Source organism: Achromobacter sp. GD03932, from assembly GCF_029839485.1.
GTDB classification, from domain to species: Bacteria; Pseudomonadota; Gammaproteobacteria; order Burkholderiales; family Burkholderiaceae_B; genus Achromobacter; species Achromobacter bronchisepticus_A.
Window position 1 is genome coordinate 107,875 of the sequence record NZ_JAOCAT010000004.1, and the last position, 56,895, is coordinate 164,769.

Below are 56,895 nucleotides of genomic sequence, written 5' to 3' on the forward strand. Positions count from 1 at the left end.
GCCCGCCCCCACCCCCTGCAAGGCGCGCGCCAGGATGAGCTGCCACGGCGTGACCGCCACCCCGCATAGCGCCGAAGCCACGGTGAACAGCCCCATGCCGGCCAGGAACAAGCGCCGCCGCCCGAACAGATCGCCCAAACGCGCGCCATTGATCAGGCACAGGCCATAAGCCAATGCGTAAGCCACCACGATCAGCTGCAGATCGGTATCGGATGCCGACAAGCCGCTCTGGATGCTGGGCAACGCGACATTGACGATGAAGAGATCCAGGATCGTCACGAAGTTGCCCGTCAACAGCACCGCGAGGGCGCGCCAGGGGAGGTTCTTTTCAGCTTGCAACGCGGATTCAGGGTTCATTCTTTACATTTATATATGTACGATCGTATTTATAGTATCGTGAAAGAATGAAACCCGTGCAAGCAGAAAAACAAGGTCCGATGAACCCGTTGCCCCCCTCTCCCCCAACCGATGGCCGCCGCTTGCGCGGCGAGCGCGCGCGCACCCGCGTGCTGGACGAAGCCGTAAAGCTCCTCTCCGTCGAAGGACTGGGCGGCCTCACCTTCGGCCAGGTGGCCGACATGGCCGAAGTGGGGAAAAGCAATCTTCAGGTTCTGTTCGGCGACAAGGAAAACCTGCAACTGGCGGCCTTGGCCCATGCGATAGGCCTGTACCAGACCCAGGTCGTCGAACCGGCCATGCGCAAGCGCACGCCGCTGACGCGGCTGCGCGCCCTGATGACCGGCTGGTTCGACTTCGTGGAGACCCGCCAGCTGCCGGGCGGCTGCGTCATCACTGCGGTAAGCAGCGAGTATCGTGCGCGTCCCGGCCCCCTGCGCGACGCCATCCAGCAATACCGCGAGGCAGGACGCGCGCGTCTTCACGAATTGATCCGCGAAGCCCGGGCGCAAGGGCAAATCGCGGCCGACGCCGACGAGGCGAAACTGGTCATGGAGCTACTGGCCTACCAGGCATACGCCAACGTCGCCGCGTCAATGGACGACCATGCGGAGTTCGGCCGCGCCAAGGCAGCCGCCATGGAAGTGCTTGCAAAAGCGGCTCGCTGACAACCGCGAACCAGGCTCCCGATCAGCCCGCCTACGCTTTCTTGCGACCCGGCTCGTGCGCCGCCGCCTGCATGCGCAACCATTGCGCCACGGCCTGGACAGGCGCCGAGGGCGGCCGGTCGGCGGGCATGGCCAGATGGTAGGTATGCCCGGCGATCACCGGGCCGAAGGGCTGCACCAGATGGCCCGCTTCCAGCTCTTCCGCTATCAACGCCAGGCTGACCAGCGCCACGCCATGGCCGGCCACCGCCGCCTGTATGGCATGGCCCTCATCGGAAAAGCGCAGCTGGCTCGCCTGCCGCGGCAGGGAACGGCGCGCAACCTCGAACCAGCGCTCCCAGGTCGGATTGTCCGGATGGGACCGCTTCCAGTTGAAACGGATCAACGGCACGCCGGCCAGATCGTCCGGTGAGGCCACGCCCAGCCGCGGATTCGCCACGGGCGCGAACCGGTCCGTGAACAGCGGCTGCGCGACGAGGCCCGGATACGGCCCGCGGCCATAGCGGATCGCGATGTCGACCGCGGCCGATCGCAAATCGACCACGTCGTCGCTGGCCTGCAGCTGCAGGTCGATGCCGGGATGCTTGCCGCGGAAATCCGCCATGCGCGGCACCAGCCACTTCACCGTGAAGGCGTTGGTCGCGGAGATGCTCACCTGCATCCGCGTGCGCTGCTGCGTCAGGCGCGCCAGCGCCGCCTCGAAGGCATCGAAGCCATCCCGCAGCACGGGATAGAGCTGCGCGCCCGCCTCGGTCAACGACACCCTGCGCACGTGGCGGTCGAACAGCACCAGCCCGGTCTGCGCTTCCAGCGCGCGGATCTGATGGCTGACGGCGGTCGGCGTCACGGCCAGTTCCTCGGCCGCGGCCTTGAAACTGCCCAGGCGCGCGGCGGCCTCGAATACGCGCAGTCCGGAGAGCGGAAGAGATCGGCGTTGCATGATCATGGATGAGATTTTCTCATCTTATAGCTGATAAATGAACCTTTGTCAGCATCGCTGAATATTCCTACATTTACGACATGAGTCAGCGATTTTCGCGCTGATTCACCTCCAAACCATAAATGAAGGAAATCGCATCATGCTACAGCGCGTCGTCACCCAGCCCGACAACTACGAACCCTTCCTGCTGTCGCAGGGCATCCAGTTCGGCAACCTGTTGTTCATCTCCGGCCAGGCGGGCGCCGGCGATGACGGCAAGATCGTCGAGGGCGGCTTTCTGGCTCAAGGCGAACAAGCCTTCCTGAACTTGCGCCGCGCGCTGGAAGCCGGCGGCTCCAGCCTGAAGGACGTCATCAAGGTCACCATCTTCGTCACCGACATGGGGGACTTCCAGGACGTGGTCACGCTGCGCCGCCGCCACTTCTCGGCCCCCTACCCCGCCGACACGATCGCCGAGATCAAGGCGCTCTACGACCCGGCCGCCATGATCGAGATCGAGGCCATCGCCGCCGTGCGTCCGCAGGAGGGCCGTTGACATGGGCGCGCTCGACTATCGTACGAACGATGCTGCGCAGGTCGGACTGTTCGCGCCGCTACAGCTGGAAAGGGGCTTGACCCTGGCCAATCGTCTCGCCGTCGCCCCCATGACTCGAGTCAGCGCCACGGAAGATGGCCGCGCCACGTCGCAAATGGCCGATTACTACCAAGCCTTCGCAGCCGGCGGCTTCGGCCTGGTGATCACCGAGGGCATCTACACCGACCGGGCGCATGCGCAGGGCTACCTGTTCCAGCCCGGCCTGACCGACGACGCGCAGCGCGACGCCTGGCGCACCGTGGTCGACCGCGTGCACGCGCACGGCGGCCGCATCATCGCGCAGCTCATGCATGCGGGCGCGCTGTCGCAGGGCAATCCTCATTGCGGCACGACCAAGGGTCCGTCGGCCGTACAGCCCAAGGGACAGCAAATGGCGTTCTATAGGGGCGACGGGCCGTACCGGATGCCCGAAGCCATGTCGGACAAGGACATCGCAGAGGCCATCGATGGCTTTGCCCAGGCTGCGCGCAGAGCGCAGGAGGCCGGCTTCGACGGCGTCGAAATCCACGGCGCCAACGGCTACCTGCTGGACCAGTTCCTCACCAGCTACACCAATCTGCGCGCGGACCGCTATGGCGGCAGCCTGGACAACCGGCTGCGCTTGACGGTGGAGGTCATCCAGGCCGTGCGCCGGGCTACCGGACCGCGCTATGTCGTGGGCGTGCGCAGCTCGCAGGGCAAGGTCAATGACTTCAGCCACAAGTGGGAAGGCGGCGAGGCCGATGCGGCGCAGATCTACCGCACGCTGGGCGCGCAGCCCATCGACTACCTGCACACGACCGAGTTCGAGGCTTGGCGTCCGGCTTTTGGAGATCAGGGTCCAAGCCTCGCGGCATTGGCGCGGCAGCACGTTGCGGTCCCGGTACTGGCCAACGGGTCGCTGCATGACCCGATGGCGGCCGATGCGATGATGGCGCGGCAGGAGGCAGACTTCGTCTCGCTCGGACGCGGCGCGCTGACGCATTCCGATTGGCCTGCAAGATTGCGCGCGGGCGCGGCGCTGGAGCGTTTTGATCGGGCGCTGCTGGCGCCGATTGCGGACCTGGCCAATGCGGCGCGACATCGTGGGGAACACCTGGAATGACGATCCTATACAATTAGCAATCATTCCCATTAGCATTTGAACGGCCCCCCCCTTGCCCCCCGCCGACTTTGCCTCCTCCGACGACTTCGTCAGCCTGTATCGAGAGCATCACGGCTGGCTCGTGCAAATGCTGCGCCGCCGGCTCAGCGGCAATACCGAAAACGCCGCGGATCTGGCGCACGACACCTTCGAACGCGTCATGCGCAGCGAGTCGCGCGCGGCGTTTGCCGAGCCGCGCGGCTTTCTCACCACCGTCGCCAAGCGTCTTCTGATCGACCAGTCGCGCCGCCGCGCCGTGGAACAGGCCTATCTGGAAACGCTGGCATCGCGCAACGAGGCCGTCGAGCCCAGCCCCGAAACGCACGCGCTGGTGATGGAAGCGCTGAACGCCGTATGCCGCATGCTGGAGCAGTTGCCGCCACGGGCGCGCCGGGTCTTCGTGCTGGCGCAGGTGGAAGGCCTGCCCTACCGCGACATCGCCCGGCAACTCGATATTTCGGTGGCGGCCGTGCAGCGCGACATCGTCAAGGCCTGGGAGCATTGCTACGCGGTGCTGTACACATGAACGCCGCCCAGGCCGAACGGCTGCATCCCGACATCATCAGGCAGGCGGCGCGATGGATGATGCGGACCGGGGATGCCCCCGACGCGGCCACGCAGGCCGCCTGTGCGGCATGGCGCCAGGCAGACGTGCGCCACGAGCTCGCGTGGCAACGCCTCCAGGGCATCGGGCGCGAGATCAATGCCACCACAGTATCCGAGGGCGCCGCCAGCCAGACCATCCTGCGCTACTGCGAACAGCGTTCGCGCCGCAGCGTCATGAAATGGGCGGCCGGCGGCTTCTGCCTGGGCACGTTGGCATGGGCAGGCGCGCGCGAGGGCTGGTGGGAAGGCAGCACCGTCTATCGCACCGCCACCGGCGAGCAGCGGACCATGACCCTGCCCGACGGCACCCTCCTGACCCTGAACACCGATACCGCGGTGGCGCTGCGCTACGACGCGCAGCAACGCCGCGTCACACTGCGCAGCGGAGAAATCCTGATCGCGACGGCCGCGGATGGCGCTGGACGCCCCTTCAGCGTGCAGACCCGGCACGGCCTGCTCACGCCGCTCGGCACGCGCTTTGCCGTGCGCCAACTGGACGACAACGATGGCTCGACGCGTCTTGCCGTCTTTGAAGGGGCCGTGCGCGTGGACCCCGCCGGGCGGACCGTGCATGCCGGCGAACAGGCGGAATTCAACGACCGCACGCTGTCTCCCGCAACCCGGGTCGACGGCACCGAGCCTGCCTGGGCCGCAGGCATGCTGGTCGCGAACCGCATGCGGCTGGATCAGTTCCTCGCGGAACTGGGACGCTATCGCGTCGGCATCCTGCGCTGCGCCCCCAGGGTGGCGGACCTCGAAGTCACGGGGGCCTTCCGCATCGACGACACCGACCGGGCGCTGGAAGTGCTGGCCGGCGTACTCGACCTGAGGCTGCGATACCGCACGCGCTATTGGGTCAGCGTCGATCGCGCCTGACGCGCGGAGCCGCAACCCGGGTGCTCTCCCGGGAAATTTGTAACGCCAGCGAAGATTTTCGGATGTGGTTCGTTAGACATAGAGACAGACCCGAGGCGCCCGCGGTCTGGCCCTACCCATCGACGAACCAGGAAGCCCTCATGGCAGCACGCCATACACCCTCTACTCTTGCCGCGCCCCAGACGCCCGGGGCAGGTCCGGCGCGCTTGCGCCTTGCCGTCCATCTGGCTTTGGCCGCAATGGCTCCATTCGCCGCGCCCGCCGCGTCCTGGGCTCAGCCCGCGACCGCGCAAGGGGTCGCTTTCGCCATCGCCCCTACGCCGCTGGATGAAGCGCTGGGCCAGTTCGGAGTCGCCGCCAACATCACCGTGGCCGCGTCGCCGACGCTGACCCGCGGGGTGATGACGCAAGGGCTTACGGGCCGCTACACCGCGGAACAGGGCCTCACGCGCCTGCTTGCAGGCACGGGCCTGCAAGCCGTGGCCAACGCCAACGGAGAGGGTTATCACCTGCGCCGCATTCCGCAAGGAGACGCGACCACTCTCGCGCCAGTCACGGTGACGGGCATGGCCGACCCGGCCGTCACGGAAGGCACGGGCAGCTATACCAGCGGGATCGTGACCATAGGCAAGGGCGAGCAGACCCTGAAAGAGATCCCGCAGTCGGTCACCGTGGTGACGCGCCAGCGCATGGACGACCAGAACGCCAACACGCTGGACGACGTGCTGGCCAACAGCACCGGCATGACGCTCTACAAGAGCCCGATGGGCGGAAACTATGTGTTCTCGCGCGGCTTCCGGGTCGACAGCTATCAGTTCGACGGCGTCAACCGCGCGTTCTATTACCCCCAGGCCAACAGCTTCACCAGCAGCACCGTGATCCTGGACCGCGTGGAAATCATCCGAGGCGCCACCGGCCTGCTGCAGGGCGCCGGTTCGCCCAGCGCCGCGGTCAACCTGGTGCGCAAGCGCCCACTGGCCGAAAACCAGGTGCAGCTGTTGGCCAGCGGCGGCTCCTGGAACAACTATCGCGCCGACATCGATGCGACCGGCCCCTTGAACGCGTCAGGCTCCCTGCGCGGCCGCGCCGTGGCCAGCTACAACGACCGGGAATACTTCTACGACAACGCCGACAGCCGCACCGGCGTGCTGTACGGCGTACTGAGCTACGACCTGGGACCCGCCACCACCTTGACCGGCGGCATCAGCTACGAAGAACTGCGATCCACGCCGTTCTTCCACGGCCTGCCCCACTACACCAACGGCGACGACATCGGGCTGAAGCGTTCGACCTCGCTCTCGCAAGACTGGAACCGCTGGAACGGCAAGCAGACCACGGTGTTCGCCGAACTCACGCACCGCTTCAACCAGGACTGGTCGCTGAAACTTACCGGGACTTCCACCCAGGAGTCCAACGATTCCAAATACGCCTTCACCGAAGGCGCGGTCAATCCGGCCACCGGGCTCGGGCCGACGATGTACGCCGGCATCTTCGATTTCTCCACGCACAACAAGGCGCTCAACCTGAACGTGGACGGCGCGTTTGAGGCGCTGGGCCGCAAGCACTCGATCAGCGTGGGCGCCAGCATCAACGAACTGACCAGCAAGAACGATTTCGCGACTGCGCGCCTGAACCGCGCCGTGAACGTCTGGGATCCGGATCACCACGTGCCCGAACCCACGGATGACTGGCTGCGCGAGAACGCCTACCGCGGTGCCGCGACCGTCATCACGATGAAGCAGACCGGCGTCTACGGCGTCGGCCGCTTCAAGTTGGCCGATCCGTTGACGCTGGTGGCGGGCGCCCGCGTCAGCTGGTACGAGAACACCGGCAAGTACCGGGACGATGGCAAGCAGTACACCGACCCCTACAAGGAAAATGGCGTCGTCACGCCCTACGGCGGCCTGATCTACGCCTTCAATCCCCAGTGGTCCGGCTACGTCAGCTTTGCGGAGATCTTCGAACCGCAGAACGCCGTGGACGCGTCGGGCCAGATACTGGACCCCATCCTGGGCAAGAACTATGAAGCGGGCATCAAGGGCGAACTGCTCGACGGCCGGGTCAACGCCTCGATCGCCCTCTTCCGCGTCGACCAGAAGAACCGCGCCCAGCAAGACCTGGTCAGCGCATGCTCCGTGGGCGACATCTGCTATCTGTCCAGCGGCAAGGTGCGCAGCCAGGGCGTGGACGCCGAAATCAGCGGCGAGGTGGCCCCCGGCTGGCAGCTGTTTGCCGGCTACACCTTCAACACCCTGAAGTTCCTGGACGACACCGAGGTATCAAGCACCAACTTCGGACGCACGGTAACGCCCAAGCACATCCTGCGCCTGTGGTCCGACTACCGCCTGCCCGGCGAATGGTCGGCATGGACCTTGGGCGGCGGCGTGAACTACCAGACCGGCAGCTACACGGAAACCCGCTCGGTGCGGGTCTCGCAGGCGCCTTACGCCGTCTGGAATGCGCGCATCGGCTACAAGATCAACAAGAACTGGTCGGCGGCATTGAACGTCAACAACCTGTTCGACAAGACCTACTACCAGACGATAGGCGCGCCGGGATGGGGCAGCTTCTATGGTGAACCGCGCAACGCGACGCTGACGGTACGCGGGACCTTCTGATAGGGCGAAACGATTAAGTAGAATGGTTTTATCTCAATAAACCATGAATTTTCATCATGCTTGATCGTATCCATCTATCCATCGTGCAGGAGGTCGAAAAGCAGGGTTCGCTGACTGCCGCCGCAGGCGTCCTGCACGTGACGCAGTCGGCCCTGAGCCACAGCATGAAGAAGCTGGAGCAGCAACTGGGGACCGACATCTGGCTGCGTGAAGGCCGCAGCCTGCGACTCACCCAAGCCGGTCAATACCTGTTGGCGGTGGCCAACCGGGTGTTGCCGCAACTGGCTCTGGCCGAAGAGCGTCTGCGCCAGTTCGCCCAGGGGGAGCGCGGGTCGCTGCGCATCGGCATGGAATGCCATCCCTGCTACCAGTGGCTGCTGAAGATCGTCTCCCCGTATCTGGCGGCCTGGCCGGATGTGGACGTGGATGTGAAGCAGAAATTCCAGTTCGGGGGCATCGGGGCGCTGTTCGGCTACGAAATCGACCTGCTGGTCACACCCGATCCGCTGAACAAGCCCGGACTCGTGTTCGAGCCTGTATTCGACTACGAACAGGTGCTGGTCGTCGCTGGCAACCATTCTCTCGCCCGGGAGGAGTACGTCACCCCCAAACAACTCTCCAACGAAGTGCTGGTGGCCTATCCGGTGCCGGTCGACAGGCTCGACATCTACAACATGTTCCTGACGCCGGCCGGCATCACGCCCAGGCGGCACAAGGCCATCGAGACCACGGACATCATGCTGCAGATGGTCGCCAGCGGCCGCGGGGTGGCGGCGTTGCCACGCTGGCTGGTGCTGGAGTACGCGGACACCATGAATGTGGTGCCAGTCCGGCTGGGCAAGAAAGGCATTGCCAAGCACATTTATCTGGGCGCTCGCGAGGCGGATGTGGGAATCGACTACCTGCGTGCATTCATTGAACAAGCCAAAAGGCCCGCCGCGGCTTGATTCTTCACGGTAGCGTCTGCTCGCCAGGCGGTCGGATCCGAGACCGATCGACCGCAAATCCATCCATGAATGAAGCTAATGGCTTCATGAGATCAATTCACTTTTATTCATGGATAGCCCGACATAAACTACGCCTCCTATATCGTCAATGTCAAGACTGCTGAATAAAAAAAGCAGCGCTGAAAAAGCAGGAAATAGACGCGGGTTTTATCCAGGATTCAGGGCAGCAGAGCACCATGAGTAACGAGTTTGCATTTGCCATCAAGAGCATTTGTTTCGATGAGGACTATCGTCCTTCAGACAATACGCGGATCACGACCAACTTCGCCAATCTGGCCAGGGGCACGAGTCGCCAGGAGAACCTGCGCAACACCCTCCGGATGATTGACAATCGCTTCAATGCCTTGGCGCATTGGGACAATCCCAAGGGCGACCGCTATGCCGTCAACCTTGAGATCATTTCCGTCGAGATGAGCATAGACGGCGCAAGCAGCGGCAATGCCCTCCCCTTGATCGAAATACTGAAGACCAGCATCGTCGACAGCAAGACCAACGAGCGCATTGAAGGCATCGTAGGGAACAACTTCTCCTCGTATGTGCGGGATTACGACTTCAGCGTGCTGCTGCTGGAACACACCAAGAATCAAGCCACGTTCAGCACTCCGGACAATTTTGGAGACCTCCACGGCAAGCTGTTCAAGTGCTTTGTAAATTCAAGCACTTACAAAGAGCACTTCAGCAAGCCGCCCGTCATATGCCTGAGCGTATCCAGCAGCAAGACCTATCATCGGACTGAAAATCAGCACCCCGTACTGGGCGTGGAATACCAGCAGGATGAATACTCGCTGACGGATGAATATTTCAAGAAGATGGGGATGAAGGTTCGTTACTTCATGCCGCCGAACAGCGCCGCGCCCTTGGCTTTTTATTTTTCCGGCGATTTGCTGAGCGACTACACCAATCTTGAGCTCATCAGCACCATCAGCACGATGGACACTTTCCAGAAGATTTACCGGCCAGAGATCTACAACGCGAATTCCGCGGCCGGAAGATCCTATCAGCCCAGTTTGAAGCACCAGGATTATTCGTTGACCCGGATTGTCTATGACCGAGAGGAGCGTAGCCAGCTGGCTATAGAGCAGGGACGGTTTGTCGAAGAGCATTTCATCAAACCATACCAGGCGATTCTTGAGCAGTGGTCCGCAAACACCCCTCTTTGATCATCAAAAGCACCAAGGCATCTATTGTGAAAAAATTGCTACCTACTTCCACTGCCGGCAGCCTGCCTAAACCCTCCTGGCTCGCAGAACCTGAAAAACTCTGGTCTCCCTGGAAATTGCAGGACGAGGGCTTGGCCGAAGGCAAGCAGGATGCGCTGCGTTTGTCTCTGCAGGAACAGCAGCACGCCGGCATCGATATCGTCAGCGATGGCGAACAAACGCGTCAGCATTTCGTGACGACGTTTATCGAGCACCTGGAAGGCGTTGATTTCGAGAACCGCAAGACGGTCAGGATCCGCGACCGCTACGATGCCAGCGTGCCGACGGTCGTGGGCGCCGTGGCGCGCCGCAAGCCCGTGTTCGTCGAAGACGCCAAGTTCTTGCGCCAGCAGACCAAGCAACCGATCAAATGGGCCTTGCCGGGTCCCATGACGATGATCGATACGCTTTACGACGGCCACTATCAAAGCCGCGAAAAGCTGGCGTGGGAATTCGCCAAGATTCTCAATCAGGAAGCCCGGGAACTGGAGGCTGCTGGCGTCGACATCATCCAGTTTGACGAGCCCGCCTTCAACGTGTTCTTTGACGAAGTGAATGATTGGGGCGTGGCCACGCTGGAAAAAGCCATTGAAGGGCTCAAGTGCGAAACCGCCGTCCACATCTGCTATGGCTATGGCATCAAGGCCAATACGGATTGGAAGAAAACGCTAGGATCGGAGTGGCGGCAATACGAAGAGGCTTTTCCCAAGCTGCAAAAATCCAGTATCGACATCGTCTCGCTGGAATGCCAGAACTCTCGCGTTCCCATGGATCTGATCGAGCTGATTCGGGGCAAGAAGGTGATGGTCGGCGCCATCGATGTGGCGACCAATACCATTGAAACTCCCGAGGAAGTCGCCGACACCCTGCGCAAGGCGCTGCAATTTGTCGATGCCGACAAGCTCTATCCTTGCACCAACTGCGGCATGGCTCCTCTGTCCCGCGCAGTCGCACGAGGCAAGCTGAGCGCCTTGAGCGCCGGCGCTGAAATCGTCCGCAGGGAACTCTCGAACTGATTCCCAGGCGGAAATGGTCGTCGCGAGCGGCTCGCGGCGACCAAATCGAGCTGCACCCAGTATTCAACCCCCACTATGTCACTTTCCAGTACTGCGATCGAGCCCAGGCGCTTTCGCGAAGCTCTCGGGCACTACGCGTCCGGCATCACGGTAATAACGTCGCACATCGAAGGCGAGCCGATAGGCTTCACCTGCCAGTCGTTCCATAGCGTTTCGATGAATCCGCCGCTGGTGTCGTTCAATGTGATGACCAGTTCGGCCAGCTACCCCAAGATTCGCCGGGCAGGCCGGTTCGTAGTCAATATCCTGTCAGACGAGCAAGTCAGGATTTCCAACCAATTCGCCCAGCGCGGCACGGACAAGTGGCACGAAGTCGCGTGGCAGGAATCGCCGCTCGGCAATCCCATCATCGCCGGCAGCCTGCACTGGCTTGATTGCGAGATCTATGCCGAACACGCCGCAGGCGATCACCTGATCGTGATTGGCGAAGTGAAAGCGTTGGATCTGCAAGAAGCTGCTTCCACGCAGCCGTTGCTGTATTTCAAAGGACAGTATCGGAACATCGCCGCGCACGGCGCGGTTTGAAGGTTTGCCTCCGCTGCCCTCTTCTACGCTTCAATCAATCGGGAGCCTTGCCAGGCCGGATCGAGAAGAACCGCCACCGGCTCCTTGCTCTCCGGCCTCTTGTCGGCGCGTCGCGACTCATCTTAGAATGCGGATGATTCTCATTATTTCCGGGCACCGGTTTCCTCCTGGCCCGCGACGAGCCGGAGGGCCGCATGTCCGCGACCGAGTTTGCAGTGCCGCCCCAGGGCATCGATGTGCTGTACGCGAATCACCATGGCTGGCTGAAGGGCTGGCTGCGGCGGCGGCTGGGCAATTCTTCTGACGCGGCCGATCTCGCACACGATACGTTCATGCGTCTGCTGGTCCGGGGCGAGACCGTCGCGGTGCGCGAACCGCGCGCGCTGCTGACCACGGTGGCGCAGGGCGTGGTGTCCAATTTCATGCGGCGCCGCAGGATCGAAGAGGCCTATCTGGCCAGCCTGGCCAACCTGCCGGAGCGGGAAGCGCCGGGCCCCGAGACGCGCGCCATCCTGCTCGAGACGCTGATCGAACTGGACCGCCGCCTGGATACGCTGGCCGCGCCGGTGCGCCAGGCATTCCTGCTCTCGCAGCTTGAAGGCATGAAGCAGGCGGACATCGCCGCAACGCTGAACGTCTCGCTCGCTACCGTGCAGCGCCATATCGCAAAAGCGGCGCACCTTTGTTTTTTCGGCGCCTGATCGCCGCCCTCCCGCGGCCGCGACCCACACCGCCATGCCCATCGCCTCCACGGACCCGAGCCCGACCGCATTTCCCCTGCTGGACGGCCCGCCGCTGCCCGCGAGTGTCAGCCTGCGCGCCGTGGAATGGCTGGTCGCACTGCAAGCCGCCGATGCCAGCAACGCCACGCGCGAAGCCTGCCAACGCTGGCGCCAGGCACATCCCGACCATGAGCGCGCCTGGCGGCACATCGAGACGTTCGGCCAGCAACTGCGGGAATTGAACACGCCGCTGGTGCGCGGCACGCTGGCGCATGATGAACGAGGCGGCCGGGCGCGCCGCCGCGCCGTCAAGACGCTGGCCCTGGCCCTGTTCGCCGGCGGCGGCGCCTGGCTGGCGCGCGACAGCCTGTGGCGCGGCTGGCAAGACTGGCAGTCCGACTATCGCACGCGTACCGGCGAACGCCAAGGCATCACGCTGGCCGACGCCAGCCGCATCGACCTGGACACCGGAAGCGCCATCGACGTGCGCTTCGATGGCGCGCAGCGCCTGGTCCGGCTGCTGCGCGGCCAGATACTCGTCGCCACCGCTCCCGATCCGGTCTCCCCTGCCGGACGCCCCTTCATCGTGGAGACGGCCCAGGGCCGCGTGCGGGCCCTGGGCACCCGCTACAGCGTGCGCCAGTTCCCAGGCCGCAGCCACGTCGCGGTGTTCGAGGGCACAGTGGAAATCCGTCCCGCGCTAGATGTGGACGCGCCGCGCCTTATCCATGCTGGCGAACAGGCCTCGTTCACCCAAGACTCGATGGGGCCCAGCCGCCCCTCCAGCCCGCGTGACGCCTCATGGTCCGTGGGCATGCTGGTCGCGCAGGACATGCCTCTGTCCGATTTCATTGCTGAACTTGCGCGGTACATGCCCGGCCGGCTGTCCTGCGATACCGATGCCGGCCGCCTGAAGGTTTCCGGCGTCTATCCGCTGGACGACACCGACCGGGTGCTGGACATGCTGCGCCGGACTCATCCGATCGTAGTCGACCGGATGACGCGGTATTGGGTCACCGTGCGCCTGCGCACGATCTAGCGCCGCGATGCGCAAGACATCCGCCTGATTTTTTGGGCAAACGTGAGGGGTTTCCGATTCTCAAGTGGCAAACCTAATAGAAGCCACATTTTTCTACCGGAAACCGTATCTCTCATGGACTACCGCCTGTCTCGGCGCGCTGCGCGCCTCCTTACCCGCAGCACTCTGGCGCTGGCCGCAAGCCGCGCCTTCTGGTTCACGGCAACGGGCGTCGCCTTGAGCGCCGGCACGCACCCTGTCCTGGCCCAAGCCAGCGCCAGGACCTACGCGATCCCCGCCGGCCCGCTGGAAAGCGCGCTGACCCGCTATGCGCTCGAAAGCGGATTGATGCTGTCCTATTCGGCCAGCGATATCGCGGACAAGCGCAGTTCCGGCCTGCAAGGCAGCTTCCAGGCGTCCGAGGGCTTGGCCAGGCTGCTGGCAGGCACCGGACTGGCGGCCCGCCTGCAGCCGAATGGCGGCTACGTGCTGCGCCCGCTGCCCGGCGGGCAGACGGGCCAGGAATCCGCGCAGACCTTGCCCGCGGTCACGGTCACGGGCATCCATGAGTCCGCCTCCGGCCCGGTGCAGGGATTCGTCGCCCACCGCAGCGCGACCGCCACCAAGACCGACACGCCGCTGCACGAAACGCCCCAGTCCGTATCGGTGGTTCCGCGCGACCAGGTCGTCGCGCAGGCTGCGGACTCGCTCGACCAGGCGCTGGGCTACACCGCCAGCGTCATGTCGCTGGAAGGCGGAGCGCTCAGGCACATAGGCACCCGCTTCACGGTCCGCGGCTTCAACATCACGGGCGCGGCCCCGCTGTATCTGAACGGCACCAAGTTCCCCATCAATTCGCTCAGCGGCGCGATCGAGCCTTACAACTTCGAGCGCATCGAACTGCTCAAGGGGCCGGCCTCGATCCTGTACGGCCAGGCCGCGCCGGGCGGCATCATCAACCTGGTCAGCAAGCGCCCCACGGCGGAACCCTTGCGCGAATTCGAATTGCAGACAGGCAGCTGGAACAAGAAGCAGATCGCCATGGACCTGGGCGGCCCGGTGACGGAGGACGGAAACGTGCGCTACCGCCTCACTGGACTGGCGCGCGACAGCGACACCATGATCGATTACATCAACAATGACCGCAGGTCGCTTGCCGGCGCGCTGGAGTGGCAGATCAGCGACGCCACCTTGATCACGCTCCTGGCCAGCTACAGCCGGACCGACAGCCCCTACGATTCAGGCAAACCGCTGGAAGGCACGCTGCTATCCAATCCCAACGGCCCCATATCGCGCTCCCGCTTCGTCGGCGAACCCGGCTTCGACCGCTATGTCGTCAAGGGCACGACCCTGGGCTACCTGCTCGAACACCGGTTGAACGACGACTGGCAGGTGAAACAGAACCTGCTGGCCTACGAACACAAGGCCGACAACCAGTATGCCGCCGTGAGCGCGCGCGTGAATCCGTCGACCCCCGCCCTGGGCAATCGCTATGCCATAACCCGTTACGACACAGACAAGGGACTCGCCGTGGACAACCAGCTGCTGGGCAAGCTGCGCCACGGCAGCGTCGAACACACGCTGCTGTTCGGAATCGACTGGAGCAAGAGCGAATTCACGCGTTCCCAGGAGTTCGGCAGCATCGCGCCGATCGATCTGTACAAGCCCGTCTATGGCGCCCGGCCGAATCTTGGCCCCGCCAACTATTCCGAAAACAGCATGCGCCAACTGGGCTTCTACGCGCAGGACCAGATCAAGTTCAAGGACCGCTGGATCGTGCTGCTGGGCGGCCGCTACGATTCGGTCCGCACCGACACAAGGCCGGGTACGGGTGAAGAGAGCTCCCATGCCTTCACGCCGCGCGCCGGCCTGATGTACCTGTTCGACAACGGCCTGGCCCCCTACTACAGCTACAGCAAGTCCTTCCAGCCCACCCCGGGCCTGGACTTCAACGCCAATCCCTTCAAGCCGACCACGGGCGTGCAGCACGAGATCGGCCTGAAGTACGAACCCAAGGGCGTGGACGCGTCCATCACCGTGGCGCTCTACGAAATCACGCAACGCAATGTGCTGACCAGCGATCCCGCCCACGCGGGCTTCCTGGTGCAGACCGGCGAAGTGCGTTCGAAGGGCGCCGAGATCGAGGCCCGCGCCAGCCTGAATCGCCAACTGGACCTGGTGGCGGCGCTGGCAACGACGGATGCCCGCGTCACCAAGAGCAATCTGGGCAATGAAGGCTCGCGGCCCGCTTCGGTCCCGCGCAACATGGCCTCGCTCTGGATGGACTACCGCTTTGCTTCCGTGCCGGGCCTGAGCGCGGGCGTCGGCGTGCGCTACGTGGGACGCCAGGAGATCTACGACCTGGCGGTGCCGTCGTACACCACGTACGATGCCGCGCTGCGCTATCAATGGGACAAGTGGCAGTTCGCCCTGAACGTGAAGAACCTGGCCAACAAGACCTATGTGGCCGCCTGCCCCGGCACCTGCTTCTATGGCGATGAACGCAACGTCACGCTGACGGCGCGCATCAACTGGTAAGCAGCCGCTCCCAAGCCTAGGGCGCAACGGCAATCGCAATCTTGCCGCGCACCCCGTGATTGGGACTCTCCAGCCGCGCATGGGCGAGCGGGATCTCGGCAAGCGCATAGACCGCGCCCACGTGCGGCCGTAGTTGGCCGCGCGCAACCAACGCGCTCAGCTCGTCGAGCTTGCCGCGGTTCTGCCGCGTGAACACGAAGTGGTAGCTCGCATTCTTGCCCCAGGCCTGGATCAGGTTTTGCGGCTGGGCGATGTCCACGATCGAGACGACCCGTCCCAGTTGCGCCAGCGCATCGGGGCTGCGCGCCAGGCTATTGCCACCAATGGTGTCGAACACGACGTCGACGCCGCGCCCGCCCGTCTCGCGCATGACGGCATCGACGTAGTCTTCCTTTTCGTAGTCGATGACCCCGTCGGCGCCCATGCCGCGTGCGAATTCCGCGTTGGCTGCGCGCACGGTCGTGTACACCTGAGCTCCGATGGCCTTCGCCAGCTGGATCGCCACATGGCCGACGCCGCCCGCGCCGCCGTGCACCAGAACGCTCTCCCCGACTCTCAGCCCCGCGCGCACGACCAGCGCTTCCCAAGCGGTCCCGCCGACCAGGCTCAGGCTTGCCGCCTCCAGATGGCTGAGCGCGGGCGGCTTCCTGCCGACGATGCCTTCTGCTGCGACGTGGTACTCGGCATAGCTGCCCGGCCCGTCGAAGATTTGCGGGGTGTACCAGACTTCGTCGCCAGGAACGAAAGCCGTCACGCCCGGCCCCACGGCTTCAACCACGCCCGAGACGTCGTGCCCGGTGATGGCCGGCAGCGGCACCAGATCGGCATAGTCGCCGCGCCGGACCTGGTAATCCAGGGGATTGATCGAGGTGGCGTGTACCCGGACCAGGACTTGTCCCGCCTGCGGCACGGGCTTGGGCAGGTCGCGGAGTTCGAACGACTCCGGGCCGCCGAATGATTGGAGTGTCATCGCTTTCATGGTTTTCCTTGATTCGAAAAATAGGGATATCGGGAAATTCAGATATTTACCTGCAAAAAAAATTACAGCTCTTTCCCGATGAGCCCGGCAAGAGCGCGTATGGTTGCTTCGTTCCGCTTGTAGTAGGTCCACTGACCAATGCGCCTGGCTTCCACCAGGCCGGCCCGTTGCAGCGTCGCCAGGTAGTCAGACACCGTGGACTGCGACAGCCCCACGCCTTCCTGGATGCTGCTGACGCAGACGCCCACCGTGTGAACATCGCCTTCGTCCTGCGGCGGGAAGTTCTTCGCGGGGTCCTTCAATCCTTTGAGGATCTCAAGGCGCGTACGGTTGGAGAGGGCTTTGAATATTTCGAGCAGATCCATGCCGTCATGATATCGGGATTTCCCGATATGTCAATAAATGGGACTCGCGCGAACGCCTACTCGCCTGCTCACTTGTCCACCGACCGCATATCGCAAGTCGTCTCCGACGACGAGCAGATGCCGCGAAACCACGCCCGCCCGCGCGTGCGGTCCTTGGGCGCCAGCGGCTCGAACGTGTCGCTGTTGCGCAGCTCGTAGTCCAGCAACAGCCATTCGCCCTGGCAGGCGACGATGCCGCGCAGCGTGGCGCGCTCGGTCAGCCAGTCGCCGCCCAGGTCCAGCAAACGTTCACTGCCTGCATCCGGCCGGCCGTAGCCTCGCGCCGACTGGATGCCGACCTGCGCATCCGCGGCTTCGATCCAACCCTCGCCCCGATACACGGGCCGCGGCTTGCTCTGTTCGTCGCCGGTCTTGTCGTCGCTGGCGTTCCTGATCTTGAGCCAGCCGTCGCGCGCCTCGGTCACGTCGAAGGTCACGCTGTAGTAGTCGATCTCGGGATCGGGGCCGTCGCCGCGCGTCGTCGGCAGGCTGCCCAGCACCGCCGCCTGAGCGGATGCCGCCGCGCGCACCTGGATGGCCGGCTTGTCGTTCGTCGTCCAGCCGGAGAAGCTGCATGCGGTCGGGCCGGGCGGGGTCCAGGCGGCGGGCTTGGAAGTGGTTTGGGCATTGATGGCGGGCGACACCGCCAGCGCGGCAAGCGCCAGGAGTATCCATCGCATGGTCATGGGCTTGGTCATGTGTCAGTTGCTATTGATCCATTCCTGCGTATCCCGGACGAACCAGGGCAGATTCAGGCGCTCGCCTTCGCCGGATTGTATGGTCAGGCGTTGGTCCGAGGATCCAGGCGCGTTGTTCGTGCCCTGCCCCGTGGACGGAGAGCGGCTGCGATAGTCCAGCTCGGTTTGCTGGGGAGGTTTGTCCGCGCAAGCGGCGATCAAGGTGCATGCGGCTGCGGCAAGAACGGTCCGCAGCGCCGGACGAAGTATCTTCATGGTGTTCGGGTTCCCGCTGAAGGGCACAGGCCTGGGTGCCGGAAAATCAGGGCCTCCAGCCCATACCTTACTCGCAATGCGAGGCTCGCGTTGGCGTCTCAGATCGGCATGTTGAAATAGACGACCCGCTCCGTCTCGCTGAATCCCAGACGCGCATGCGCGGCCTGGCTCACGACATTGTCCAGCGCGGTATCCGAGGCCAGCTCCTTGCACCCCCTGTCGCTGGCCCATGCCCGGACGGCAGCAATCAAGGCCCTGGCCGCGCCCTGCCGCCTGGCCTCGGGCATGACGTACAGTCCTTCCAGGAACGCCACCGGACTGGAGTCCGTTCCATTGACGTAGTCCGTCCTGATGGAAGCTTCGGCCAACCCAATCGCGAGCCCGTCGTCGGCGCGCACCAGGAACTGAACGTACCGGTCCGGCGCGCAGACCTGATCGTCCATATCGTCCTGATGCTCGGCAGCTGACGCGTCAGGCCAAAGCGCCATGCGCAGTTGGAGCCAGGCGTTATCCCGGGAGGAGGTAATTGCGGCGGTTTTCATGGACAGGGTTCGTTTTCCAGGTGACGCCCGAAAATTTATCACCCTGCCCCGCCCGCTGTCGAAACCCATCCGGCGTCGGCACGCGCCCCCTACTCCTGCACCGGCACCGTATAGTTCAGCGCCAGCCTGCCGCCATCCGCGTACACCGTCTGCCCGGTCACGTAGCTGGCGTCATCGCTGGCCAGGAACACCGCCACCTTGGCGACTTCGTCGGTCGATCCCAGGCGCTGCATCGGAATGCGCGACAGCACGGTCCGGCGGGCTTCGGGGTTGCTGGTGATCGTGGCCAGGATCTCGGTGTCGATGCTGCCGGGGCCGATGGCGTTGACGCGGATGCCGTGCGGCGCCAGGGACAGCGCCATCGACTTGGTCATCTGGCGCACCGCGCCCTTGCTGGCGCCGTATGCCAACTGGTCTGGCATCGCCAGTTCCGCCGTCATCGAGGACAGGGTCACGATGGCGCCGTTGCCGCGTCCGCCCGCCACCATGGCGCGCGCGGCGGCCTGCGCCACCAGGAAGGTGCCGCGCACGTTGACGTTCATGACCGCATCCAGGTATTCCAGCTTCAGGTCCAGGAAGTCCGCCGCGCGGATCACGCCGGCGTTGCAGACGCAGATGTCCAGGCCGCCCCAGCGCCGCAGGCACTCGTCGGCCAGCTTCTGGGCGTCGGCCGGGTCGGTCACGTCGGCCACCAGCGCGGCGGCGCGATCGCCCAGGGCGCGGGCCGCGGCCATCAGTTCGGCCTCCTTGCGGTCGGCCAGCAGCACGTATGCGCCCTCGGCCGCGAAGCGCCGCGCGATCGCCAGTCCAATGCCCCCGGCCGCGCCGGTGACCAGCGCCACCTTGTCCTGCAATCTCATCTCAGACTCCTACGTAGGCGGCCACCAGGTCGGGCCGCTGGGACAATTCCGCCGAGCTGCCGCGCCACACCGTCACGCCCTTGTCGAGGATGACGTTGCGGTCCGACAGGCGCAGCAAGGCCGTGGTGTTCTTGTCCACCACGATCATCGACAAACCTTCGGCTTTCAATTGGGCCAGCACGCGCCAGATTTCGGCGCGCACCACCGGCGCCAGCCCTTCGGTGGCTTCGTCCAGCACCAAGAGGCTGGGGTTGGTCATCAGCGCCCGGCCCAGCGCCAGCATCTGCTGCTCGCCGCCGGATAGTTGCGTGCCCAGGTTGGCGCGGCGTTCGTGCAGGCGCGGAAACAGTTCATACACGCGTTCCAGCGTCCAGCCGCGGCCGCCGCCGCGGTGTATCGCCGTGGCGATCAGGTTCTCTTCCACCGTCAGGGTCGGGAAGATCTGGCGCCCTTCGGGCACCAGCGACAGGCCCAGCCGGCCGATGCGGTACGGCGCCAGTCCGCGCAGGGACCGTTCGCCGTAGCGGATGCTGCCCTGGCTGGCCGGCAGCAGGCCGAACAGGCATTTGATGACGGTGCTGCGGCCCATGCCGTTGCGGCCGATCAGGCCGACGACCTCGCCCTGGCCCACGTCCAGGTCTACGCCGAACAAGGCCTGGCAATGCCCGTAGGCCGCCGTCAATCCGCTGATGCTCAACATGGCGGGGCTCCTTATGCGTCGGCGTCGTCGCCCAGATAGGCGCGGCGCACGTCGGGATGGTTGCGTATCTGGTCCGCGCTGCCGGTGGCGATGACTTTGCCGTAGACCAGCACGCTGATGCGGTCGGCCAGCGCAAACACGGCGTTCATGTCGTGTTCGACCAGCACGATGGTGTAGCGGCCCTTCAGGCTTTGCAGCAAGGCGATCACGCCGGCGCTTTCGGCCGCGCTCATCCCGGCCATGGGCTCGTCCAGCAGCAGCACCGACGGCTCGCCCGCCAAGGCCATGGCAATCTCCAGCTGGCGGCGCTGGCCGTAGGCCAGGCTGTCCACCTGCGCCTCGGCCACGTCTTCCAGCTGGCAGGCCCGCAGCGCCTCGGTCGCGGCGTCGACCACGTCGGCGCAATCGCGCAAGGCGGTCCAGCCCGACAGGCGCCGGCGGCGCTTGCGCAAGGCCGCCAGGCAGGCGTTGTCCAGCACCGTGTAGCTGTCGAACACCGAGGTCACCTGATAGGAACGCAGCATGCCCAGCGCCACGCGCTCCTGCACCGAGGCGCGGGAAACGTCGGCGGCGCCCAGGCGCACGGCGCCGCCATCGGGCCGCAGTTCGCCCGACAGCAGGTTGATCAAAGTCGTCTTGCCCGCGCCGTTGGGGCCGATCAGCGCGTGCAGTTCGCCAGGGGCCACGTCCAGCGACACGCCGTCGGTCGCCTTCAGGCCGCCGAAGCGGCGCACCAGGTCCTGCGTGGACAGTCCAACGGGCGCGGCAGCGGTTTGCGTGCTCATGCCGAAGCCTCCTTGGCGATCGCGTCCGGCGGGCGGCGGTCCTGTTGCTCACCCGCGGCCGGCGGCTGAGCCGCAGGCGCGGCGGGCGGCGGACGCCGCAGCCAGGCCAGCGAATTGGCATAGCCGCCCTTGGCCACCATGGCGATGATCACCACCGCCGGCCCCATCAGCAGCATCCAATGCTGCGTCATGCTCTTGAAGGCTTCTTCCATCAGCAGATAGGCAACGGCGCCGAAGATCGGACCCAGCACATTGCCCAGCCCGCCTATCACCACCATGACGATGAGCTCGCCCGACACCGGCCAGGACATGTAGCTGGGCGAGGCGAAGGCGGTCAGGTTGGCCAGCAGCAGCCCGGCCACGCCGGTCAGCACGCCAGAGGCCACGTAGGCCGTCAGACGCACGCCGAATACCGAGTAGCCCAGCGCGTCCACGCGGCGCGGGTTGGCATGGGTGGCGCGCAGGATCATGCCGAAGGGCGAGCGGCGCAGGCGCAGCATCGCCAGGCTGGACACCAGCAGCACCGCCCAGGCCGCCCAGTACACCGGCTGGCTGCCGCCCAGGTCGAACAGGCCGAAGGAACTGGCTTCGTAGATGTTCAGGCCGTCGTCGCCGCCATACTCGCGCAGGCTGACCGCCAGGAAATAGAACATCTGCGCAAACGCCAGCGTAATCATGATGAAGCCTATGCCCGAGGTGCGCAGGCAGACCGTGCCGACGATCAGCGCCACCAGCGCGCATACGGCGATGCAGACGGCCAGTTGCAGCCAGCCGTTGCCGAAGCCGTAATAGCTGAGGATGCCCACGGCATAGCAGCCCAGGCCCAGGAACATGGCGTGGCCGAAGCTCACCAATCCGGCAAAGCCCAGCACCAGGTTCAGCGCCAGCGCGGCCAACGCATAGATCAGGATGCGCGCGCCCAGCGTCACGTAGAACGGTTCGCCCAGCCATTGCGCCACGAAAGGCACGCCTGCCAGGACCAGGAACAGCAAGGGCAGCGCCCAGCGCCGGTATGTGTGTTCTTGCATGATGATCCAACCCCAGTACAAGCGCGCGTCAACGACGCGCCGAGAAGACCAGGCCTTGCGGCCGGAACGCCAGCACCACGGCCATCAGCACGTAGATCAGCATGGAAGCCAGGGCCGGCCCGACCGCGTTGGCGACGGAGGCGTCGAACACGGCGCGCAGCAGGTCGGGCAGGAAGGCCCGGCCCAGCGTGTCTATCATCGCGATCAGCAGCGCCGCGACCAGCGTGCCGCGCACCGAGCCGATGCCGCCGACCACGATCACCACCAGCGCCAGGATCAGCACCGGCTCGCCCATGCCGGACTGCACCGAAAGGATCGGCCCCGCCAACGCCCCCGCCACGCCGGCCAGCACCGCGCCCAGCAGGAACAGCAGCGTCTTCTGCAGGTCCACGTTGGCGCCCAGCACGCTGGCCATGGGCGCGTTGCTGGCGCCCGCGCGGATCAGCATGCCGAAGCGCGTGCGCTGGATCAGGAACCAGGCGCCCACCGCCACCAGCGCACCCACGCCGATGATCATCAGGCGATACACCGGATAGTCGTTGCCGAACAGGCTGACGGCACCTTCCAGCCCCTGCGGCACGGCGGCGTAATACGGCCGGCTGCCCCAGATGACGGAAGCCAGTTCATTGAAGAACATCATCAGCCCGAAGGTGGCCAGCACTTGGTACAGGTGGTCGTGCTTGTACAGCGGCCGCGCGATCAGGCGTTCCAGCGCCACGCCCACCAGGCCGCTGCCCGTCACCGCCGCCAGGATGGCGAAGGCGAACGAGCCGCTGGCGTTGTAGGCGGTGGCGGCCAGGAAAGCGCCGATCATGTACAGCGACCCGTGCGCCAGGTTGATGAAGTTCATGATGCCGAAGATCAGGGTCAGCCCCGAGGACAGCAGGAACAGCAAGGCGCCGAGCTGCAGGCCATTGAGCATCTGCGACAACAGCAAGGATCCGTTCATGGGGCGTCTCCCGGGACGGTTACTTCAGCGGGCAGTCCGCCACGTAGGCGTCCTGGTGGTCGGTGAACACCTTGGCCAGCTGCTTCAGGCCCACGCTGTCGCCTTCCTTCACGACCTGATAGGCATACAGGTCCTGCACCGGCATGTTGTTGCTGTTGAAGCGGAACTTGCCGCGCACCGTGGGGAAGTTGGCGCCGGCGGCCTTTACCGCCGCGGCCAGCGCCTTGCTGTCGCCGACCTTGCCGTCCTGCTGCTTGATGGCGGCATCCAGCAGGAACGCCGCGTCATAGCCGCCTACCGCATATTCCGACGGCAAGCGTCCGTACTTGGCCTTGAAGGCCTCGACGAACTTGCGGTTCTGCGGGTTGTCCAGCGTGGTGGCCCAAGGCGTGCCGTAGATCGCGCCCACCGCCTGTTCCTTCAGCGCGGTCAGCGTGTTGGAGTCGATCAGGCTTTCCGAGAAGAACGGCAGTTTTTCCATCAGGCCGGCCTGGCGCAGCTGGCGCACGAAGTTCACGCCCACCCCGCCGGTGTAAAACACGAACAGCGCGTCGGGCGAGGCCGACTGCATGCGCGAGATCTCGGCCGAATAATCCAGCTGCCCCAGCTGGGTGTAGATCTCGTCGGCGGGCGCGGCGCCATAGAAGCGCTTGAAGCCCGCCAGCTTGTCCTTGCCGGCCTGGTAGTTGGACGACATCAGGTAGGCGCGCTTGTAGCCCTGGTCCTTGACGTACTTGCCCATGGCTTCGGACATGCTGTCGTTCTGCCAGCCGAGTACGAACAGGTTGGGCAGGCACATGCGGCCGGCGATGGGCGCGGGCCCGGCATTGGTGGACAGGGCCACCACGCCCGACTCCTTGATGCGCCGCAGTTCGGCCATGAGCACATTGGAGAAGCCCAGGCCGACGATCACGTCCACCTTGTCCTTCTCGATGAACTTCTGCACGATCTGCGCGCCCACGTCGGGCTTGAGCTGGTCGTCGTCGCGGATCACCACGGCCTTCTGGCCGCCCAGGCTGCCGCCCAGCTGCTCGATGCCCAACATCAGGCCGTCGTATTGATCCTGGCCCAATGCCGCCTGAGGGCCGGACAGCACCCCGGTAAAGCCGATGCGGATGTCCGCCATTGCGGCGTTGGCCACGGTCAAGGCCGCGACCGCGGCCAGCGCGGACAGGCCGCGTGCGTATGCTTGCATGCTAAGTCTCCTTGGGGGATGGACGGCGGCGCCGTTCTGCGCGGCGCCTGCCGGTACTAAGGCTTGCTTACAGGTCAGAGCTTCACGCAGACATTGCGCAGCTCCGTGTAGAACTCGAGCGAATGCACGCCGCCCTCGCGGCCGATGCCGGACTGCTTGGCCCCGCCGAAGGCCGTGCGCAGGTCGCGCAGGAACCAGGAATTGATCCAGCAGATGCCCACTTCCAGGGCCTGCCCCATGCGATGGGCGGTGCCCACGTTGCTGGTCCAGACCGAGGCCGCCAGGCCGTAGGGCGTGGCGTTGGCCAGCGCGACGGCTTCTTCTTCCGTGTCGAAGGGCGCGATGTGGCAGCAGGGGCCGAAGATTTCCTGCTGGATCACGGCCGAGGTTTCCGGCAGTCCGGTCCACACGGTGGGCTGGATCCACGCGCCGCCGGCCAGCTCATCCGGCATGTCCGGCACGCCGCCGCCCGCGACCACCGTGGCGCCCTCTTCGCGGGCGCGGGCGTAGTAACCCAGCACCTTGTCGCGGTGACGCTGCGAGATTAGCGGCCCCAGGTTGACGCCAGGATCCTTCGGACGGCCCAGCTTGAAGCCGCGGGCGCGCTCGCCCAGCGCCGCCACGAAGCGGTCGAAGATCGGCCGCTGCACGTAGACGCGCTCGGTGCCCAGGCAGACCTGCCCGGTGTTGTCGAAGGCGGCGCGCGCGATGCCGGCCACCGCCTTGTCGAAGTCCGCGTCGGCGAACACGATGCCCGCGTTCTTGCCGCCCAGTTCGAAGGACACCGGGCGCACGCCCACCGCCGCGGCCTGCATGATGGCTTCGCCGGTGCGGGTTTCGCCGGTGAAGGTGATGCCGTCGACCAGCGGATGGCGCGTGAGCTTTTCGCCCGCAGAGCCGGGGCCGCGGCCATGCACCACGTTATAGACGCCGGGCGGCACGCCGACCTCGTTCATGACTTCGCCCAGCAGCGTGGCCGTGGCCGGGGTGTCTTCGGAAGGCTTGACCACCACGGTGTTGCCGCAGGCCAGCGCCGGCCCCACCTTCCAGGTCATCAGCAGCAGCGGCAGGTTCCAGGGGCAGATCACGCCGATCACGCCGCGCGGCACGCGCACGCCGTAGTTCAGCGCATGGCCGCCATCCGGCGTTTCCAGGTCGAAGGTCTCGTTGGGAATGTTGCGCACCAGGTCGGCGAAGATCTTGAAGTTCGCCGCGCCGCGCGGAATGTCCAGATGGCTGGCCAGGTCGTAGGGCTTGCCGGTGTCGGCGATCTCGGCATCGACGAACTCGTCGAAGCGGCGGATGATGCCGTCGGCCACCGCGTGCAGCAGCTCCACGCGCTGCTGCGTCTTGAGTTTGCCCCAGGGGCCGCGCAGCGCCGCCTTGGCGGCCCGCACGGCGGCGTCGACCTCGGCGTCGCCGGCCTCGTGGATGCGTCCGATCAGGCGGTTGTCGACCGGATCGCGGTTGTCGAACGTCTTGTCCGTGGCGACCCATTCGCCGTTGATGAAATTGCGGAAATCGGTCATTGCGTCCTCGGTTGTGACAGGTCTGCCAGCGCCGCTTCAGGGTCGCCGGCGGTCAGGTATTCCCACATGCGCTCGTAGATGCGGCCCGTGCCCACGGCGCGGGTAGCCGCCTCTTCCGGCGAGAGCGTGGGCGCGCCTTCGGCCAGGCCGGCCGAGCGCAGTTGCCATTCGATGCGCGCGGCATCCTCCAGATACCAGGTCAGCACCACGGCATGCATCAGCGATTCGGCCGCCACCACCGCGCCGTTGCCGCGCATGGCCACGGCGCGCGCCGCGCCCAGGGTCTGGGCCACGCCGCGCGCCTGGGCGTCGCTGCGCACCAGTTGCGGATCGTCCCAGAGCGGCACGGACGGAGAAAAATACGAGCCCATGCCATGGCGCGGCTGCGGCGTCAGCCGGGCCGAGGACAGCGTCATGACCGTGGGTGGCATGGAACGCACCACCCCGCCCACTTCGGGGCGCATGCGGTAGATGTGCTGATGGATGCGGACCTCGCCCAGCACGCCCTCGGGCAACTCGCCATGCACCGGCACCACCGTGCCCGCCTCGCCCGGTTCGATCAGGCCCATGGGCCGCGCGGCGCATACCAGGAAGTGACCGGCGTCGAGGCGGCTGCTGCAATGGCCGTAGGCATGGACCAGGCCGGCGCGGGCCAGGCCGCGCGCCGCCGTCCGCACCAGGGCTTCCTGGCCGGCGTCGGCTTTCATCGGTGCGGCGCTCACGTCTTGAACTCCGGGATGTCGGGCTTGGCGCCCCACATGCAGAACGAGGACGGCACCGCGGGAAAGCTGCGCGGCCGGTAGGTCTTCTCGTCTTCGGCGGTGATCAGGCGCACGCCGGTGGAGTATTCGTAGATCATGCCGTCGGGGCCGTCGAAATACAGGAACATCGCCCCCGAGGTCGGATGCCGCCCGGGGCCGAAGCGGATCGGCACCTGCCATTCCTTCAGCTGATACCAGGCGCGCATGATGTCGTCGATGCTCTCGACCTGGTGGTTGATGTGCTGCACGCCCGGATAGCTGGACGGGAACAGCGCAATCTTGTGGTGCACTTCGTCGATGCGCAGCAGCGGCGCTTCGCCGATGCGGTCGCTGACCCGGGCCGACAGCAGGCCGGTCCAGAAGGCTTCGTCGCGCCGCGCGTCCAGCGTGCGCAGGCCGATATGCGAAAAGCCGGTCACGCCCGCATCGCGGCTGGGGAAGTAGCGGCGGCCGCTGTGATGCGGCGCGTGCACCAGCTCGATGCGGTTGCCGGAGGGGTCGATGAAACTGAGGAAATCGCGCACGTAGCGCTGCTCGGCGTCCTCGCGCTTGCCTGCGGCGACCTGATAGCCGCTGCGCTCCAGCACCGCGCCGGCATGCTCAAGTTCTTCGGACGTGTCCACTTCGAACGCGGTGGTGTGGTCGCGCGGATCGCCTTCGAAGTAGCACAGGGTGTGGTCGCGCGAATCGGACTTGAAGTAGACCGCGCCGTGCTCCTTGCGCGCCACTTCCAGCCCCAGCACCGCGGTCGCGTAGCGGACCGCGGATTCCAGGTCGCGGGTACCCAGCCGGACGTACCGGATGTCGTGTAGCCGTATCACTGCTTGTCTCCAGGTTGCGCCTGCCGCCGGCTCCGTGCCGGTCGTGGTCTCGACGCTTTTTTTCTACGATAAGCAGCATAAATCTCGGCGTCAATAATTTTTATCGAGATTTTTTGAACGCAGTGATAAAGTAGCTCCCATGTCAGACGGCGCCACCCTCCCCCCGCTCGCCCATTCCGCCTCGGCCAACACCCTGGTCGGCGCGGCCTATGTCAATCTGCGCCGCGACATCATCCAGGGCGTGCATCCGCCAGGTTCCCGCCTGCGCGTCGAACACCTGAAGGACGATTACGGCGTGGGCGCAGGCACGCTGCGCGAAGCGTTGGCGCTGCTGGTGTCGGACGCGCTGGTCATCGCGCAAGGACAGCGCGGCTTCCACGTCACGCCGATCTCGCTGGAAGACTTCCGCGACATCACCGAGAACCGCGTGCTGCTTGAAACCCAGGCCCTGCGCCAGTCCATCGCGCTGGGCGACGACGACTGGGAAAGCGCGGTGCTGGCCGCCTTCCACCGGCTGAGCAAGGCCGAACAGCGCCTGGCCGCCGACCCCGACACCCGCTTTGAAGAATGGGAGCAGCGCAACCGCGAGTTCCACCGCGAACTGATCCGCGCCTGTCCCTCGCGCTGGCTGCATCATTTCCTGGGCATCCTGTACCAGCAGGCCGAGCGCTACCGCCGCCTGACCGTCACGCGCAAACCCATCGCGCGCGACCTGGACGATGAGCACAAGGGCATCCTGGACGCCACGCTGGCGCGCGATGCCGACCGCGCCTGTGACCTGCTGGCCGCCCACATCCGCCTGACCTACGACGCCGTGGCGCGCCTGCCGCCCACGCTGTTCACCCCAGGCTGAACGCCGCGCGCAGTTGAAAAAAACCCACACCGGCGCGCGCCTACCCGTTGCTTCGCCTACACCACTTCTATAGAATCTTCAATTCGGGCCTCTGCCCATTCCTTTTCCCCCACATCTCACACCACTGGGAGGCGCAAGATGATGAATCCGCATACCGCCATCCCGCGCGTGTCCCCGCGACGCCATTAAGTCGTCGCCCGCGCGGACCCATCGCTGGATGCCTATCTAGCGACTGGTCCTCCGTGCCTGCCCCAAAAACCTGAACGCAATCGCCCGCGCCTCGCCGCGCAGGCCGCTCCTTCCTCTTTCCACACAAGGACTCCCGGCGTCCTGGTGACGCCGGGCCATTGCAATGGCCAGAAAAAAAATCGATCTACGAGGACAGACCTTCAAGGATGTCCTTGGCTTTACCTTCCGCCATTGGCGCGCGCAGCCCTGGCGTACCTCCGGCATCATCGTGCTCGCCCTGCTGTCGGCGGTGACCGATGTGCTGACGCCGCTGTACGCCGGCAAACTGGTTGACGCAGTGGCCTCGGGCGCGGCCGGCGACGAAATCGTCTGGAGCGCGGCCGTCACCGCGTTCTGGCTGCTGATCGCGCTGGGCATCGGCGGCACGCTGCTGCGCCAGGCCATATTCCAGAACATCATCACCTTCACGCTGAAGATGATGAATGGGATCGTGTCCAGCGCGTTCTACCGCGTGCAGCGCTTTTCCACGGACTGGCACGCCAACAGCTTCGCCGGCTCCACGGTGCGCAAGATCACGCGCGGCATGTGGGCGGTGGACATCCTCAACGACACGCTGCTGATCGCACTGTTGCCGTCGGTCGTGATGCTGGTGGGCGCCACCGCCCTGCTGGGCGCGCACTGGCCCATCATGGGGCTGGTGGTGGGCCTGGGCTCGGTGCTGTACATCGCCGTGACCGCGGCGTTGTCGCTGGGCTATGTGGCGCCGGCCGCGCGCCTGGGCAACGCCTGGGACACGCGCATGGGCGGCGCGCTGGCCGACGCCGTCAGCTGCAATGCGGTCGTCAAGGCCTTCGGCGCCGAAGCGCGCGAAGAAGTCAGGCTGGACCGCGTCGTCGACAAATGGCGCCGCCGCACGCGCCGCACCTGGATCCGCGGCACGATCAACGGCGGCATCCAGGGCGCCATGCTGGTCGCCATGCAGGCGGGCATCCTGGGCGCGTCGCTGCTGCTGTGGTCGCGCGGCCAGGCCAGCGTGGGCGACATCACCTTCGCCCTGACGATGTTCTTCATGCTGCAAGGCTATCTGCGCGACGTGGGCATGCACATCCGCAACCTGCAGCGCTCGGTCAACGACATGGAAGAACTGGTCGCGCTGGAAAAGCAGCCGCTGGGCGTGGACGACCGGCCCGGCGCGGGCGAGCTACGCGTGACGGCTGGCGAGATCCGCTTCGAAGATGTGACGTTCCGCTATGGCGCGCACGACAAGGCGCTGTATGACCATTTCTCGGTGCGCATCGCCCCGGGCGAACGGGTCGGCCTGGTCGGCCATTCGGGCTCGGGCAAGACCACGTTCATCAAGCTGATCCAGCGCCTGTACGACGTGAACGACGGCCGCATCACGATCGACGGGCAGGACATCGCCCAGGCGCGGCAGGCGTCCTTGCGCAGCCAGATCGCCATCGTGCAGCAGGAACCCGTGCTGTTCCATCGCACGCTGGCGGAGAACATCGCCTATGCCCGCCCCGGCGCCACGCAGGCCGAGATCGAGCAGGCGGCAAGGCTGGCCAGCGCCCATGACTTCATCATGGCGCTGCCCAAGGGCTACGACACGCTGGTCGGCGAACGCGGCGTCAAGCTGTCGGGCGGCGAACGCCAGCGCGTGGCCCTGGCCCGCGCCTTCCTGGCCGATGCGCCCATCCTGATCCTGGACGAAGCCACGTCCAGCCTGGACAGCGAAAGCGAAGTGCTGATCCAACAGGCCATGGACCGCCTGATGGTGGGCCGCACCACGCTGGTGGTGGCGCACCGCCTGTCCACGGTGCGCGCGCTGGACCGCCTGCTGGTGATGGACCGCGGCCGCGTCATCGAGGAAGGCAGCCATGACGCGCTGATCCGCCTGAAGGGCGGCCTGTACCGGCGCCTGTTCGAACGCCAGGCGCTGGAGCTGACCAAGGGCCTGACGCAGTCGGAATTGCTGGAGGACGGCGCGGTCCCGCCTCGGCCGAAGGACGAGGAAGCCGACGAGTCCTCGTACGCCTACGCCAAGTAAACCTGGCGGCCGGTCCCGCGGCGCAAGCTGCGGGACCGGCGGTTCAGGCCAGACGCTGGGCCACGGTCAGGCGCAAGCCGAAGCCGATCAACGCCAGCCCGAACACCCGGCTCTGGATCTTCTGCGCACGGGGGCTGGCCGACATCCAGCGCCCCACCGCCCCGCCCGCCAACGCGCACAGCACGTCCAGCGCCAGGCCCAGGCTGACCAGGATCACGCCCAGCACGGCGAACTGCTGGCCTATCGGCCCCTGGGCGGGCGACACGAATTGCGGCAGCAGCACCGAGCAGAACAACAAGGCCTTGGGATTGAGCACATTGGTCAACACGCCGCTCAATAGCGCCGGCCCCAGTCCCGCGCGGCTCGCGGGCGCCTGCCCGGAAGCATCGCAGGACACGGGTCCTGCGCGCAATAGCCGCAAGCCCAACCAGACCAGATAGCAGCCGCCCACCGTGCGCGCCGCATCGAACGCCCAGGGATGGGTCTTGAACAGCGCCGCCAATCCCAGCGCGGCCAGGGTCACGTGGGCGGCCCGCGCGATGGCCAGCCCCGCGGCCACCGCCAGCGCCTGCCCTCTGCCGCGCAGCACACCGGTTTCCAGCAGCAGGATCATGTCGGGTCCCGGCACCACGTAGACGATCAGCAAAGCCCCTAGAAACATCGCCATATCCGCCATTTCCCCGCTCCTTTTCGTCCTGTCTCAGGCGATCATTCTAGGAAAATGGCGCTGGCATGTGCATCCTATTCATGCCATCGGATTTATGATGATTGGCATATTCAACCAATCAAACAAACCTAATCTTAATTCCATGCCAAAACGCGAACTGGACGCCTACGACCGCCGGATCCTGGAAGCCCTGCAGCAGAACGGCCGGCTGACCAATGTCGAACTCGCCGAACAGATCGGCCTGTCCCCTTCGCCCTGCCTGCGGCGGGTGCGGCTGCTGGAAGAAGCCGGCGTCATCCAGGGATACGAAGCCCGCCTGGCGCCGGACGAAGTCGGCCTGGGCCTGACCGTCTTCGTCGGCATCAAGGTGGAGCGGCACCACGAGCGCGACTCGGCCCTGTTCCGCGAGGAAGTCAGCACCTTGCCGGAAGTCATCGCCGCGCACCTGGTGTCGGGCGAGTCCGACTTTCTGCTGCAGGTGGTGGTGCCCGACCTGCGCGCCTACGAACGCTTCCTGCTGGGCACGCTATTGAAGCTGCCCGGCGTGAAGGACATCCGCAGCAACTTCGCCATCCAGACCGTCAAGCCGCAAAGCCCGCTGCCGCTGGATCATCTGGCGAAGTGAGCGCGCCGCGCGCACGAACTCACGCCATCGCTGCCGCGGCCCGGTCCACCGCCTGCGAGCGGCGCTCGAAACGCGTCTGCGACATCTCCAGATAACGCTGCACCACGGCCGGCTCCGAAGTCTTGGGCGTGCCGCCAGGAAACGGCGGCTTGGGGTCGTATTCGATCTGCAGCTGGATCAGCTTGGCCACGTCCTCGCCGCACAGGTCCGCCACCACCTTCAGCCCCATGTCGATGCCGGAGGTCACGCCGCCTGCGGTGTAGAACTTGCCGTCCACGCACATGCGCTCATCGCTGGGAATGGCGCCGAAGCGCGACAGCAGTTCACGTGCGCGCCAGTGGCTGGAAGCACGCCTGCCGCGCAGCAGGCCAGCCGCGCCCAGCAGCAGCGAACCGGTGCAGATGCCGAATACGTAGCGCGCCGCCAGGCCTTGCGCACGTGTAAACGCTACCCAGTCGGCGTCGACAATGGCATCATCCGTGCCCGGCCCGCCTGGCACCACCAGCAAGTCGCAGGGCGGCGCCGATGCGATGGTCTGCGTGGGCACGAAACACAGCCCGCGATCGCTGCGCACCGGATCGCGCGTTTTTGCGACAAAATCCACGGTGAAGCCCGGCGCGCCTGCCAGCACTTCGTACGGTCCGGTCATGTCCAGCTGGGTCAGCCCTTCGAACAAGAGAAAATTCACATGCATGACGATGCTCCGTTAGAAACGACGACTTCCAGCATAGGCGGACGCGCCCGGACGCGTGCGCCAAATACGCCGCCCGATGCGCCATTGCGCGTGCAATTCGTCCTGTACGACGGCTTCCAGCCGCTGGATCTGGCCGGACCATGGCAAGCCTTCAGTTCGGCCAACGAGGAAGCCGGCCGCAAGCTCTACCGCCTGGGCACCATCGCCGCCACGCCGCAGGTCAGCACCTGGGAACAGGGCCTGCGCATGCAGGTGGACGGCACTTTTGCCGACGACGGCGATGAGCGTCTGGACATGATGTTCGTACCCGGCGGCCCCGGCGCCGATTTCGCGGGCGCCCATGGCGAGACGCGCGCCTGGCTGCGCCGCCGCGACGCGGACGCCGGACGCACCTGCAGCGTCTGCACCGGCGCCTTCGTGCTGGCCGCCGCCGGCCTGCTGGACGGCCGCGCCGTCACCACCCACTGGCGCTCGGCCGACCGGCTGCGCCAGCTACACCCGGCCCTGCGCGTCGAAGACGACCGCATCTACATCGAAAGCGGCAAGTACTGGACCTCGGCCGGCGTCACCGCCGGCATCGACCTGGCGCTGGCGCTGATCGAACGCGACTTCGGCGCCGACCTGTCGCAGCGGGTCGCGCGCCGGTTGGTCGTATTCATGCGCCGCAACGGCGACCAGCGCCAGTACAGCCAGGCGCTGCGTATGCAGGACCGCGTGGCCGCGCCGTTCCGCGACCTGGTGGAAAAAATCGAGGCGCAGTTGTCGGCGCGCTGGTCGGTCGACGACATGGCCGATGCCTGCCAGATGTCGCGCCGCACCTTCCAGCGGAAATTCGCCGCGCATTTCGGCGTCGCGCCCACCGAAGTGCTCAAGCGCCTGCGCCTGGAGCGGGCGCAGGCGCTGGCGGCATCCGGCAAGATGTCCAGGAAGGAAATGGCGCAGCTGGGTCAGGCGCTGAGCGGCTAGCCGGCCAGCCCCACCGACACGCCGCCGCACACGTACAGCATCTGTCCCGTCATGAAACCCGCCCGCCGGTCCATGAACATGGAGACCGCATGCGCGACCTCTTCGGGCCGGCCCACCCTTCCTGCCGGAATCGCCGCCTCCAAGGCCAAGGTCTGTGGCGCGCCCGGCGGGTTGGACTGGTTGAACAGTTCAGTCGCGATGGGTCCGGGCGCCACGGTGTTCACCGTGATGCCGCTGCCCGCCAGCTCCAGCGCCCAGGTCCGCGTCATCCCGGCCAACGCCGCCTTGGACGCGCCGTAGACGGTGCGTCCGTCCTTGCCCAGGGCGGCGCGGCTGCCGATGTTCACCACCCGCCCGTAGCCCGCCGCCCGCATGCCGGGCAGCAGGGCCTGCATCAGCAGGACCGGCGCCGTGACGTTCAGCGCCATGATCCGCGCCATCTGCTCCTGGGTGACGTCGCCGATGCGCGCGACCTGGATCATGCCGGCGTTGTTGACCAGATGCAGGATCCGGCGTTCGGCCGCCAACTCCTGCGCGGCGGCCACGGTGACTGCGGGGTCGCTCAGGTCGACCGAGCGGAACGTCTCGCCAGGCAAGAGGGCTTCGGGCGCGCCGCGGCTGAAGTTGACGACCTGAAAGCCATCGTCGATCAGGCGCGCGATGATGGCGCGGCCTATGCCCCGGCTGCCGCCGGTGACCAGTGCGGTGGGCGTGTTCATTGCGCGGTGATTCCCTTGTCCTTGATGAGTCCGCCCCACTTCTTGCGTTCCGCGGCCTCGAAGGCCGCCAGGTCCGCGCCGAAGAGCGTGCCAGGCTTGGCGCCCATGCCGGCGAAGTTGGCCGCGACGGCCGGATTCTTCAGCCCGCTGCGCGCGGCTTCGATCAGCTGCCGGACCACGGGCTCCGGCGTGTTGCGCGGAGCGTACAGCGCAAACCAGGCGGTGACGTCAAAGCCCGGCAGGCCGGATTCCGCGACGGTCGGCAGGTTGGGCACCGAAGCATCGCGAGCCGCGGACGTGACCGCCACGCCTCGGACCAGATTGCCGTCCTTGATCTGCGCCAGCGCGCCCGGCAGGTTGTCGAACAGCAGGTCGACCTGCCCGCCGGCCACCGCCGGCAGCGATGCGGACGTGCCCTTGAACGGCACGTGCAGCATGGTCACGCCCGCCATGGCTTCGAAATAAGCGCCGGTCAGGTGCACCGAGGACCCGATGCCGGGCGACGCATAGGTCAGCTTCTTGTCCTTGGATTGCTGGGCCGCCTTGATCACGTCCGCCACCGTTTTGTAGGGCGACTTGGCGCTGACGGCGATGACGTTGGGCGTGGTGGACACCAGCGCGATGGGCACCAGGTCGCGTTCGGGGTCGAACGCCATGTTGTTGTAGAGGAACTGGTTGATGGTCTGGGTGCCGATGGTGCCCAGGCCCAGCGTGTAGCCGTCGGGCTTGGCGCGCGCCACGTAGGCCATGCCGATGTTGCCGCCGGCGCCGGGCTTGTTCTCGACCAGCACGGTCTGCTTCAGGCCCGGTTCCAGCGCGTGGGCGATGGCGCGGCCGAAGATGTCGGCGCCCCCGCCCGGCGGATAAGGCACGACGACGGTGACGGGATGATCGGGATAGCCGGCGGCGTGCGCCGCGGGCAAGGTCAGGAAGGCCAGCGCGGCCAGGGCCGGCGCAGTGATCGCCAACCTGCGCTGCAGGAATTGCGTCATGGGCTTGTCTCCTATCGAACCCGCTGATTGCGGATTTCTTTTTAAAGTACGTAAATACGTACTATATTCATAAGAACATAGAAAACCTCCAGGAGACAAGCAGATGAAACGCTGGACCCAACGCCCCGAAGGCTCCACCTGGGGCGACTTCGGCCCGGATGACGAGATCGGCCGCCTGAACCTGCTGACCGAGGAAAAAGTGCTGCAGGCGGTGCGGGAAGTGCGCGCGGGCAAGGTGTTCTGCCTGTCGCTGCCGCTGGACCTGCCGGGCGGCAACGTGCTGAATCCGCGCCGCCACGCCCCCACACTCAAGCCCACCTTCCGCGAAGGCACGCCCTACCTGAACTTCCAGATGTCGCAGGTGCAGCCCGAAGCCGTGGACGTGCTGTCCGACGACCAGGTCACGCTGTCCATGCAGTACTCCACCCAGTGGGACGGCCTGTGCCACGTGGGCGCGCTGTTCGACATCCAAGGGGACGGCGAGGCGCGCCGCGTCTATTACAACGGCTACGCGGCCGGCGTGGACGTGTTCGGCGGCGCGGATCCCGACAACTCGGACGACGCCTGCTGCCCGCCCGGCGGATCGTATGCGCGCAAGCTCGGCATCAACCGCTATGCCGAGAAAGGCATGCAGGGCCGCGGCGTGCTGGTGGACCTGGCGCGCGCCTACGGCTCCAGCCGCACGGTCGTCGACCTGGCGGGCCTGCAGGCCGCCATGCGGGCGCAGAACGTCACGGTTGAACGCGGCGACATGCTGGTGCTGCGCACCGGCTTTGCCGAGGAAATCGTGGCCATGGACGGCCAGCCCGACCCGCACAAGCTGGAACAGACCGGCGCCGTGCTGGACGGCTCCGACCCGGCGCTGCTGGACTGGATCACGCAATCCGGCATCGCCGCGATCTGCGCGGACAACTATGCGGTCGAAGCCTATCCGGCGCGCACGTCCGGCCCTGGGCATTCGATCCTGCCGCTGCACCACCATTGCCTCTTCAAGCTGGGCCTGCCGCTGGCCGAACTCTGGTACCTGAAGGACCTGGCCGACTGGCTGCACGCGCAAGGCCGCAACCGCTTCCTGCTGACCGCCCCGCCCTTGCGCATGCCTGGCGCGGTGGGTTCTCCCGTGACGCCCATCGCCACGGTGTAAGCCATGAACATGCCGTACTCGACTTTCTCCGAACACCTGGACGCCTTGGCCGCGCACCAGCCCGATGCGCCGCTGCTGATCGACCAGGACCAGCCCATCGGCGCGGCGCAACTGCGGACGCACAGCCGCGCGCTGGCCGCCGGCCTTGCCCGCATCGGCGTGCGCCCGGGGCAGCGCGTGGCGGTCTGGCTGCCCAATTGCGCCGCCTGGGTGGAATCGTTCCTGGCCTGCGCGCACCTGGGCGCGCTGGTGCTGGCGGTCAACACGCGCTTCCGGGCGCTGGAGCTGGCCGACATCCTGGGACGCGGCAAGGCGGACTGGCTGGTGTTCTGGCCGGGGTTCAAGGGCATAGACTTCCAGGGCATCCTGGGCGAGGTCGCGCCGGAACATCTGGAGCGCCTGCAAGGCGTGATCGCGCTGACGAATGCCGACGAGACGCTGCCCGCCAGCTTTCATGGCAAGCCTGCCCACCGCTACCAGGACCTGCGGTCCTGCACAGACGCGGCGCCGCCGGCCCAGCCCAATGCGGGCGTGCTGTGCTTCACCACGTCCGGCACCACATCCAAGCCCAAGTTCGTGCTGCACGACCAGCGCACGCTGTTGAACCACGGCGCGACCGTGGCGCGGGCCTATGGCTATGACGACCGAAGCTGCGTGCTCGCCAGCGCGCCCTTCTGCGGCGCCTTCGGCTTCGCGACGCTGGCCGGCGGCCTGGCGCAAGGCGCGCCCGTGGTCTGCGCGCCGGTGTTCGACGCCGCCCAGTCCTCTGCCGCGGTGCGCCGCCACGCGGTGACGCACACCTACGCCAACAACGAGGCCCTGGTCGGCATGATGCGGGCGGGAGCCCAAGGCGACTTCGGCTCGGTGCGGCTGTTCGGCTTCGCCAGCTTCACGCCGGCGCTGGACAACATGCTGGACCTGGCCCGCGAGGCCGGCGTGCCGCTGACCGGCCTGTACGGTTCCAGCGAGCTGGTGGCCCTGGTCGCCGGCCAGCCGCGCGATCCCGCCGAGGGCGACGTGTCCGCGCGCCACCAGCCGGGCGGCACGCTGATCTACCCCGAGGCGCGCGTGCGCGCCCGCGATCCCGCCACGGGTGAAATCCTGCCGCATGGCCAGTCCGGCGAACTCGAAATCCTCTCGCCCAGCCTGATGCAGGGCTATCTGGACAATCCCGAGGCCACCCGCGGCGCCTGCACGGATGACGGCTACTTCAAGACCGGCGATCTCGGCTACACGCTGAATCCGCGCCAGTTCGTGTTCCAGACCCGCATGGGCGATTCATTGCGCCTGTCCGGCTTCCTGGTCAATCCGGTGGAAATCGAACAGGTGGTCGAAACCCTGCAGGGCGTGCGCGCCTGCCAGGTGGTCGGCGCGACGCAAAAGGGCAAGACCGTGCCCTACGCCTTCGTGCTGCTGCAACCGGGCGCCGCGGCCGACCCGGCGGGCTGGACCGCCGCGTGCAAAGCCGCGATGGCGGGCTTCAAGACGCCGGCGGGCTTTACCGTGCTGGATGAATTCCCCTCGGTGGAAAGCGCCAACTCGGTCAAGATCCAGAAGCACCGGCTGCGCGAAATGGCCGATGCCATACTCGCGGCTCCGACCACGACGCCCTCCGCCTGAACATGCCCGACCCCAAGCTCTTCTCGCGCAGCCCCCAGCCGCTGTATCTGCAGGCGGCGGCGCTGTTTCGCAGCAATATCCAGAACCGCACGTGGCGGCCCGGCCAGCAGATTCCGCCGCTGGAAGCGCTGATGGAAACCTATGGCATTTCACGGGCGACCATCCGCCAGGCATTCGGCCTGCTGGAAGACGATGGCCTGATCCGCCGCTCGCGCGGGTCGGGCACTTTCGTCAATGCCGAACTGCCTGAAACGCCCACCCTGCTGATCCCCAAGACCTGGGCCGAAACCGTGGAGCTGAGCAACCAGCTGGGCACGGTTTCACTGGTGGAGTCCAGCGCCGATTCGCCCCTGCCCGACACCCTGGGCATGCCTTGCGACGCCGACCGCGGCGGCAGCTTCCAGTACCTGCGGCGGGTGCACACCACTGATGGCGCCCCCTTCTGCTACAGCGAGGTCTTCCTGGACAGCGCGCTGTTCCGCAAGCACCGCGCCCAAATCCGCAAGAGCACCGTGGCGCCGGTGCTGGACCAGTTCTACGGCGCGCGCATCAGCGAAGCGCGCCAGGTGCTGAACGTGATCGAGGCCGGCCAGGAATCCGCCGAGTCCCTGCAGATTCCCGTGTCCTCGCCCGTGGCGGAAATACGCCGCTACGCCTGCATCGACGGCCGCGTGGTGTATTACGCGCGGCTGGAGTTCCCGTTCAGCAAGGTGCGGATGGAATTCGACCTGCTGTCCCATCGCTAGACCACATTCAAGACAAGGAGTCCCCCACCTCGACCCGCCAGCGTCAAGCCAGAACAGAGCGCCGCAGCAGATCCCCAAGCGCCAGCAGTATCCGAACAAGATCCGGCATAAAGGAGACAACCATGCAATGCCGTAGAACCCCCCGGATTTCCCTGAAGTTGCGCAGCACGCTAGCCCTGGTATCCGCCTTTGCCGCCGCGCCCAGCGCCATGGCGCAGGCAATCTCCGACGAGGTGGTCCGCCTGGGCCTGATCCTGGACATGAGCGGCGTGTATGCCGACGTCACGGGCAAGGGCAGCGCGACCGCCGCCGAAATGGCCATCGCCGACTTCGGCGGCACGGTGCTCGGCAAGAAGATTGACCTGATGGTGGTGGACCACCAGAACAAGGCCGACATCGCCGCCGCCAAGGCGCGCGAGTGGTACGACACCCAGAAGGTCGACGCCATCATGGACGTGGCCGGCTCCGCCCCCGCGCTGGCCGTGCTGGAAGTGGCCCGCGAGAAAAAGAAGATCGTGGTGTTCAGCGGGCCTGGCACCGAACGCATCACCAACGACCTGTGCTCTCCCTATTCCGTGCACTACACCTACGACACCTGGTCGCTGGCCAACACCACGGCGCGCGCCACGGTCGAGCAAGGCGGCAAGAGCTGGTACTTCCTGACGGCCGACTACGCTTTCGGCCACACCTTGCAGGCGTCCGCCACCGAAGTCGTCAAGGCCAACGGCGGCACCGTGCTGGGCGCGTCGCGCCACCCCCTGGGCTCCAGCGACTTCGCCTCGTACCTGCTGCAGGCCCAGGCCAGCCGCGCGCAGATCGTGGGCCTGGCCAACGCCGGCGGCGACACGGTCAACGCCATCAAGGCCGCCAGCGAATTCGGGCTGACCAAGGGTGGCCAGAAGATGGCCGGACTGCTGCTGTACATCAACGACATCCACGCCATCGGCCTGGACGCCGCCGCCGGGCTGACGCTGACCGAAGCCTTCTACTGGGACATGAACGACCAGACCCGGGCCTGGTCCCAGCGCTACTACGACAAGCTCAAGAAGATGCCCAACATGAGCCAGGCCGGCACATATTCATCGGTGATGCACTACCTGAAGGCGGTGCAGGCGGCCGGCACCGACGAACCCACGGCAGTGATGAAGCAGATGAAGTCCATGCCCATCAACGACTTCTTCGCCACCAACGGCCGCATCCGCGAGGACGGCCGCATGGTGCACGACATGTACCTGTTCGAAGTGAAGAAGCCGTCCGAGTCCAAGCGCCCCTGGGATTACTACAAGCTCGTGGCCACCCTGCCCGGCGATCAGGCCTTCATGCCGCTGTCGCGCTCGTCCTGCCCGTTGGTGAAGAAGTAGCGGTTTTGCGGGCGCCCGGCAGGCGCCCGCCTCGCTATGCCCGCAGCTTGCGGTCCAGTTCCAGCACCGACTGGTACAGCACGCGGGTGCCGTCCAGCAGCTGCGCGGGCTCGATCCATTCTTCCGGACAGTGGCTGCGGCCGTTCAGGCAAGGAATGAAGATCATGCCGATGGGGCCGGTGGGCGCCATGTAGACCGCGTCGTGGCCCGCACCGCTGGGCAGGCGCATGGAGGCGTAGCCCAGCTGGTCGGCGGCGGCCTGCACCGCGTCCATCACCAGCGGCGTGCAGTCGGTGGGCCGCGCGCGGCTCAGCTGGGTGAAGCTTGCGGACAGGCGCAGCGCGGTCAGGTCCGTGGTCACGCCGGCCATCAGGGTCTCGGGGAAGGCGTCCAGCACGGCGTCGCTGTCGCTGCGCATTTCCAGCGTCAGTTCGACGCGGCCCGGCACCGCGTTGGCGGCGTTGGGCGTCATGGACAGCCGGCCCACGGTGGCGACCACGTAATGCGGATTGCCGCTGGCCGCGCTGGCCTGGCGGTGGGCGGCATCGATGATGCGGGCCGCGCCCACCAGGGCGTCGCGGCGGATGTCCATGGGCGTGGTGCCGGCATGGTCGGGCTGCCCTTCCACCGTGATCAGCACGCGGCGGATGCCGACGATGTTGGTGACCACGCCGATGGGCAGGCCGCGGCTTTCCAGCACCGGGCCTTGTTCGATATGCAGTTCCACGAACGCCGCGGTGCCGTCCGGGCCGCGCAATGGCGCGCCCAGCGCCGACGGGTCGCCGCCGATGCGCGCGATGCCGGCCGCCAGCGTTTCGCCCTCGGGGTTGCGGGCCGCCAGCATGTCCGGCGTGAGCTGGCCGCACAATGCGCGGCTGCCGACACAGGAAATGCCGTAGTCGCTGGGCTCCTCCGACAGGAAGTCGATGACCTCGAAGGGGTGTTCCAGTTGCACGCCCTGTTCACGCAGGGTGTGCGCGACTTCGATGCCGGCCAGCACGCCGATGATGCCGTCGAAACGGCCCCCGGCCATCACGGTGTCGCAGTGCGAGCCGGTGGCGATGGGCTTGCGCGCCGGGTCGCGCCCGGCCAGCGTGCCTATCAGGTTGCCGCCCGCGTCCAGGCGGGTGGTGAGGCCCGCGGCCTCGAATTCGCTGCGCAGCCAGGCGCGGGCCTCATCGAACAGCGGCGAGAACGCGCGGCGGGTCCAGGGGACCTCGGGCAGGGTGTAGCGGGAAAGGGTTTCGACGCGGGCCCAGAGGCGCTCGGCGTTCAGGGGGGGAAACTGCACAGACATAGCCGTTTCCCTCAGGCCTGGCGCGGACGCAGGAAGCGGCCGTCGCCCTTCTGGTTGACGATGCCCTTGCCATCGTAGACCTGCTGGCCGCGGCACCAGGTGCCCGCGACGCGCACGGTGAACTCGCGGCCTTCGAACGAACTCCACTGCACCGCCGACAGACTGGCGGACGGATCAAAGGCATAACGTTCCGGCTTGAGGATGACGATGTCGGCGTCCTTGCCCACCTCCAACGAGCCCTTGCGGTCATCCAACAGGAAGTGCTGCGCGGGGTTGCGGCTCAGTTGGCGCACCACCATGGACGGCGCGATGCCATGCTCTTCGCAGCCGGTCCAGAAAGCGGGCAACAGCGTTTCCAGGCCGGGGCCGCCGGACGAGTTCTTGAATACGTTCGGATTCTGCTTGCGCTCCAGGCCCCAGCTGACATGGTCCGACGACACGAAGGTGCACTCATCCTTGGCGATATGGGTCCAGAGCAGATCGACCTCGGCCTTGGGACGGATCGGCGGATAGTGCTTGGTTTTCGCGCCGAAGCGGCGGGTGTGCTCTTCATGGTTCAGCATCAGGTACTGCACGCAGGTTTCAATGCTGGCGCGATGGCCATTGCGGCGGTACATGTTGCAGATCTCGAAACCGCGGGAAGTCGATACGTGTACCGCATGGGCGCGCGCGCCGGTTTCGGCGCCGATTTCATAGATCAGCGCCGTCGCCAGGTTCTCGATCAGCGGCGTATGCGCCCGCATGAACGCGTCCCAGCCGGTATCGTCGGCCTCGACCAGCCGCGCGATGTTCTTGCGGGTCAGTTCCTGCATCTGGTTGTGCACGCCGCAAACCAGTCCGGACGGAGCAATCAGGCGGAAGGCTTCATACAGGTCGTCTTCTTCGATGCGGGGAAAGCGGCCCGGAGTGGCTTCGAAGGTCGAAAACTTGAAGGCGCATACGCCGCCTTCGATGAGACCCGCCGCAGCCGCCAGGCCGTGCTGGGTGTTCAGGGTGCCGAACAGCGCCACGTCCACATGGCAATCGCGCTCCACCTCGGCGATCTTGGCGTCCAGCTGCGGACGCGAAGCCACGGGTTCCGGATCGTCGTAGGGCATGTCCACCATGACCGTCACCCCGCCGGCGGCGGCCGCACGCGACGCCCAGCCCAGTCCTTCCTGGTTCAGCTGGCTGCCCGAGTGCACCTGGCCGTCGACCGCGCCGGGCACGATCCACTGGCCCCGCGCATCCACGCTGTCGCGGCCCGCGGGGGCCTGGCCAGCGCCGCGCGCCGCGATCCTGCCGTCTCTCACCGCCAGCCAGCCATCCATCACCACGCCATCCGGGTCGACGATATTGCCGCGCACCACCAAATCGAAATCGCTCATGACCGCTTCCATCCTGTGTTGAGTGCAGGCAGTGTAGGAGCGGCCATCCAAAACGTCTTATGCTTATATGTGCGTGAGAATTAACATCAGGTTAATCATATGAAATTGAATCTACGGCAGATCGAGGTCTTCCGGGCGATCATGCTCAGCGGTTCCATCAGTGGCGCCTCCAAGCTGCTTTTCGTGTCCCAGCCCGCGGTCAGCCGGCTGATCGCCTATACGGAGCAGCGCCTGGGCCTGATGCTGTTCCAGCGCATCAAGGGCCGGCTCTACCCCACGCCGGAAGCCCGCCGGCTGTTCGTGGAGGTGACGGCGCTGTACCAGAACGTGCAGCGCGTCAACGAAGTGGCGGACAATCTGGCGGAAAACCGCGAAGGCCAGCTGCGGCTCTCATGCAGCCCCAGCCTTGGCCAATCCCTGCTGCCCCGCGCGATCGCGCAGTTCCGGCGGCAGTTCCCGGAAGTGCGCATCGTCCTGCAGACCCTGATCCCCACGGTAATGCAGCAATCGCTGCTGACGCAGCAGGTGGAATTGGGCGTCGCCTACATGCCCGTGGACCACCCCAGCCTGGCGTGGCAGCCGCTGTACGAAAACCAGATCGTGGCGGTACTGCCCAAAGGGCACCCCCTGGCGGCGCGCGGCCGCGTGACGGTGCACGATCTGGCCGACGAGCCCCTGATCGGCTATAGCGCGGACATACCCTTCGGCATTCTGATCAACAAGCTGTTCGGCGGCGAAGACGCGCAGCCCGAACCGCGCATCGAGGTCCAGCAGGCCCACGTCGCCTGCGCACTGGTGCAAGCCGGCGCCGGCGTGGCGCTGGTGGACGAAATCACGGTGGCCGGGCCGATCTGGTCGGAAGTGGTGACCCTGCCGATCATCGGCACCGTCAACGCGCCGGTCAATGTGTTCCATCTCCAGCTCCAGCCGCTATCCCGGCTGGCGCTGGCCTTCATCGACGTGCTCCACAAGCTCGACCAGCGCGGCTAAATCAGCCTGACGCCTCGATCGCGCGCCTAGGGATATCCCTCAGGCCCTTTTCCCGCTGCCCGACTGCTCCGCTATGAGCGCGCCCAGCAATTAACATCATGTTATGTACAAAGCATAAAAGGTAATACGACATTATCGAGCCTGCTTCCTATGATCCCCCCGTCCATCCCGCAACCGTTGCGGGAATCATTGAAATGAGCAATCGGGAGGAAAGGCGTCATGGGAAGAATTTTGACGATGCAAGATGTCGAAGCCGCGGTTCGAGGCGGGTCGGTATTCGCCTGCGGCGGAGGCGGCTGGGCCGAGCACGGGCGTGAGCTGGGCTCGCTTGCCGTGACCATCGGCCGCCCTGAACTGGTGACCATGGATGAGGTGCCGGACGACGCCTGGATCGCCACGGCAGCCGCGATTGGCGCACCGGGCGGGCTCACCGACTGGCAAATGCTGGGCATCGATTACGTCAAGGCCGCGCAGCGCCTGCAGGACGCGCTCGGAGAGCGCATCTACGGGCTGATCATCGGCCAGAACGGCATGTCCAGCACGCTGAACGGCTGGCTGCCTTCGGCCGTGCTGGGCACCAAGGTCGTCGACGCCGTCGGCGACATCCGCGCCCACCCCACCGGCGACATGGGTTCGCTGGGATTGGCGGGCAGCCCCGAACCGATGATCCAGTGCGCGGTGGGCGGCAACCGCGCCAGCAATTCCTATATGGAGCTGACCGTCCATGGCGCCACCGGCAAGGTATCGCCGGTGCTGCGCAAGGCGGCCGACATGGCGGGCGGTTTCATCGCCAGCTGCCGCAACCCCATACGCGCTTCCTACGTGCGCCGCCATGCAGCGCTGGGCGGCATCAGCAAGGCCCTGGCGCTGGGCGAGGCCATCATCGCCGCGCAAGCGCGCGGCGGCAGCGCGGTCATCGACGCGATCTGCAAGGCCACGCAGGGCGAGATCATCGCTTCCGGCAAGGTGGTGCGCAATACGCTGCGCTACACCGAAGAGGCCTTCGACATCGGTACCGTCGAAATCGGCGAAGGCGCCTCCAAGCGCGTCATCCATGTGATGAACGAACACATGGCGGTGACCGACGCCCACGGAGAACGGGTGGCCTGCTATCCGGATGTGATCACCACGCTGGACAGCGATGGCAACCCCGTCAGCGCGGGCAAGCTGCGCGAGGGCCTGCAAGTCAGCGTCCTGCACGTGCGCAAGCAACACATCCCCCTGTCTTCCAGTGTCACGGATCCTTCCGTCTATCCCATCGTGGAAAAGGCGCTGGGCATGAACTTCACCGACTACGCATTGGCGTCCTGAGGTAAACGGCGTGAAACGAGAATTCAATATCCCCGGCGGCAACACTCTGCGTTGCAAAGGCTGGCGCCAGGAAGCGCTGCTGCGCCTGCTGGAGAACGTGCTGGCCGTGGGCGAAGACCCGGCCAACCTGGTGGTCTATGCCGCGCTGGGCCGGGCCGCGCGCGACTGGCCCGCGCATGACGCCATGGTGCAGGCCCTGATGGAACTGGAGGAGGACCAGACCCTCATCGTCCAATCAGGCAAGCCCATCGGCGTACTGCGCACGCATCCGCAAGCGCCAATCGTGATCATGGCGAACTGCAACATGGTCGGCCAGTGGGCGCACGCCGAGAACTTCTACCAGATGGAACGGGACAACCTGATCTGCTGGGGCGGGCTGACGGCGGGCGACTGGCAGTACATCGGCTCGCAAGGCGTGATCCAGGGCACCTACGAGATCTTCTCGCGCATCGCCGAACGCCACTTCGACAACGATCTGCGTGGACGCTTCATCCTGACGGCGGGCATGGGCGGCATGGGCGGCGCGCAGCCGCTCGCCGGCCGCATGGCGAATGCCGCCATCCTCACGGTGGAGATCAACCCCGAGCGCATCGAGAAACGCATCAAGGCAGGTTTCCTCGAGCGGCGCGCCGACACCCTGGACGAGGCCCTGGAACTGATTCGCGCGGCACAGGCCCGCCGCGAACCCATCTCGGTCGGGCTCCTGGGCAACGCCGCGGAGATCTACCCCGAAATCCTGGCCCGCGGCATCGTGCCCGACATCGTCACCGACCAGACTTCGGCGCACGACCTGGTCTACGGCTACATTCCCGCCGGGCATACGCTGGAACAAGTGGCCGACATGCGCCGCAACGACGTGCCTGGCCTGATGAACGCCAGCCGCGCCTCCATCGTGCGCCACGTCACCGCGATGCTGGGATTCAAGGACCGCGGCTCGATCGTCTTCGACAACGGCAACCTGATCCGCACCCATGCGAAACAGGGCGGCGTCGAACGCGCGTTCGAAATCCCGGTCTTCACCGAGGCGTTCCTGCGGCCCCTGTTCGCGCGCGCCATCGGTCCGTTCCGCTGGATCGCGCTCTCGAACGACGCCGACGACATCCGCAAGATCGACGACTTCCTGCTGCAACGCTTCCCGGACAACTTCATCGTGTCCAACTGGATCCGCCTGGCGCGCAAGGAAGTGCCGTTCGAAGGCCTGCCCGCGCGCATCGCCTGGCTCGGCCACGGCGAGCGCACCGAACTGGCGCTGGAAGTCAACCGGATGGTGCGCGAAGGCGTGCTGAGCGGCCCGGTGGCCTTCACTCGTGACCACCTGGACGCCGGCGCCATGGCCCACCCGAACATCATGACGGAAAACATGCGCGACGGCTCCGACGCCATCGCCGACTGGCCGTTGCTGAACGCCATGATCAATTGCTCTTCCAGCGCCGACCTGGTGGCGATCCATTCCGGCGGCGGCGGATACAGCGGCTACATGACCAGCGCCGGCGTCACGGTGGTGGCCGATGGCACCGAGGCCGCGGATCAGCGGCTGCGCCTGTCGATGACCAACGACACGGCCAGCGGCGTGCTGCGCTACGCCGATGCCGGCTATGAAGAGGCGCTGGACGAAGTGCGCCAGAAGAACATCGCCCGCATCGACACCGGCCGATACAGCCATTGCAGCCCCGGACAGAGCGACTAGCGACCATGGATGGAAAGATGCTTGAAGGCGTGCGCGTGCTGGATTTCACGCGCGTTCTGGCGGGGCCGTATTGCACGGCGATGCTGGCCGACCTGGGCGCCGAGGTCATCAAGGTGGAACCGCCGCAAGGCGACGATCAGCGTCACATGGGACGCATGGTCCAAGGCGAAAGCACCAACTTCATCCTCAACAACCGGGGCAAGAAGAGCATCCGGCTGGACCTGAAGCTGGACGAAGGCCGGCGCATCGCGCGCGAGCTGGCCGCCAGAAGCGACGTGCTCATCGAGAACTTCAAGCCTGGCGTCGCCGACAAGCTGGGGATCGGCTACGCCGAACTCTCCGGCCTGTTCCCGCGCCTGGTGTATTGCAGCATCTCCGGCTTCGGGCAGAACGGCCCGAACGCCGCCCGGCCCTCTTACGACGTGGTGGCCCAGGCCATGAGCGGACTGATGAGCCTGACCGGCGAAGCCGAGGGCGCGCCCACGCTGATCGGCGAATCCGTCGGCGACATTTGCGCAGGCATGTTCGCCGCCTGGGGCGTGATGGCCGCGCTGTACGACCGCGAACGCGGCGGGCAAGGCCGCCATGTGGACGTGGCCATGTTCGATTCGCTGTTGGCCATGCAGCCCACGGCACTGGCGCAGTATCTGTTCGGCGGCGCCGCGCCCATGCGCGTCGGCAACCGGCATCCGCTGAGTTCGCCTTTCGGCGCCTACGCCGCGAATGACGGCCATCTGGTGATCGCGGCGGCCAACGACAAGCTGTTCCAGGCGGTCGCGAACACCATTGGCCGCCCCGAGCTGCCGGCGGACCCGCGCTTTCGCACCGATAGCGAGCGCAGTCGCAACGACGCCGTGCTGCGTCCGCTGATCGAGGCCTGGAGCACGACGCTGAGCGTGCAGGAAGCGGTGGCGGCGATGACGCGCGCCGGCGTGCCCGCCGCGCCCATCCAGGACACCGCCCAGGCGGTGGACAGCGAACAGGCCCGGGTGCGCCAGCTGACCACGCGGGCGCCGCACCCCGTCTTGGGCGAGACCGAACTGATGGAGCAGCCGGTGCATTTTTCAGGAATGCGGCGCGGAAAGCTGGCCACCGCGCCGGCCTTGGGGCAGCACAGCGCCGCGGTCCTCGGCGACGTGCTGGGAATGGATGCCGCCGCGATAGCAGACCTGCGCGCGGCTGGTGTGATCTGAGGAGCAAGGAATGGAGATGCGGTTCAGCGCGGAAGAAGAACGCTTCCGCTGCGAGGTGCGCGATTTCATCGCCGCCAATCTGCCGGCGGACATCCGGCGCAAAGTCGAACTGGGCCTGCGCCTTGAGCGCGGCGACTACACCCGCTGGCAGGACATCCTGGCGGCGCGCGGCTGGTATGCGGTGAACTGGCCGGAACAATATGGCGGTCCGGGCTGGAGCGCGGTGCAAAAGTATCTGTTCCAGCAGGAATACGGCGCGCAACCCTGTCCGCCGCTGGTGCAATTTGGCGTCAACATGGTCGGGCCGGTGATCTACACCTATGGCAACGAAGCGCAGAAGGCGCGCTTCCTGCCGCGCATCCTGGCCAACCAGGACTGGTGGTGCCAGGGATACTCCGAGCCGGGTTCGGGATCCGACCTGGCGTCATTGCGCACGACCGCTGTGCGCGATGGCGACGACTACATCGTCAACGGCTCCAAGATCTGGACCACGTGGGCGCAATGGGCGAATTGGATGTTCGCCCTGGTACGCACCAGCAAGGAGGAACGGCCCCAGCAAGGCATCTCCTTCCTGTTGCTGGACCTGCGCTCGCCCGGCATCAGCCAGCGGCCCATACGCATGCTGGACGGCGACGCCGAAGTCAACGAAGTGTTCTTCGACAATGTGCGGGTGCCGGCAACCCAGCTGGTGGGCGGCGAAGGCACGGGTTGGTCCTACGGCAAATTCTTGCTGGAGCACGAGCGTTTCGTGATCTCGGGCGTGGCCCGTTCCAAGCGCCTGTTGGCGCGCGTCAAGGACATGGCGCGCCGCCTGCCGGACGGCATCGGCGGATCCCGCCTGGATGACCCGGCGCTGCGCCTGCGCGTGGCCGACCTGGAAACCCAGCTGTGCGCGCTCGAATACACCGAACTGCGCTTCCTGAGCGCCATGAACGCCGGCCAGAGTCCCGGCAGCGCCGCCTCCATCCTGAAGATACGCGGCACCGAGATCGAACAGGCCATCAGCGAACTGGCAATGGACTGCCTGGGGGAGGACGCGCTCGCGCTGGACGAGGCGCTGCTGGATGGACTGAGCGCCGACCCGCAGGCGCTGGGCCCGGATTTCGCGGCGGCGGCGGGTCCGCTGTACTTCAACTTGCGCAAGGTGACGATCTGGGGCGGCTCCAACGAGATCCAGCGCAACATCCTCGCCAAACACGTGCTGGGACTGTAGGAGAGCACGATGGATTTTTCGTACAACGATCTGCAGCGCATGCTGCATGAAAGCGCCGAAACCTACGCCCGCGAACACGGCGATTTCGAACGCCGGCGCCGCCTGATGGCCAGCGCCGCCGGCTACGCGCAGGAAGACTGGAAGCTGATGGCCGACCTCGGCTGGCTGGCGCTGCTGCTGCCGGAGGAACACGGCGGCATCGGCGGCGGCCCGGTGGAAACCATGATCATCATGGAAGCGCTGGGCCGCGCCCTGGCCGGCGAGCCTTATCTGTCGACCGCCGTGCTGGGCGCCGGCTGCCTGTTGCGCCATGGCACGCCGGCGCAGCGCGACGCCTGCCTCGGTCCGCTGGCATCGGGCGACTACCGGATGGCGCTGACGCACCGCGAGGAAGGCTCCCACGAAAACCGCTACGCAGTCAGCTTGAGGGCGCGTCCGGACGGCGACGCCTACGTGCTGGACGGCGCCAAGCGGATGGTCTTCGACGCGCCGCATGCGCAGGCGTTCATCGTGTCCGCACGCACGGAAGGCGACTCGGCCGCACGCAACGGCATCACCCTGTTCCTGGTGCCAGCCGCCGCCGCGGGACTGGCACAGCAGCCGTTTCGCAGGCTGGACGGCGGCCAGGCCGCGCACCTGACGTTTACAGGCCTGCGGGTCGATGCCGCAGCCATTCTGGGCCGCCCGGGACAAGGCGCCACGGTGCTGGACGATCTGTATGCGCACGCGATCGGCGCGCTTTGCGGCGAGGCCCTGGGCGCCATGCAAGCCATGCACGACGCCACGCTGGAGTATCTGAAGGTCCGCCGCCAATTCGGCCGTCCCATCGGGACCTTCCAGGCCTTGCAGCACCGGCAGGTGGACATGTACACAGCGCTCGAAGAAGCGCGTTCGCTCACGCTGGCGGCCAACATGGCGCTGGCGGAATCCCTGCCCGAGGCGGACCGACTGCTTTCCATGGCCAAGGCGCAGGTCGGCAAGTCGGCCCGCATCGTCGGCCAGGGCGCCATCCAGTTGCACGGCGGCATCGGCATGACCGAAGAGCTGCAGGTCGGCGCGCATTTCAAACGGGCAACCGTGATCGAAGCCATGTTCGGTTCGCGCCAGCACCATCTGGCGCGGCTGGCTGGGGACCCGCAGGCATAGCAATCAGGCACGGCCGCACGCCCGGAGGGTAGCGGCCCATTTTGCGTTTTTTCAGAGCGTGCTCCAAGCGCGCATGATTCCAGGGGAAAGAAATGAAAGACATCACGATCAATCCGGGAGCCGGGGCTCCACCCGGCCGTCCGTTGCACCAGTCCGCGTCACAGGAGCGCAGCGGCCGCAAGGCGGTGATCGCCGCATCGGCCGGCAATGCCCTCGAATGGTATGACTTCACCGTCTATGCCCTGTTCGCGGTCTACATCGGGCAGAACTTCTTCCATAACGCCGATCCCACCGTGCAATTGATGGCCTCCTTCCTGGCCTTCGGCCTGGGCTTCGTGGTGCGGCCGCTGGGCGCGCTGGTGCTGGGCTCCTATGGCGACCGCGCCGGGCGCAAGGCGGCGTTGACCCTGACCATCATGCTGATGGCCGTGGGCACGCTGCTGATCGCGGCAGCTCCGCCGTATGCCGCGATCGGCGTGGGCGCCCCGCTGCTGATCGTCTGCGGCCGCGTGCTGCAAGGTTTCTCTGCCGGCGGCGAGGTCGGCGGCGCCACCGCCTTCCTGGTCGAGCATGCGCCGGAGGGCAAGCGCGGCCAGTATGCTTCGTGGCTGCAGGCCAGCATGGGCATTTCCAACCTGCTGGGCGCGCTGGTGGCGACTCTGGTCACCACGCTGCTGACCGAACAACAGGTGGGCGAATGGGGCTGGCGCGTGCCGTTCATCATCGGACTCGCGATCGCGCCGGTGGGCCTGTGGATGCGCCGGGCGCTGGACGAAACGCCGCATTTCCGCGAAGAACAGGCGCGCCAGCAGCGCCAGGGCGACCACGTCAAGGCGCCGCTGCTGGCGGTCCTGCGCGACTACCCGAAGGAACTTCTGACCGGCCTGTGCATGTCGGTGCTGTGGGCGGTCGGCCCCTACGCGCTGATCATTTTCATGCCCATCTATGTGCAGAAATCGCTGGGATTCTCCAGTTCACAGGCCTTCACGGCAGCGCTCGTGGGCAATCTGTTCCTGATCGGGGGTTGCGTATTCTCCGGCACGCTGTCGGACCGCTATGGCCGCCGCACCGTGCTGCGCGCAGCGGCGCTGCTCCTGCTGATCGCCGTCTACCCGCTGATGATGTGGCTGAAGGCGACGCACACCCTGGGCGCGCTCATCGTGGTGCAGTCGCTGTTCTGCCTGATGGTGGCGATGTACGTCGGCGTGGCCCCCGCGGCCTTGTCGGAAGTGTTTCCCACGTCAGTCCGGTCTTCGGGCATGTCCCTGTCGTACAACACGGCGGTCACGGTGCTGGGCGGATTCGCGCCCGCCATTCTTACCTGGATCACTTACACCACGGGCGTGGCGTTTGCGCCCGCGCTCTACGTGATGGGCGCCTGCGTGGTCGCGCTGGTGGCGCTGACCCTGTTGCCGCAGGGCCGCCATGTTTGACGCGCGCAAGACATGGATCGCAGCCGCCGCCCTGGCCCTGGCCGGCTTTTGTTCGGCGCCGCTCGCGGCTGAACCGTCCGCCCCGGCCGAGCTGGTGCTGCTGGGGGTCGCCGGCGGCCCGACCTGGTACGGGGATGACTCGCCGCACGGGATTTCCTCGGCCGTGCTGGTGGACGGCAAGGCCTACGTCGTCGACCTGGGCTCGGGCGCCTATCGCCAGTTGCGCCGCGCGGGCGTCAAGCCCGGCACGGAGCAGGCCGTCTTCCTGACGCATCTGCATACCGACCACATCATCGATCTGGCCAACCTGCTCATGTATGACCCCAGCGCCCGCCGCCGCGCCAAGGCATCGATGCAGATTTACGGACCTGGCCGGCGCGGCGCGTTGCCGCCGCTTGCGCCCGGCATGAAGGACGACCCCGTGATCCATGCGGAGAATCCTTCCGCGGGGACTCGCGACCTGGTCGAATCGGTCATTGCCGGCATGTCGGCCGATCTGAACATACGGGTACGCAGCGAAGGCGTGCCGGACGTCCGGCAGTTCTTCCAGGCGCACGACATCGAAGTTCCGAACGGCGTGGTCAAGGATCCCAACACCGACCCGGCCCCGCCGATGGATCCGTTTCCCGTCTGGCAGGACGAGCGCGTCAAGGTCAGCGCCATCCTGGTTCCGCATGGGCTGGTGTATCCCAATTTCGCCTACCGTTTCGACACCAAGGCGGGCTCGGTGGTGTTCTCCGGCGATACCGCGGTCAGCGAAAACCTGATCAAGCTGGCCCGCGGCGCGGACTTCCTGGTGCATGAGGCGATCGATCCGGCCTGGGTCGACCATATCGTCGGCGCCAAGCCCTGGGATGCCCGCCAGCAAGCCCTGGCCAAGCAACTGCTGGAAGCCCACACCACGCCGCAACAGGTTGGTGAAGTCGCCACCCGCGCCGGCGTCAAGACGCTGGTGCTGTCGCACCTGGTCCCGGGCGACGCCCCGGCGGAGCATTGGCTCCAGGCGCGGCAGACCTTCCAGGGACCGGTAGTGCTGGGGCAGGACCTGCTGCGCCTACCCCTAGGTCCCTAGCGCCCGACCCAAGCTCTTTGCACGCATTCTTCCGCGGTCCGCCAGTCGGACCGCGGGATCGTCGCGTCCCTAACTTCCGTCATGCCAGGAGTCGCAATGCCCATGCTGAACTCGCCGTCCTCCCCTTCCCGTCCGTGTGACACGCCCATCCGCCAGTCCCTGGGCGCCGCCGCCCTGCTCGGCGCCTTGCTCTGGCCATTGGCCGCCACCGCAGCCAGCTGCGCGCCAATCGAGCTGGACGGCCGCTCGCTGACCCTGGCGCAGATCGAATCCGTGGCCAGACTAGGCTGCCGCGTGGCCGTGGCCGACGAGGCGATGCGGCGGGCGGAACGCTCCTATGAACTGCTGCTGGCGTATGCGCGGCTGGACCGCCCCGTGTACGGACTGAACCGCGGTGTGGGGCTGAACAAGGACCAGACCATTTTCCAGGGAGGCGAAATTTCGCCCGAGGTCCGCAAGCTGTCGGAGCAGTTCAACCGCAACCTGCTGCGCTCGCATAGCGCCGCCTACGGCAGCGAGGCGCCCCAGGAAGTCACCCGGGCCGCGATGCTCATCCGGCTGAACACGGCCTTGTTCGGCGGCGCCGGATTGCAGCCGGCGGTGCTGCGCCAGTACGCTGAATTCCTCAACCGCGGCGTGACCCCCGTCATGTTCGGCGAAGGCTCGGTCGGCCAGGCCGACATCACGATTCTTCCGCAGATCGGGTTGGCGATGATGGGCGAAGGCCAGGCCTACTACGGCGGTCAGCGCCTGCCCGCGTCTCAGGCATTACGCCAGGCGGGGCTGACGCCGGTACAAGCTTTCGGCAAGGACGCGCTGGCCATCGTCAGTTCCAATGCGTATGGCGCCGCCATCGCGTCGCTGGCGGCGCTGGACACCGCCAGGCTGCTCTCTCAGGCCGATGCGGTCGCCGCGTTGTCGCTCGAAGGGCTGGACGGCAACCTCGCCCCGCTGCTGTCCGCGTCCCAGGCCCAACGCCCCTATGACGGGCAGGTAAGCACGGCCAAACACATCCTCACGCTGTTGCATGGCAGCTCCCTGTGGCGGCAGGACCCGCAACGCGCGCTGCAGGATCCGTTGAGCTTTCGCACCGTGAGCCAGGCCCATGGAGCCGCCCGGGACATGCTGGAGCTGCTGCAACGGCAACTGCTGCTGCAGATCAACAGTTCCGACGACAACCCTACCGTGGCGCTGGATGCCCGGCCCGCAATGGATGCCCAGCCTTATGAATTGCAGTTCTACGTCACGCAGGGCCCGGTCCAGGGCGCCGTGCTGCCCAACGCCGGATTCGATCCCAGCGCCTGGGCGCTGCCCTTGCAGAGCATGGGCGTGGCCCTGTCACAGGTGGCCCAGTTGTCGGCGCAGCGCACGCTTCGGTTGACCGATACCGCGTTCACAGGGCTGCCGCGGTTTCTCAGTCCGGGGAATGGCGCAATCGGATATGGCCCGATCCAGAAGACCGTCTCGTCGCTTGCCGCCGAGATACGGGTACTGGCGCTGCCGATCGCGACCGATGTGCAGCCCCAGGCCGGCAACATCGAGGACGTGGGGACCAACGCCCCCGCCACGGGCCGCAGGGTGGCCGCTCAGATCGACCGGCTGACCACGCTGCTGGCAGTGGAGCTGATGCATGCCGCCCAGGCTGTGGACCTGCGCGTGGCCAAGCATCCCGATTTCGTCACAGGGACAGGCACCGGCGCGCTGCGGCGTGACTTCCGCGAGCGCATCCCCTACATGAAGGAAGACCGCCGCAACGACGAAGACATCGTCGTCGCGGCCGATTTCCTGGCCCACTCCAGGCAACAGCAGCCGGCGGCGGCTGGTACGGCGCGCTGACGCCCGCCGGGGCCGCCATCCCGCTTACGCCGCCACGGCCTCCTCCAGCATCTCCAACCGGTCCTGGCCCCAGAACACCTCGCCCCGGTACACATACGAAGGCGATCCGAACACCCCGGCCGCGACCGCGTCGTTGGTGTTGCGGCGGTAGACGGCCTCGATGCCGGGCTCGTCCGCCGCGGTCAGCAATGCCGAGGCGTCCAGCCCCTGCTGCCGCAGGATGGCGCGCAGGGTGGCTTCGTCGGAGATGTCCTGCTCGTCGCACCACTCCGCTTTCAGGATGGCCTTGTACAGCGCCGCCACCGGCAGGCCGGCGTGGTCGGCCGCGATCACGATGCGCGAAGCCAGGCTGGCATCCGGGCACATGTAGGCCGGCTGCGGATTGACGTGGATGTCCAGCTTGCGGCACCAGCGCGCCAGCTCCGTCACGCGGTAAGCCTGGCGCTCGGGCGCGCGCAGGCCCAGCAGGATGCCGCCGGTGCGGGCATAGACCTCGGGCAGGTCCACCGGCAGATAGCGGATCCGCGCCTGCTGCCGGGCCGCCAGCGCCTCCAGCCTGTCGGCGCCGAGGTAGGCCCAGTCGGAGTTCATCCAGAAGTAGTAGTCGATGGTCTTCATGGCGTCCTCAATCATGGCGTTCTCAGGTTGGCGCGGGCAGGCACCCGCAGGGCCGCAACCGCAGGCGCCTCGCTGCGCATCAGCCAGGCGCTGAACAAGGCGATCACACCGAGAATGCTCAAGTACCACACCACGTACTGCGGATCGCCCCCGCCCTTGGCCAGCAGCCAGGTCGCCACGATGGGCGCCAGGCCGCCGCCGATGGCGCCGGACACCTGCACCGCCAGCGAAATGCCGGTGTAGCGCACCTCGGCCGGAAACTGGCTGGAGAACAAGGTGCCTTCGGGCCCGTAGAGGCAAGCGTAGACCAGGCCGACCGCCAGGCAAACCGCCAGGATGATCCACCCCGTGTCCCGCGTGCCCAGCAGATGGAAGAACACCGGCGCGCAGGCCAGGATGCCCAGGGTGCCAACCATGAATACCCACTTGTGGCCGATCTTGTCGCCCAGCATGCCGAACAGCGGCATGGTGAACAGCGCCACGGCCGCGCCCCAGATCGTGGCATCCAGCATCACCGAGCGCGCGATGCCCAGGGTGCCCGTGGCGTAGGCCAGCGAGAAGGTCACCACGGTGTAGAACCAGGTCACCTCCGCCAGCCTGGCGCCCACCACCACCAGCAGCGCGCGGCGATGGTGCTTCAGGACTTCCGCCACCGGCACCTCGACCTTGGCGCCCTTCTCCTTCATCTGCTCGAAGTCGGGCGACTCGGCCACCTTGACCCGGATGAACCAGCCCACCAGCAGCAACACCACGCTGGCCAGGAACGGCAGGCGCCAGCCCCAGGCCAGCATGTCGGCCTCGGGCAGGCTGGCGACCGCTCCCATCGCCAGCGACGACAGGATCAGGCCCGGCGCCACGCCGGCCTGCGGCAGGCTGCCGAAAAAGCCCTTCTTGCCGTCCGGCGCGTGCTCCACCGCCATCAGCACCGCCCCGCCCCACTCGCCGCCGACGGCGATGCCTTGCAGGAAGCGCATCAGCACCAGCAGCACTGCGGCCCAGTAGCCGATCTGCTCATACGAAGGGATCAACCCGATCAGGATGGTGGGCACGCCCATCAGCAACAGGGTGATGAGCAGCATGGATTTGCGGCCGATCTTGTCGCCGTAATGGCCGAAGATCACGCCGCCCAGCGGCCGCGCGAAAAAGCCCACGGAATAGGTGGCGAACGCCGCCAGCGTGCCCGTCAACGGGTCGAAGGACGGAAAGAAGATTTTGTTGAAGATCAGCGCGGCAGCGGTGCCGTAGAGAAAAAAGTCGTACCACTCGATGGTGGTGCCCATCATGCTGGCCAGTCCGGCCGTCACGTAATCGCGGCGCGAGCGCGCAGCCGCAGGCTTGGTCGTCATCATCATGACTCCCCGAAAAAAGTGCTGGAAGAATGGAGCTGCGCGTATCAGGCGGCGGGCAGCGGCAAGGGCGCAATGCCATGCGTCTGCCGAGCCCAGTAATTGAACGTCGCGTTGACGATCGAGGGCTTGAGCAGATAGTCGTGGGCTTCGCGCGCCAGCGCGTCATCGACCGGCGTCAGCGGACCGAAGGCCTGCGCGCGGATCTGCATGCGCGCCGCGCGCTCCAGGTAGACCGACAGGTAGGTCGCCTCTTCGCACGAAACGCCGGCCGTCAGGTAGCCGTGATGCGCCAGGATGATGGCGCGCTTTTTACCCAGCGCGCCGGAGATGATCACCCCTTCCTG

Annotated in this window: 54 protein-coding genes and 1 pseudogene (2 of these 55 cut by a window edge); 30 read left to right on the plus strand and 25 right to left on the minus strand. The window is 66.3% G+C overall.

The window, feature by feature from the left end; translation table 11 throughout:
* Positions 1 to 357, minus strand: the start of a protein-coding gene (locus N5C88_RS05255; protein WP_280014884.1) for an MFS transporter. It extends 1,071 nt beyond the left edge of the window; the window shows 357 of its 1,428 coding nt (coding positions 1-357); it begins with the start codon at positions 355 to 357; its stop codon lies off the left edge, out of view.
* 15 nt (positions 358 to 372) lie between these two features.
* Here N5C88_RS05255 and N5C88_RS05260 point away from each other — a divergent pair.
* A pseudogene (locus N5C88_RS05260) lies at positions 373 to 1,064 on the plus strand (TetR family transcriptional regulator C-terminal domain-containing protein).
* Positions 1,065 to 1,095: 31 nt separating this feature from the next.
* Here the strand turns inward: N5C88_RS05260 and N5C88_RS05265 are convergent.
* A complete protein-coding gene (locus tag N5C88_RS05265) occupies positions 1,096 to 2,004 on the minus strand; it encodes a LysR substrate-binding domain-containing protein (protein ID WP_251880947.1) in 909 nt (302 codons plus the stop codon).
* A 139-nt stretch (positions 2,005 to 2,143) separates the two neighbouring features.
* Between N5C88_RS05265 and N5C88_RS05270 the strand changes: the two genes are divergently transcribed.
* The 12 genes from N5C88_RS05270 (at position 2,144) to N5C88_RS05325 (ending at position 15,907) form a co-directional block, all read left to right on the plus strand.
* The gene (locus N5C88_RS05270; RefSeq protein ID WP_280014885.1) at positions 2,144 to 2,539 is read left to right on the plus strand and encodes a RidA family protein; all 396 of its coding nucleotides are present in this window, start codon (positions 2,144 to 2,146) and stop codon (positions 2,537 to 2,539) included.
* Between the two features lies 1 nt (position 2,540).
* The gene (locus N5C88_RS05275) at positions 2,541 to 3,683 is read left to right on the plus strand and encodes an NADH:flavin oxidoreductase (RefSeq protein WP_280014886.1); all 1,143 of its coding nucleotides are present in this window, start codon (positions 2,541 to 2,543) and stop codon (positions 3,681 to 3,683) included.
* A gap of 52 nt (positions 3,684 to 3,735) precedes the next feature.
* Positions 3,736 to 4,248, plus strand: coding sequence for a sigma-70 family RNA polymerase sigma factor (locus tag N5C88_RS05280; protein WP_280014887.1), 513 nt, complete (start codon positions 3,736 to 3,738; stop codon positions 4,246 to 4,248).
* Positions 4,245 to 5,204, plus strand: coding sequence for a FecR domain-containing protein (locus N5C88_RS05285; RefSeq protein ID WP_280014888.1), 960 nt, complete (start codon positions 4,245 to 4,247; stop codon positions 5,202 to 5,204). The genes N5C88_RS05280 and N5C88_RS05285 overlap by 4 nt, the downstream gene beginning before the upstream one ends.
* Before the next feature lie 239 nt (positions 5,205 to 5,443).
* Positions 5,444 to 7,822, plus strand: a complete 2,379-nt coding sequence (locus N5C88_RS05290) for a TonB-dependent siderophore receptor (RefSeq protein WP_280014889.1) — start codon at positions 5,444 to 5,446, stop codon at positions 7,820 to 7,822.
* 56 nt (positions 7,823 to 7,878) lie between these two features.
* Positions 7,879 to 8,769: a LysR family transcriptional regulator gene (locus N5C88_RS05295; RefSeq protein ID WP_280014890.1), complete on the plus strand. Its 891-nt coding sequence runs from the start codon at positions 7,879 to 7,881 to the stop codon at positions 8,767 to 8,769.
* A 236-nt stretch (positions 8,770 to 9,005) separates the two neighbouring features.
* Complete coding sequence (locus N5C88_RS05300; RefSeq protein ID WP_118932994.1) at positions 9,006 to 9,989, plus strand: DUF1852 domain-containing protein; 984 nt, start codon at positions 9,006 to 9,008, stop codon at positions 9,987 to 9,989.
* 26 nt (positions 9,990 to 10,015) lie between these two features.
* Positions 10,016 to 11,044, plus strand: coding sequence for a methionine synthase (locus N5C88_RS05305; RefSeq protein ID WP_118933039.1), 1,029 nt, complete (start codon positions 10,016 to 10,018; stop codon positions 11,042 to 11,044).
* Between the two features lie 75 nt (positions 11,045 to 11,119).
* Positions 11,120 to 11,629, plus strand: a complete 510-nt coding sequence (locus N5C88_RS05310; RefSeq protein WP_118932993.1) for a flavin reductase family protein — start codon at positions 11,120 to 11,122, stop codon at positions 11,627 to 11,629.
* A 194-nt stretch (positions 11,630 to 11,823) separates the two neighbouring features.
* On the plus strand, positions 11,824 to 12,330 hold the full coding sequence (locus tag N5C88_RS05315; RefSeq protein ID WP_059374186.1) for a sigma-70 family RNA polymerase sigma factor: 507 nt from the start codon (positions 11,824 to 11,826) through the stop codon (positions 12,328 to 12,330).
* 34 nt (positions 12,331 to 12,364) lie between these two features.
* A complete protein-coding gene (locus N5C88_RS05320) occupies positions 12,365 to 13,390 on the plus strand; it encodes a FecR family protein (protein ID WP_280014892.1) in 1,026 nt (341 codons plus the stop codon).
* 114 nt (positions 13,391 to 13,504) lie between these two features.
* On the plus strand, positions 13,505 to 15,907 hold the full coding sequence (locus tag N5C88_RS05325; protein WP_280014893.1) for a TonB-dependent siderophore receptor: 2,403 nt from the start codon (positions 13,505 to 13,507) through the stop codon (positions 15,905 to 15,907).
* A 16-nt stretch (positions 15,908 to 15,923) separates the two neighbouring features.
* Here N5C88_RS05325 and N5C88_RS05330 read toward each other — a convergent pair whose 3' ends face one another.
* From N5C88_RS05330 to N5C88_RS05395, 14 genes are all read right to left on the minus strand, one after another.
* Entirely contained in the window at positions 15,924 to 16,886 is a 963-nt protein-coding gene (locus N5C88_RS05330; protein ID WP_280014894.1) for a zinc-dependent alcohol dehydrogenase family protein, read from the minus strand.
* Between the two features lie 62 nt (positions 16,887 to 16,948).
* Complete coding sequence (locus N5C88_RS05335; protein WP_054456511.1) at positions 16,949 to 17,251, minus strand: metalloregulator ArsR/SmtB family transcription factor; 303 nt, start codon at positions 17,249 to 17,251, stop codon at positions 16,949 to 16,951.
* A 68-nt stretch (positions 17,252 to 17,319) separates the two neighbouring features.
* Positions 17,320 to 17,988: a hypothetical protein gene (locus N5C88_RS05340; protein ID WP_280014895.1), complete on the minus strand. Its 669-nt coding sequence runs from the start codon at positions 17,986 to 17,988 to the stop codon at positions 17,320 to 17,322.
* A gap of 3 nt (positions 17,989 to 17,991) precedes the next feature.
* Entirely contained in the window at positions 17,992 to 18,243 is a 252-nt protein-coding gene (locus N5C88_RS05345) for a hypothetical protein (RefSeq protein ID WP_059374182.1), read from the minus strand.
* Positions 18,244 to 18,341: 98 nt separating this feature from the next.
* The gene (aac(6'), locus tag N5C88_RS05350) at positions 18,342 to 18,791 is read right to left on the minus strand and encodes an aminoglycoside 6'-N-acetyltransferase (protein WP_347881383.1); all 450 of its coding nucleotides are present in this window, start codon (positions 18,789 to 18,791) and stop codon (positions 18,342 to 18,344) included.
* Between the two features lie 83 nt (positions 18,792 to 18,874).
* Entirely contained in the window at positions 18,875 to 19,645 is a 771-nt protein-coding gene (locus N5C88_RS05355) for an SDR family NAD(P)-dependent oxidoreductase (protein ID WP_280014897.1), read from the minus strand.
* Position 19,646: 1 nt separating this feature from the next.
* Positions 19,647 to 20,345: an ABC transporter ATP-binding protein gene (locus tag N5C88_RS05360; protein WP_118932987.1), complete on the minus strand. Its 699-nt coding sequence runs from the start codon at positions 20,343 to 20,345 to the stop codon at positions 19,647 to 19,649.
* A gap of 11 nt (positions 20,346 to 20,356) precedes the next feature.
* Entirely contained in the window at positions 20,357 to 21,130 is a 774-nt protein-coding gene (locus tag N5C88_RS05365) for an ABC transporter ATP-binding protein (protein ID WP_280014898.1), read from the minus strand.
* On the minus strand, positions 21,127 to 22,158 hold the full coding sequence (locus tag N5C88_RS05370; protein ID WP_059374463.1) for a branched-chain amino acid ABC transporter permease: 1,032 nt from the start codon (positions 22,156 to 22,158) through the stop codon (positions 21,127 to 21,129). The genes N5C88_RS05365 and N5C88_RS05370 overlap by 4 nt, the downstream gene beginning before the upstream one ends.
* A 28-nt stretch (positions 22,159 to 22,186) precedes the next feature.
* Positions 22,187 to 23,107 carry a branched-chain amino acid ABC transporter permease gene (locus tag N5C88_RS05375; RefSeq protein ID WP_280014899.1) on the minus strand — a complete coding sequence of 307 codons (921 nt, stop codon included), beginning with the start codon at positions 23,105 to 23,107 and terminating at the stop codon, positions 22,187 to 22,189.
* A 19-nt stretch (positions 23,108 to 23,126) separates the two neighbouring features.
* Positions 23,127 to 24,302, minus strand: coding sequence for an ABC transporter substrate-binding protein (locus N5C88_RS05380; RefSeq protein ID WP_280014900.1), 1,176 nt, complete (start codon positions 24,300 to 24,302; stop codon positions 23,127 to 23,129).
* Between the two features lie 74 nt (positions 24,303 to 24,376).
* On the minus strand, positions 24,377 to 25,831 hold the full coding sequence (locus N5C88_RS05385; RefSeq protein WP_059374175.1) for a 2-hydroxymuconic semialdehyde dehydrogenase: 1,455 nt from the start codon (positions 25,829 to 25,831) through the stop codon (positions 24,377 to 24,379).
* A complete protein-coding gene (locus N5C88_RS05390) occupies positions 25,828 to 26,553 on the minus strand; it encodes a class II aldolase/adducin family protein (protein WP_251880661.1) in 726 nt (241 codons plus the stop codon). The genes N5C88_RS05385 and N5C88_RS05390 overlap by 4 nt, the downstream gene beginning before the upstream one ends.
* Positions 26,550 to 27,413 carry a VOC family protein gene (locus N5C88_RS05395; RefSeq protein ID WP_054456504.1) on the minus strand — a complete coding sequence of 288 codons (864 nt, stop codon included), beginning with the start codon at positions 27,411 to 27,413 and terminating at the stop codon, positions 26,550 to 26,552. The genes N5C88_RS05390 and N5C88_RS05395 overlap by 4 nt, the downstream gene beginning before the upstream one ends.
* A gap of 139 nt (positions 27,414 to 27,552) precedes the next feature.
* Here N5C88_RS05395 and N5C88_RS05400 point away from each other — a divergent pair, with 139 nt between their 5' ends.
* Together N5C88_RS05400 and N5C88_RS05405 are read left to right on the plus strand one after the other, a co-directional pair.
* A complete protein-coding gene (locus tag N5C88_RS05400; RefSeq protein WP_280014901.1) occupies positions 27,553 to 28,266 on the plus strand; it encodes an FCD domain-containing protein in 714 nt (237 codons plus the stop codon).
* Positions 28,267 to 28,618: 352 nt separating this feature from the next.
* Entirely contained in the window at positions 28,619 to 30,505 is a 1,887-nt protein-coding gene (locus N5C88_RS05405) for an ABC transporter ATP-binding protein (protein WP_059380583.1), read from the plus strand.
* 43 nt (positions 30,506 to 30,548) lie between these two features.
* On the opposite strand, the gene N5C88_RS05410 is transcribed toward N5C88_RS05405, so the two are convergent.
* The gene (locus tag N5C88_RS05410) at positions 30,549 to 31,172 is read right to left on the minus strand and encodes a LysE family translocator (protein ID WP_280014902.1); all 624 of its coding nucleotides are present in this window, start codon (positions 31,170 to 31,172) and stop codon (positions 30,549 to 30,551) included.
* Positions 31,173 to 31,314: 142 nt separating this feature from the next.
* On the opposite strand from N5C88_RS05410, the gene N5C88_RS05415 reads away from it, so the two are divergent.
* The gene (locus tag N5C88_RS05415) at positions 31,315 to 31,797 is read left to right on the plus strand and encodes an Lrp/AsnC family transcriptional regulator (protein ID WP_054454795.1); all 483 of its coding nucleotides are present in this window, start codon (positions 31,315 to 31,317) and stop codon (positions 31,795 to 31,797) included.
* Between the two features lie 19 nt (positions 31,798 to 31,816).
* Here the strand turns inward: N5C88_RS05415 and N5C88_RS05420 are convergent, their stop codons facing one another.
* Positions 31,817 to 32,491 carry a DJ-1/PfpI family protein gene (locus tag N5C88_RS05420; RefSeq protein ID WP_118935016.1) on the minus strand — a complete coding sequence of 225 codons (675 nt, stop codon included), beginning with the start codon at positions 32,489 to 32,491 and terminating at the stop codon, positions 31,817 to 31,819.
* A 90-nt stretch (positions 32,492 to 32,581) separates the two neighbouring features.
* Here N5C88_RS05420 and N5C88_RS05425 point away from each other — a divergent pair, with 90 nt between their 5' ends.
* Entirely contained in the window at positions 32,582 to 33,457 is an 876-nt protein-coding gene (locus N5C88_RS05425) for an AraC family transcriptional regulator (protein ID WP_118935028.1), read from the plus strand.
* Here the strand turns inward: N5C88_RS05425 and N5C88_RS05430 are convergent.
* Positions 33,454 to 34,176: an SDR family oxidoreductase gene (locus N5C88_RS05430; protein ID WP_280014903.1), complete on the minus strand. Its 723-nt coding sequence runs from the start codon at positions 34,174 to 34,176 to the stop codon at positions 33,454 to 33,456. The genes N5C88_RS05425 and N5C88_RS05430 overlap by 4 nt on opposite strands.
* Entirely contained in the window at positions 34,173 to 35,168 is a 996-nt protein-coding gene (locus N5C88_RS05435) for a tripartite tricarboxylate transporter substrate binding protein (protein WP_059380587.1), read from the minus strand. The genes N5C88_RS05430 and N5C88_RS05435 overlap by 4 nt, the downstream gene beginning before the upstream one ends.
* A gap of 103 nt (positions 35,169 to 35,271) precedes the next feature.
* Here N5C88_RS05435 and N5C88_RS05440 point away from each other — a divergent pair, with 103 nt between their 5' ends.
* The 4 genes from N5C88_RS05440 to N5C88_RS05455 all read left to right on the plus strand — a co-directional run bounded on the left by N5C88_RS05440 (position 35,272) and on the right by N5C88_RS05455 (position 40,039).
* Positions 35,272 to 36,312, plus strand: a complete 1,041-nt coding sequence (locus N5C88_RS05440; RefSeq protein ID WP_280014904.1) for a cyclase family protein — start codon at positions 35,272 to 35,274, stop codon at positions 36,310 to 36,312.
* Between the two features lie 9 nt (positions 36,313 to 36,321).
* Positions 36,322 to 37,932, plus strand: coding sequence for an AMP-binding protein (locus tag N5C88_RS05445; RefSeq protein WP_280014972.1), 1,611 nt, complete (start codon positions 36,322 to 36,324; stop codon positions 37,930 to 37,932).
* Positions 37,933 to 37,934: 2 nt separating this feature from the next.
* Positions 37,935 to 38,678 carry a GntR family transcriptional regulator gene (locus N5C88_RS05450; RefSeq protein WP_059380589.1) on the plus strand — a complete coding sequence of 248 codons (744 nt, stop codon included), beginning with the start codon at positions 37,935 to 37,937 and terminating at the stop codon, positions 38,676 to 38,678.
* Between the two features lie 122 nt (positions 38,679 to 38,800).
* Positions 38,801 to 40,039, plus strand: a complete 1,239-nt coding sequence (locus tag N5C88_RS05455; RefSeq protein ID WP_280014906.1) for an ABC transporter substrate-binding protein — start codon at positions 38,801 to 38,803, stop codon at positions 40,037 to 40,039.
* Between the two features lie 34 nt (positions 40,040 to 40,073).
* Here N5C88_RS05455 and N5C88_RS05460 read toward each other — a convergent pair whose 3' ends face one another.
* Entirely contained in the window at positions 40,074 to 41,336 is a 1,263-nt protein-coding gene (locus N5C88_RS05460; RefSeq protein ID WP_280014907.1) for a Zn-dependent hydrolase, read from the minus strand.
* Positions 41,337 to 41,347: 11 nt separating this feature from the next.
* Positions 41,348 to 42,703 carry an amidohydrolase family protein gene (locus tag N5C88_RS05465; protein WP_280014908.1) on the minus strand — a complete coding sequence of 452 codons (1,356 nt, stop codon included), beginning with the start codon at positions 42,701 to 42,703 and terminating at the stop codon, positions 41,348 to 41,350.
* Between the two features lie 99 nt (positions 42,704 to 42,802).
* Between N5C88_RS05465 and N5C88_RS05470 the strand changes: the two genes are divergently transcribed.
* The 9 genes from N5C88_RS05470 to N5C88_RS05510 all read left to right on the plus strand — a co-directional run bounded on the left by N5C88_RS05470 (position 42,803) and on the right by N5C88_RS05510 (position 54,584).
* Positions 42,803 to 43,693, plus strand: a complete 891-nt coding sequence (locus N5C88_RS05470) for a LysR family transcriptional regulator (RefSeq protein ID WP_280014909.1) — start codon at positions 42,803 to 42,805, stop codon at positions 43,691 to 43,693.
* Positions 43,694 to 43,912: 219 nt separating this feature from the next.
* A complete protein-coding gene (locus N5C88_RS05475; RefSeq protein WP_280014910.1) occupies positions 43,913 to 45,004 on the plus strand; it encodes a DUF917 domain-containing protein in 1,092 nt (363 codons plus the stop codon).
* A gap of 10 nt (positions 45,005 to 45,014) precedes the next feature.
* Positions 45,015 to 46,691, plus strand: coding sequence for a urocanate hydratase (locus tag N5C88_RS05480; protein WP_280014911.1), 1,677 nt, complete (start codon positions 45,015 to 45,017; stop codon positions 46,689 to 46,691).
* A gap of 17 nt (positions 46,692 to 46,708) precedes the next feature.
* On the plus strand, positions 46,709 to 47,884 hold the full coding sequence (locus N5C88_RS05485; protein WP_280014912.1) for a CoA transferase: 1,176 nt from the start codon (positions 46,709 to 46,711) through the stop codon (positions 47,882 to 47,884).
* A gap of 10 nt (positions 47,885 to 47,894) precedes the next feature.
* The gene (locus N5C88_RS05490) at positions 47,895 to 49,097 is read left to right on the plus strand and encodes an acyl-CoA dehydrogenase family protein (RefSeq protein ID WP_059378500.1); all 1,203 of its coding nucleotides are present in this window, start codon (positions 47,895 to 47,897) and stop codon (positions 49,095 to 49,097) included.
* 9 nt (positions 49,098 to 49,106) lie between these two features.
* Complete coding sequence (locus tag N5C88_RS05495) at positions 49,107 to 50,243, plus strand: acyl-CoA dehydrogenase (protein WP_280014913.1); 1,137 nt, start codon at positions 49,107 to 49,109, stop codon at positions 50,241 to 50,243.
* Positions 50,244 to 50,335: 92 nt separating this feature from the next.
* Entirely contained in the window at positions 50,336 to 51,676 is a 1,341-nt protein-coding gene (locus tag N5C88_RS05500) for an MFS transporter (RefSeq protein WP_280014914.1), read from the plus strand.
* Entirely contained in the window at positions 51,669 to 52,748 is a 1,080-nt protein-coding gene (locus N5C88_RS05505; RefSeq protein WP_280014915.1) for an MBL fold metallo-hydrolase, read from the plus strand. The genes N5C88_RS05500 and N5C88_RS05505 overlap by 8 nt, the downstream gene beginning before the upstream one ends.
* Positions 52,749 to 52,844: 96 nt before the next feature.
* Positions 52,845 to 54,584 carry an aromatic amino acid lyase gene (locus N5C88_RS05510; protein WP_280014916.1) on the plus strand — a complete coding sequence of 580 codons (1,740 nt, stop codon included), beginning with the start codon at positions 52,845 to 52,847 and terminating at the stop codon, positions 54,582 to 54,584.
* Positions 54,585 to 54,608: 24 nt separating this feature from the next.
* Here the strand turns inward: N5C88_RS05510 and N5C88_RS05515 are convergent, their stop codons facing one another.
* The 3 genes in view from N5C88_RS05515 to N5C88_RS05525 are tightly spaced (at most 44 nt apart) and all read right to left on the minus strand, a layout consistent with a single transcriptional unit that may run on beyond the window.
* Positions 54,609 to 55,202: a 2-hydroxychromene-2-carboxylate isomerase gene (locus N5C88_RS05515; protein ID WP_280014974.1), complete on the minus strand. Its 594-nt coding sequence runs from the start codon at positions 55,200 to 55,202 to the stop codon at positions 54,609 to 54,611.
* A gap of 11 nt (positions 55,203 to 55,213) precedes the next feature.
* Positions 55,214 to 56,551, minus strand: a complete 1,338-nt coding sequence (locus tag N5C88_RS05520) for an MFS transporter (RefSeq protein ID WP_118933899.1) — start codon at positions 56,549 to 56,551, stop codon at positions 55,214 to 55,216.
* A 44-nt stretch (positions 56,552 to 56,595) separates the two neighbouring features.
* Positions 56,596 to 56,895 carry the 3' portion of an aldolase gene (locus N5C88_RS05525; RefSeq protein ID WP_059378493.1) on the minus strand. Its footprint extends 486 nt past the window's final position, so only the last 300 of its 786 coding nucleotides appear in the window; its start codon lies off the right edge, out of view; its stop codon occupies positions 56,596 to 56,598.

Coding starts and splice junctions, on each gene's coding strand:
- N5C88_RS05410 (WP_280014902.1), bottom strand. CDS start 31,172: ATGGCGATGTTTCTAGGGGCTTTGCTGATCGTCTACGTGGTGCCGGGA.
- N5C88_RS05385 (WP_059374175.1), bottom strand. CDS start 25,831: ATGACCGATTTCCGCAATTTCATCAACGGCGAATGGGTCGCCACGGAC.
- N5C88_RS05265 (WP_251880947.1), bottom strand. CDS start 2,004: ATGCAACGCCGATCTCTTCCGCTCTCCGGACTGCGCGTATTCGAGGCC.
- N5C88_RS05335 (WP_054456511.1), bottom strand. CDS start 17,251: ATGGATCTGCTCGAAATATTCAAAGCCCTCTCCAACCGTACGCGCCTT.
- N5C88_RS05505 (WP_280014915.1), top strand. CDS start 51,669: ATGTTTGACGCGCGCAAGACATGGATCGCAGCCGCCGCCCTGGCCCTG.
- N5C88_RS05325 (WP_280014893.1), top strand. CDS start 13,505: ATGGACTACCGCCTGTCTCGGCGCGCTGCGCGCCTCCTTACCCGCAGC.
- N5C88_RS05450 (WP_059380589.1), top strand. CDS start 37,935: ATGCCCGACCCCAAGCTCTTCTCGCGCAGCCCCCAGCCGCTGTATCTG.
- N5C88_RS05520 (WP_118933899.1), bottom strand. CDS start 56,551: ATGATGACGACCAAGCCTGCGGCTGCGCGCTCGCGCCGCGATTACGTG.
- N5C88_RS05370 (WP_059374463.1), bottom strand. CDS start 22,158: ATGCAAGAACACACATACCGGCGCTGGGCGCTGCCCTTGCTGTTCCTG.
- N5C88_RS05470 (WP_280014909.1), top strand. CDS start 42,803: ATGAAATTGAATCTACGGCAGATCGAGGTCTTCCGGGCGATCATGCTC.
- N5C88_RS05300 (WP_118932994.1), top strand. CDS start 9,006: ATGAGTAACGAGTTTGCATTTGCCATCAAGAGCATTTGTTTCGATGAG.
- N5C88_RS05485 (WP_280014912.1), top strand. CDS start 46,709: ATGCTTGAAGGCGTGCGCGTGCTGGATTTCACGCGCGTTCTGGCGGGG.
- N5C88_RS05270 (WP_280014885.1), top strand. CDS start 2,144: ATGCTACAGCGCGTCGTCACCCAGCCCGACAACTACGAACCCTTCCTG.
- N5C88_RS05460 (WP_280014907.1), bottom strand. CDS start 41,336: ATGTCTGTGCAGTTTCCCCCCCTGAACGCCGAGCGCCTCTGGGCCCGC.
- N5C88_RS05375 (WP_280014899.1), bottom strand. CDS start 23,107: ATGAACGGATCCTTGCTGTTGTCGCAGATGCTCAATGGCCTGCAGCTC.
- N5C88_RS05435 (WP_059380587.1), bottom strand. CDS start 35,168: ATGACGCAATTCCTGCAGCGCAGGTTGGCGATCACTGCGCCGGCCCTG.
- N5C88_RS05475 (WP_280014910.1), top strand. CDS start 43,913: ATGGGAAGAATTTTGACGATGCAAGATGTCGAAGCCGCGGTTCGAGGC.
- N5C88_RS05415 (WP_054454795.1), top strand. CDS start 31,315: ATGCCAAAACGCGAACTGGACGCCTACGACCGCCGGATCCTGGAAGCC.
- N5C88_RS05355 (WP_280014897.1), bottom strand. CDS start 19,645: ATGAGATTGCAGGACAAGGTGGCGCTGGTCACCGGCGCGGCCGGGGGC.
- N5C88_RS05465 (WP_280014908.1), bottom strand. CDS start 42,703: ATGAGCGATTTCGATTTGGTGGTGCGCGGCAATATCGTCGACCCGGAT.
- N5C88_RS05490 (WP_059378500.1), top strand. CDS start 47,895: ATGGAGATGCGGTTCAGCGCGGAAGAAGAACGCTTCCGCTGCGAGGTG.
- N5C88_RS05320 (WP_280014892.1), top strand. CDS start 12,365: ATGCCCATCGCCTCCACGGACCCGAGCCCGACCGCATTTCCCCTGCTG.
- N5C88_RS05360 (WP_118932987.1), bottom strand. CDS start 20,345: ATGTTGAGCATCAGCGGATTGACGGCGGCCTACGGGCATTGCCAGGCC.
- N5C88_RS05285 (WP_280014888.1), top strand. CDS start 4,245: ATGAACGCCGCCCAGGCCGAACGGCTGCATCCCGACATCATCAGGCAG.
- N5C88_RS05440 (WP_280014904.1), top strand. CDS start 35,272: ATGAAACGCTGGACCCAACGCCCCGAAGGCTCCACCTGGGGCGACTTC.
- N5C88_RS05400 (WP_280014901.1), top strand. CDS start 27,553: ATGTCAGACGGCGCCACCCTCCCCCCGCTCGCCCATTCCGCCTCGGCC.
- N5C88_RS05290 (WP_280014889.1), top strand. CDS start 5,444: ATGGCTCCATTCGCCGCGCCCGCCGCGTCCTGGGCTCAGCCCGCGACC.
- N5C88_RS05405 (WP_059380583.1), top strand. CDS start 28,619: ATGGCCAGAAAAAAAATCGATCTACGAGGACAGACCTTCAAGGATGTC.
- N5C88_RS05430 (WP_280014903.1), bottom strand. CDS start 34,176: ATGAACACGCCCACCGCACTGGTCACCGGCGGCAGCCGGGGCATAGGC.
- N5C88_RS05455 (WP_280014906.1), top strand. CDS start 38,801: ATGCAATGCCGTAGAACCCCCCGGATTTCCCTGAAGTTGCGCAGCACG.
- N5C88_RS05365 (WP_280014898.1), bottom strand. CDS start 21,130: ATGAGCACGCAAACCGCTGCCGCGCCCGTTGGACTGTCCACGCAGGAC.
- N5C88_RS05500 (WP_280014914.1), top strand. CDS start 50,336: ATGAAAGACATCACGATCAATCCGGGAGCCGGGGCTCCACCCGGCCGT.
- N5C88_RS05515 (WP_280014974.1), bottom strand. CDS start 55,202: ATGAAGACCATCGACTACTACTTCTGGATGAACTCCGACTGGGCCTAC.
- N5C88_RS05510 (WP_280014916.1), top strand. CDS start 52,845: ATGCCCATGCTGAACTCGCCGTCCTCCCCTTCCCGTCCGTGTGACACG.
- N5C88_RS05295 (WP_280014890.1), top strand. CDS start 7,879: ATGCTTGATCGTATCCATCTATCCATCGTGCAGGAGGTCGAAAAGCAG.
- N5C88_RS05345 (WP_059374182.1), bottom strand. CDS start 18,243: ATGAAGATACTTCGTCCGGCGCTGCGGACCGTTCTTGCCGCAGCCGCA.
- N5C88_RS05275 (WP_280014886.1), top strand. CDS start 2,541: ATGGGCGCGCTCGACTATCGTACGAACGATGCTGCGCAGGTCGGACTG.
- N5C88_RS05495 (WP_280014913.1), top strand. CDS start 49,107: ATGGATTTTTCGTACAACGATCTGCAGCGCATGCTGCATGAAAGCGCC.
- N5C88_RS05315 (WP_059374186.1), top strand. CDS start 11,824: ATGTCCGCGACCGAGTTTGCAGTGCCGCCCCAGGGCATCGATGTGCTG.
- N5C88_RS05445 (WP_280014972.1), top strand. CDS start 36,322: ATGCCGTACTCGACTTTCTCCGAACACCTGGACGCCTTGGCCGCGCAC.
- N5C88_RS05380 (WP_280014900.1), bottom strand. CDS start 24,302: ATGCAAGCATACGCACGCGGCCTGTCCGCGCTGGCCGCGGTCGCGGCC.
- N5C88_RS05310 (WP_118932993.1), top strand. CDS start 11,120: ATGTCACTTTCCAGTACTGCGATCGAGCCCAGGCGCTTTCGCGAAGCT.
- N5C88_RS05420 (WP_118935016.1), bottom strand. CDS start 32,491: ATGCATGTGAATTTTCTCTTGTTCGAAGGGCTGACCCAGCTGGACATG.
- N5C88_RS05340 (WP_280014895.1), bottom strand. CDS start 17,988: ATGACCAAGCCCATGACCATGCGATGGATACTCCTGGCGCTTGCCGCG.
- N5C88_RS05330 (WP_280014894.1), bottom strand. CDS start 16,886: ATGAAAGCGATGACACTCCAATCATTCGGCGGCCCGGAGTCGTTCGAA.